The organism is Streptomyces sp. NPDC050610 (genome assembly GCF_040654875.1).
GTDB lineage: Bacteria > Actinomycetota > Actinomycetes > Streptomycetales > Streptomycetaceae > Streptomyces.
Map to the genome: position 1 here is coordinate 1 of NZ_JBFAIV010000045.1, position 55,580 is coordinate 55,580.

General features: G+C 70.8%; 55 protein-coding genes. 30 read left to right on the top strand and 25 right to left on the bottom strand.

What is annotated here, in order from left to right:
• The first annotated feature begins 179 nt into the window (after window positions 1–179).
• Together AB0I22_RS35220 and AB0I22_RS35225 are read left to right on the top strand one after the other, a co-directional pair.
• A complete protein-coding gene (locus AB0I22_RS35220; RefSeq protein WP_363135081.1) occupies window positions 180–1,838 on the top strand; it encodes a phospho-sugar mutase in 1,659 nt (552 codons plus the stop codon).
• 230 nt (window positions 1,839–2,068) lie between these two features.
• Complete coding sequence (locus AB0I22_RS35225; protein WP_363135133.1) at window positions 2,069–3,241, top strand: mannosyltransferase family protein; 1,173 nt, start codon at window positions 2,069–2,071, stop codon at window positions 3,239–3,241.
• Between the two features lie 9 nt (window positions 3,242–3,250).
• Here the strand turns inward: AB0I22_RS35225 and AB0I22_RS35230 are convergent, their stop codons facing one another.
• Window positions 3,251–3,901 carry a PH domain-containing protein gene (locus tag AB0I22_RS35230; protein ID WP_363135082.1) on the bottom strand — a complete coding sequence of 217 codons (651 nt, stop codon included), beginning with the start codon at window positions 3,899–3,901 and terminating at the stop codon, window positions 3,251–3,253.
• Window positions 3,902–4,152: 251 nt separating this feature from the next.
• Here AB0I22_RS35230 and AB0I22_RS35235 point away from each other — a divergent pair, with 251 nt between their 5' ends.
• From AB0I22_RS35235 to AB0I22_RS35260, 6 genes are all read left to right on the top strand, one after another.
• Window positions 4,153–4,596: a hypothetical protein gene (locus AB0I22_RS35235; RefSeq protein WP_363135083.1), complete on the top strand. Its 444-nt coding sequence runs from the start codon at window positions 4,153–4,155 to the stop codon at window positions 4,594–4,596.
• Window positions 4,597–4,605: 9 nt separating this feature from the next.
• On the top strand, window positions 4,606–6,432 hold the full coding sequence (locus tag AB0I22_RS35240) for an alpha/beta hydrolase (protein ID WP_363135084.1): 1,827 nt from the start codon (window positions 4,606–4,608) through the stop codon (window positions 6,430–6,432).
• On the top strand, window positions 6,425–6,985 hold the full coding sequence (locus AB0I22_RS35245) for a hypothetical protein (protein ID WP_363135085.1): 561 nt from the start codon (window positions 6,425–6,427) through the stop codon (window positions 6,983–6,985). The genes AB0I22_RS35240 and AB0I22_RS35245 overlap by 8 nt, the downstream gene beginning before the upstream one ends.
• 95 nt (window positions 6,986–7,080) lie before the next feature.
• Window positions 7,081–8,082 (top strand): deoxyribose-phosphate aldolase, encoded by a 1,002-nt coding sequence (deoC, locus tag AB0I22_RS35250; RefSeq protein WP_363135134.1) that lies wholly within the window; start codon window positions 7,081–7,083, stop codon window positions 8,080–8,082.
• A 7-nt stretch (window positions 8,083–8,089) separates the two neighbouring features.
• Window positions 8,090–9,523: an aldehyde dehydrogenase family protein gene (locus AB0I22_RS35255; protein WP_363135086.1), complete on the top strand. Its 1,434-nt coding sequence runs from the start codon at window positions 8,090–8,092 to the stop codon at window positions 9,521–9,523.
• Window positions 9,513–10,376, top strand: a complete 864-nt coding sequence (locus tag AB0I22_RS35260) for an aldehyde dehydrogenase family protein (protein WP_363135087.1) — start codon at window positions 9,513–9,515, stop codon at window positions 10,374–10,376. Before AB0I22_RS35255 ends, AB0I22_RS35260 begins: the two co-directional genes overlap by 11 nt.
• A 79-nt stretch (window positions 10,377–10,455) precedes the next feature.
• On the opposite strand, the gene AB0I22_RS35265 is transcribed toward AB0I22_RS35260, so the two are convergent.
• Together AB0I22_RS35265 and AB0I22_RS35270 are read right to left on the bottom strand one after the other, a co-directional pair.
• Entirely contained in the window at window positions 10,456–10,662 is a 207-nt protein-coding gene (locus tag AB0I22_RS35265; protein ID WP_363135088.1) for a DUF397 domain-containing protein, read from the bottom strand.
• Window positions 10,659–11,540 carry a helix-turn-helix transcriptional regulator gene (locus tag AB0I22_RS35270; protein ID WP_363135089.1) on the bottom strand — a complete coding sequence of 294 codons (882 nt, stop codon included), beginning with the start codon at window positions 11,538–11,540 and terminating at the stop codon, window positions 10,659–10,661. The genes AB0I22_RS35265 and AB0I22_RS35270 overlap by 4 nt, the downstream gene beginning before the upstream one ends.
• Before the next feature lie 251 nt (window positions 11,541–11,791).
• Between AB0I22_RS35270 and AB0I22_RS35275 the strand changes: the two genes are divergently transcribed.
• The 7 genes from AB0I22_RS35275 to AB0I22_RS35305 all read left to right on the top strand — a co-directional run bounded on the left by AB0I22_RS35275 (window position 11,792) and on the right by AB0I22_RS35305 (window position 17,097).
• Window positions 11,792–12,148 carry an ATP-binding protein gene (locus AB0I22_RS35275; protein WP_363135090.1) on the top strand — a complete coding sequence of 119 codons (357 nt, stop codon included), beginning with the start codon at window positions 11,792–11,794 and terminating at the stop codon, window positions 12,146–12,148.
• Window positions 12,145–12,504, top strand: coding sequence for a hypothetical protein (locus AB0I22_RS35280; RefSeq protein WP_363135091.1), 360 nt, complete (start codon window positions 12,145–12,147; stop codon window positions 12,502–12,504). Before AB0I22_RS35275 ends, AB0I22_RS35280 begins: the two co-directional genes overlap by 4 nt.
• A 376-nt stretch (window positions 12,505–12,880) precedes the next feature.
• Entirely contained in the window at window positions 12,881–13,405 is a 525-nt protein-coding gene (locus AB0I22_RS35285) for a DUF6879 family protein (RefSeq protein ID WP_363135092.1), read from the top strand.
• Window positions 13,406–13,423: 18 nt separating this feature from the next.
• Window positions 13,424–14,272 carry a helix-turn-helix transcriptional regulator gene (locus AB0I22_RS35290; RefSeq protein WP_363135093.1) on the top strand — a complete coding sequence of 283 codons (849 nt, stop codon included), beginning with the start codon at window positions 13,424–13,426 and terminating at the stop codon, window positions 14,270–14,272.
• 334 nt (window positions 14,273–14,606) lie between these two features.
• On the top strand, window positions 14,607–14,951 hold the full coding sequence (locus tag AB0I22_RS35295; protein ID WP_363135094.1) for a hypothetical protein: 345 nt from the start codon (window positions 14,607–14,609) through the stop codon (window positions 14,949–14,951).
• Window positions 14,951–15,919 carry an ATP-grasp ribosomal peptide maturase gene (gene tgmB, locus AB0I22_RS35300; protein WP_363135095.1) on the top strand — a complete coding sequence of 323 codons (969 nt, stop codon included), beginning with the start codon at window positions 14,951–14,953 and terminating at the stop codon, window positions 15,917–15,919. The genes AB0I22_RS35295 and tgmB overlap by 1 nt, the downstream gene beginning before the upstream one ends.
• Complete coding sequence (locus AB0I22_RS35305; RefSeq protein WP_363135096.1) at window positions 15,916–17,097, top strand: protein-L-isoaspartate(D-aspartate) O-methyltransferase; 1,182 nt, start codon at window positions 15,916–15,918, stop codon at window positions 17,095–17,097. The genes tgmB and AB0I22_RS35305 overlap by 4 nt, the downstream gene beginning before the upstream one ends.
• A 19-nt stretch (window positions 17,098–17,116) precedes the next feature.
• On the opposite strand, the gene AB0I22_RS35310 is transcribed toward AB0I22_RS35305, so the two are convergent.
• Window positions 17,117–17,572 (bottom strand): hypothetical protein, encoded by a 456-nt coding sequence (locus AB0I22_RS35310; RefSeq protein WP_363135097.1) that lies wholly within the window; start codon window positions 17,570–17,572, stop codon window positions 17,117–17,119.
• 127 nt (window positions 17,573–17,699) lie between these two features.
• Between AB0I22_RS35310 and AB0I22_RS35315 the strand changes: the two genes are divergently transcribed.
• On the top strand, window positions 17,700–18,338 hold the full coding sequence (locus AB0I22_RS35315) for an ATP-binding protein (protein ID WP_363135098.1): 639 nt from the start codon (window positions 17,700–17,702) through the stop codon (window positions 18,336–18,338).
• A 414-nt stretch (window positions 18,339–18,752) separates the two neighbouring features.
• Here the strand turns inward: AB0I22_RS35315 and AB0I22_RS35320 are convergent, their stop codons facing one another.
• The gene (locus AB0I22_RS35320; protein WP_363135099.1) at window positions 18,753–19,496 is read right to left on the bottom strand and encodes a SigE family RNA polymerase sigma factor; all 744 of its coding nucleotides are present in this window, start codon (window positions 19,494–19,496) and stop codon (window positions 18,753–18,755) included.
• A gap of 299 nt (window positions 19,497–19,795) precedes the next feature.
• On the opposite strand from AB0I22_RS35320, the gene afsQ1 reads away from it, so the two are divergent.
• The 5 genes from afsQ1 (at window position 19,796) to AB0I22_RS35345 (ending at window position 23,766) form a co-directional block, all read left to right on the top strand.
• A complete protein-coding gene (gene afsQ1 / locus AB0I22_RS35325) occupies window positions 19,796–20,473 on the top strand; it encodes a two-component system response regulator AfsQ1 (protein WP_363135135.1) in 678 nt (225 codons plus the stop codon).
• Window positions 20,474–20,615: 142 nt separating this feature from the next.
• Entirely contained in the window at window positions 20,616–22,193 is a 1,578-nt protein-coding gene (locus AB0I22_RS35330; protein ID WP_363135100.1) for a HAMP domain-containing sensor histidine kinase, read from the top strand.
• A gap of 80 nt (window positions 22,194–22,273) precedes the next feature.
• Window positions 22,274–22,837, top strand: a complete 564-nt coding sequence (locus AB0I22_RS35335) for a hypothetical protein (protein ID WP_363135101.1) — start codon at window positions 22,274–22,276, stop codon at window positions 22,835–22,837.
• Window positions 22,838–22,891: 54 nt separating this feature from the next.
• Window positions 22,892–23,446: a VanZ family protein gene (locus AB0I22_RS35340; RefSeq protein WP_363135102.1), complete on the top strand. Its 555-nt coding sequence runs from the start codon at window positions 22,892–22,894 to the stop codon at window positions 23,444–23,446.
• 113 nt (window positions 23,447–23,559) lie between these two features.
• Window positions 23,560–23,766, top strand: a complete 207-nt coding sequence (locus AB0I22_RS35345; RefSeq protein WP_363135103.1) for a PspC domain-containing protein — start codon at window positions 23,560–23,562, stop codon at window positions 23,764–23,766.
• 95 nt (window positions 23,767–23,861) lie between these two features.
• On the opposite strand, the gene AB0I22_RS35350 is transcribed toward AB0I22_RS35345, so the two are convergent.
• Window positions 23,862–24,260: a VOC family protein gene (locus AB0I22_RS35350; RefSeq protein WP_363135104.1), complete on the bottom strand. Its 399-nt coding sequence runs from the start codon at window positions 24,258–24,260 to the stop codon at window positions 23,862–23,864.
• Between the two features lie 104 nt (window positions 24,261–24,364).
• Between AB0I22_RS35350 and AB0I22_RS35355 the strand changes: the two genes are divergently transcribed.
• On the top strand, window positions 24,365–25,402 hold the full coding sequence (locus AB0I22_RS35355; RefSeq protein WP_363135105.1) for a transcriptional regulator: 1,038 nt from the start codon (window positions 24,365–24,367) through the stop codon (window positions 25,400–25,402).
• 269 nt (window positions 25,403–25,671) lie between these two features.
• Here the strand turns inward: AB0I22_RS35355 and AB0I22_RS35360 are convergent, their stop codons facing one another.
• Window positions 25,672–26,097, bottom strand: coding sequence for an ATP-binding protein (locus AB0I22_RS35360; RefSeq protein WP_363135106.1), 426 nt, complete (start codon window positions 26,095–26,097; stop codon window positions 25,672–25,674).
• Window positions 26,098–26,230: 133 nt separating this feature from the next.
• On the bottom strand, window positions 26,231–27,385 hold the full coding sequence (locus AB0I22_RS35365; protein ID WP_363135107.1) for an adenosine deaminase: 1,155 nt from the start codon (window positions 27,383–27,385) through the stop codon (window positions 26,231–26,233).
• 102 nt (window positions 27,386–27,487) lie between these two features.
• Between AB0I22_RS35365 and AB0I22_RS35370 the strand changes: the two genes are divergently transcribed.
• Both AB0I22_RS35370 and AB0I22_RS35375 read left to right on the top strand, forming a co-directional pair.
• Window positions 27,488–28,246 carry an alpha/beta hydrolase gene (locus AB0I22_RS35370; RefSeq protein WP_363135108.1) on the top strand — a complete coding sequence of 253 codons (759 nt, stop codon included), beginning with the start codon at window positions 27,488–27,490 and terminating at the stop codon, window positions 28,244–28,246.
• A 297-nt stretch (window positions 28,247–28,543) separates the two neighbouring features.
• Window positions 28,544–29,623 carry a YncE family protein gene (locus AB0I22_RS35375; RefSeq protein WP_363135109.1) on the top strand — a complete coding sequence of 360 codons (1,080 nt, stop codon included), beginning with the start codon at window positions 28,544–28,546 and terminating at the stop codon, window positions 29,621–29,623.
• 101 nt (window positions 29,624–29,724) lie between these two features.
• On the opposite strand, the gene AB0I22_RS35380 is transcribed toward AB0I22_RS35375, so the two are convergent.
• Window positions 29,725–30,666 carry a LysR substrate-binding domain-containing protein gene (locus tag AB0I22_RS35380; protein ID WP_363135110.1) on the bottom strand — a complete coding sequence of 314 codons (942 nt, stop codon included), beginning with the start codon at window positions 30,664–30,666 and terminating at the stop codon, window positions 29,725–29,727.
• A gap of 119 nt (window positions 30,667–30,785) precedes the next feature.
• Between AB0I22_RS35380 and AB0I22_RS35385 the strand changes: the two genes are divergently transcribed.
• Entirely contained in the window at window positions 30,786–32,105 is a 1,320-nt protein-coding gene (locus AB0I22_RS35385; RefSeq protein WP_363135111.1) for an MFS transporter, read from the top strand.
• 80 nt (window positions 32,106–32,185) lie between these two features.
• Here the strand turns inward: AB0I22_RS35385 and AB0I22_RS35390 are convergent, their stop codons facing one another.
• The 12 genes from AB0I22_RS35390 to AB0I22_RS35445 form a co-directional block, all read right to left on the bottom strand.
• On the bottom strand, window positions 32,186–32,779 hold the full coding sequence (locus AB0I22_RS35390) for a Uma2 family endonuclease (protein WP_363135112.1): 594 nt from the start codon (window positions 32,777–32,779) through the stop codon (window positions 32,186–32,188).
• Between the two features lie 97 nt (window positions 32,780–32,876).
• Entirely contained in the window at window positions 32,877–34,154 is a 1,278-nt protein-coding gene (locus tag AB0I22_RS35395; protein WP_363135113.1) for a thymidine phosphorylase, read from the bottom strand.
• A gap of 133 nt (window positions 34,155–34,287) precedes the next feature.
• On the bottom strand, window positions 34,288–34,713 hold the full coding sequence (locus AB0I22_RS35400) for a cytidine deaminase (protein ID WP_363135114.1): 426 nt from the start codon (window positions 34,711–34,713) through the stop codon (window positions 34,288–34,290).
• A complete protein-coding gene (locus tag AB0I22_RS35405; protein WP_363135115.1) occupies window positions 34,713–35,999 on the bottom strand; it encodes an ABC transporter permease in 1,287 nt (428 codons plus the stop codon). The genes AB0I22_RS35400 and AB0I22_RS35405 overlap by 1 nt, the downstream gene beginning before the upstream one ends.
• Window positions 35,996–37,102 carry an ABC transporter permease gene (locus AB0I22_RS35410; protein WP_363135116.1) on the bottom strand — a complete coding sequence of 369 codons (1,107 nt, stop codon included), beginning with the start codon at window positions 37,100–37,102 and terminating at the stop codon, window positions 35,996–35,998. The genes AB0I22_RS35405 and AB0I22_RS35410 overlap by 4 nt, the downstream gene beginning before the upstream one ends.
• Window positions 37,099–38,709 (bottom strand): ABC transporter ATP-binding protein, encoded by a 1,611-nt coding sequence (locus AB0I22_RS35415; protein ID WP_363135136.1) that lies wholly within the window; start codon window positions 38,707–38,709, stop codon window positions 37,099–37,101. The genes AB0I22_RS35410 and AB0I22_RS35415 overlap by 4 nt, the downstream gene beginning before the upstream one ends.
• Before the next feature lie 297 nt (window positions 38,710–39,006).
• Complete coding sequence (locus tag AB0I22_RS35420; RefSeq protein ID WP_363135117.1) at window positions 39,007–40,035, bottom strand: BMP family ABC transporter substrate-binding protein; 1,029 nt, start codon at window positions 40,033–40,035, stop codon at window positions 39,007–39,009.
• A 130-nt stretch (window positions 40,036–40,165) separates the two neighbouring features.
• A complete protein-coding gene (locus AB0I22_RS35425) occupies window positions 40,166–41,407 on the bottom strand; it encodes an amidohydrolase (protein ID WP_363135137.1) in 1,242 nt (413 codons plus the stop codon).
• Window positions 41,408–41,641: 234 nt separating this feature from the next.
• Entirely contained in the window at window positions 41,642–42,925 is a 1,284-nt protein-coding gene (locus AB0I22_RS35430) for a hypothetical protein (RefSeq protein WP_363135118.1), read from the bottom strand.
• A gap of 119 nt (window positions 42,926–43,044) precedes the next feature.
• Window positions 43,045–43,971, bottom strand: coding sequence for an N-acetylneuraminate synthase family protein (locus AB0I22_RS35435; RefSeq protein ID WP_363135119.1), 927 nt, complete (start codon window positions 43,969–43,971; stop codon window positions 43,045–43,047).
• A 63-nt stretch (window positions 43,972–44,034) separates the two neighbouring features.
• Window positions 44,035–45,294 (bottom strand): acylneuraminate cytidylyltransferase, encoded by a 1,260-nt coding sequence (locus AB0I22_RS35440; RefSeq protein WP_363135120.1) that lies wholly within the window; start codon window positions 45,292–45,294, stop codon window positions 44,035–44,037.
• A gap of 23 nt (window positions 45,295–45,317) precedes the next feature.
• Window positions 45,318–46,652, bottom strand: a complete 1,335-nt coding sequence (locus AB0I22_RS35445; RefSeq protein WP_363135121.1) for a DUF6716 putative glycosyltransferase — start codon at window positions 46,650–46,652, stop codon at window positions 45,318–45,320.
• Window positions 46,653–46,839: 187 nt separating this feature from the next.
• Between AB0I22_RS35445 and AB0I22_RS35450 the strand changes: the two genes are divergently transcribed.
• From AB0I22_RS35450 to AB0I22_RS35460, 3 genes are all read left to right on the top strand, one after another.
• Window positions 46,840–47,817, top strand: a complete 978-nt coding sequence (locus AB0I22_RS35450; protein ID WP_363135122.1) for a glycosyltransferase family 2 protein — start codon at window positions 46,840–46,842, stop codon at window positions 47,815–47,817.
• The gene (locus AB0I22_RS35455; protein ID WP_363135123.1) at window positions 47,817–49,463 is read left to right on the top strand and encodes a polysialyltransferase family glycosyltransferase; all 1,647 of its coding nucleotides are present in this window, start codon (window positions 47,817–47,819) and stop codon (window positions 49,461–49,463) included. Before AB0I22_RS35450 ends, AB0I22_RS35455 begins: the two co-directional genes overlap by 1 nt.
• A 109-nt stretch (window positions 49,464–49,572) precedes the next feature.
• Window positions 49,573–50,751 (top strand): acyltransferase, encoded by a 1,179-nt coding sequence (locus AB0I22_RS35460; RefSeq protein ID WP_363135138.1) that lies wholly within the window; start codon window positions 49,573–49,575, stop codon window positions 50,749–50,751.
• Between the two features lie 233 nt (window positions 50,752–50,984).
• Here AB0I22_RS35460 and AB0I22_RS35465 read toward each other — a convergent pair whose 3' ends face one another.
• Window positions 50,985–51,530: a nitroreductase family deazaflavin-dependent oxidoreductase gene (locus AB0I22_RS35465; protein ID WP_363135124.1), complete on the bottom strand. Its 546-nt coding sequence runs from the start codon at window positions 51,528–51,530 to the stop codon at window positions 50,985–50,987.
• A gap of 88 nt (window positions 51,531–51,618) precedes the next feature.
• On the opposite strand from AB0I22_RS35465, the gene AB0I22_RS35470 reads away from it, so the two are divergent.
• Window positions 51,619–52,212 carry a helix-turn-helix domain-containing protein gene (locus AB0I22_RS35470; protein ID WP_363135125.1) on the top strand — a complete coding sequence of 198 codons (594 nt, stop codon included), beginning with the start codon at window positions 51,619–51,621 and terminating at the stop codon, window positions 52,210–52,212.
• Window positions 52,213–52,287: 75 nt separating this feature from the next.
• On the opposite strand, the gene AB0I22_RS35475 is transcribed toward AB0I22_RS35470, so the two are convergent.
• Window positions 52,288–52,935 (bottom strand): helix-turn-helix domain-containing protein, encoded by a 648-nt coding sequence (locus tag AB0I22_RS35475; RefSeq protein WP_363135126.1) that lies wholly within the window; start codon window positions 52,933–52,935, stop codon window positions 52,288–52,290.
• 95 nt (window positions 52,936–53,030) lie between these two features.
• On the opposite strand from AB0I22_RS35475, the gene AB0I22_RS35480 reads away from it, so the two are divergent.
• Window positions 53,031–54,056: a hypothetical protein gene (locus AB0I22_RS35480; protein ID WP_363135127.1), complete on the top strand. Its 1,026-nt coding sequence runs from the start codon at window positions 53,031–53,033 to the stop codon at window positions 54,054–54,056.
• Between the two features lie 365 nt (window positions 54,057–54,421).
• On the opposite strand, the gene AB0I22_RS35485 is transcribed toward AB0I22_RS35480, so the two are convergent.
• Both AB0I22_RS35485 and AB0I22_RS35490 read right to left on the bottom strand, forming a co-directional pair.
• On the bottom strand, window positions 54,422–54,772 hold the full coding sequence (locus tag AB0I22_RS35485; protein ID WP_363135128.1) for a hypothetical protein: 351 nt from the start codon (window positions 54,770–54,772) through the stop codon (window positions 54,422–54,424).
• A 285-nt stretch (window positions 54,773–55,057) separates the two neighbouring features.
• Window positions 55,058–55,360, bottom strand: a complete 303-nt coding sequence (locus AB0I22_RS35490) for a hypothetical protein (RefSeq protein WP_363135139.1) — start codon at window positions 55,358–55,360, stop codon at window positions 55,058–55,060.
• Between the last annotated feature and the right edge of the window lie 220 nt (window positions 55,361–55,580).

The following is a 55,580-nucleotide window of genomic DNA, read 5'->3' on the forward strand; positions in this document are numbered from 1 at the left end:
CACGGGCCCGTAAATCATGCAGCCCCGTAGGGACCCCACCGCCCCGTACCCGACCCGGCACCGCACCCGGCGCGCAGCACCCACACCCCGCACCCACCCCGCACACCCGCCCGGCACCGCAATTTCCGTACCGAGCGACGCCGACACCACACCATCCACCCCAACCCCGGAGGAGCCCCGTGGAGACAGACCTCATCGCGCGAGCCAAGGCGTGGCTCGCCGAAGATCCCGACAGTGACACCCGCGACGAGCTCGCCAAGCTCGTCGAGGCCGAGGACCTCACCGAACTCGCCGCCCGGTTCAGCGGCACCCTCCAGTTCGGCACTGCGGGTCTCCGCGGCGAGCTGGGCGCGGGCCCCATGCGCATGAACCGCTCGGTCGTCATCCGCGCCGCGGCCGGGCTCGCCGCGTACCTGAAGGACCAGGGCCAGGGCGACGGAACCGTCGTCATCGGCTACGACGCCCGCTACAAGAGCGCCGACTTCGCCCGCGACACGGCGGCCGTGATGGTCGGGGCGGGGCTCAAGGCGGCGCTGCTGCCGCACCCGCTGCCCACGCCGGTGCTGGCCTTCGCCATACGCCACCTGGGGGCGGTCGCGGGCGTCGAGGTGACCGCGAGTCACAATCCGCCCCGCGACAACGGCTACAAGGTCTACCTGGGCGACGGTTCGCAGATCGTGCCGCCCGCCGACGCGGAGATCGCGGAGCGGATCGCGGCCGTCGGCGGCCTGTCCGGGGTGGCCCGCCCGGAGTCCGGCTGGGAGGTGCTCGGCGACGATGTCGTGGACGCCTATCTGCGGCGTACGGACGCGGTCCTGACCCCGGACTCCCCCAGGGGCGCGAACGTCGTCTACACGCCCATGCACGGCGTCGGACGCACCACGCTGACGGCGGCCTTCGCCCGCGCCGGGTTCCCGGCCCCCACGGTCGTGCCCGAGCAGGCGGACCCGGACCCGGACTTCCCGACCGTGGCGTTCCCCAATCCGGAGGAGCCCGGCGCCATGGACCTGGCGTTCGCGACGGCCCGCCGCGCCGGCCCGGACCTGGTCATCGCCAATGACCCGGACGCGGACCGCTGCGCCGTGGCCGTGCCGGCGCCCTCCGCGGAGGCGGGCTGGCGCATGCTGCGCGGCGACGAGGTCGGCGCGCTGCTGGCGGAGCACCTGGTGCGCAAGGGGGCCCGCGGCACGTTCGCGACGACGATCGTCTCGTCCTCTCTGCTGTCGCGGATCGCCGCCGCCGCGGACGCCCCGTACGAGGAGACGCTCACGGGCTTCAAGTGGCTGGCCCGCACCCCGGGGCTGCGCTACGCCTACGAGGAGGCGCTGGGCTACTGCGTGGACCCGGAGGGCGTGCGCGACAAGGACGGCATCACGGCCGCCCTGCTGATCGCCGAGCTGGCGTCGGAGCTGAAGGAGAGCGGCCGTACGCTCACGGATCTGCTCGACGAGATCGCCGTACGGTACGGCCTGCACGCCACGGACCAGCTCTCCGTGCGGGTGGAGGACCTGTCGGTGATCTCGGCGGCGATGCGGCGGCTGCGGGAGCAGCCGCCGGCCGCTCTGGCGGGGCTGCCGGTGGCGTCGGCGGAGGACCTGGCCGAGGGCACGGCGTTGCTGCCGCCGACCGACGGGTTGCGTTACCACCTGGCCGGTGACGCGGGGGTGGAGGCGGCGCGCGTGGTCGTCCGGCCGAGCGGTACGGAGCCCAAGCTGAAGTGCTATCTGGAGGTCGTCGTGCCGGTGGACTCCGCGGCGGCGCTGAACCAGGCGCGTACGACGGCCGAGACGACGCTCGCGGCCATCAAGGCGGACCTCTCCGGGGCGGCCGGTATCTGAGATTCCGTTACGTCGGCTATTAGGAGACCCCTGGTTCTCAAACCAGGGGCCTTCCGCCCGTACGGGTGACATCCGTACTGCACCTGTCGCACCCGGCGCGGCGTGGCACGAGGGGCGGGCGAAAGTCTGGACTGGTGTCCCCCAGCCCACCGCCAGGCGCCGCCGAAGTGCCTCCGCCGGCCTGCGCGCCGCCCGCGGCATCGGCGACGCCGGCGCTCGACGCCGTCGCGCTGCGGCCCGTACGGGACGGCACGGGGCACCGGCTGCGCCGGGCGCTGCGGAGGGCGGCCCCTGCGCTGCTCGGCTATGTGGCCGTACGGCTCCTCGGCGTGGTCGTGCTCGCCAAATGGGCGCATCTCAAGGGGCACGGGTTCTGGCCGCAGCTGGCCAACCAGTGGGACTCGCGCTGGTATCTGGGGATCGCCAACCGGGGCTACGACGATGTCCTGACCGGCGTCCGCAACACCTGCAACCTGGCGTTCTTCCCGCTGTATCCGTTCCTGGTCAAGGCGTTCTCGCATCCCTTGCCGCCGGGGCACCGGGCGAGCACCGGCCTGGTGCTGTCGGTGACGGCCTCGCTGCTGGCGGCCTGGGGCGTGTTCGCGGTCGGCGACCGGCTGTACGGGCACCGGGTGGGGGCGGTCCTGGCGGTGCTGTGGGGCGTGACGCCGGTCGCGCTGGTCCAGTGGATGGGCTACACGGAGTCGCTGTTCACGGCACTGGCCGCGTGGTCGCTGTACGCGGTGCTGACCGGCCGCTGGGTGTGGGCCGGGACCCTGTCGGCCTTCGCGGGGCTCACCCGCCCCACGGGCGTGGCGCTGGCGGCGGCGGTGTCCGTGAGCGCCCTGATGGCGCTGCGCGGAGCACGCCGCGAGGGCGCCGGGGTAACCGGGAGCCCCCCGGTGGCCCGTATGGTCACGGGCTGCGTGCTGGCCCCGCTCGGCTGGCTCGGCTATCTCGTCTGGGTCGCGGTGCGGCTCGGCCGCTGGGACGGCTACTTCGCGGTCCAGCGGACGTGGACGAACCAGCTCGACGGCGGCGTGGAGACGCTGCGCTCGCTGCGCGAGACACTCACCTACCAGGCCCGCCCGGAACTGTTCCTGGTCGTCGTCTCGATCGTCATCATGCTGTCGGCGGCGCTGTACGCGGTGTGCGTGGCGCAGCGCCAGCCGCCGCCGTTGCTGATCTTCACGGGTGCGCTGCTGGTGATCGTGTTGTGCAGCGGCGGCGTGTACTTCCCGCGCGCCCGGTTCCTGCTGCCGGGCTTCCCGCTGCTGCTGCCGTTCGCCTTGGCCATCGCGCGCGCGAGACGCCGGACGGCGCTGCTGGTGCTGGGCGGGGCGGCGCTGTTCTCGGCGTACTTCGGGGCGTACATGGCCCTGGTCTGGCCGAGCGCGCCGTGAGGGCCGGTCTCAGCCGACCAGGTAGACGATCACCAGGGCTACGAACCCGACGGCGGCCGGGGCGATGATCTCGTACGCCCAGGTCACCTGCGGCGCGCCCTGCGCGCCCTCGCGCGAGGCGTTGCGCTCGGAGAGGTCGCGGATCTCGTCGATGGCCTGATCGGCGACGGCCCGTAGCGGCTTGCCGCCGATCGGGGCGTGCGGGGAGGTCTGCTGCGAGGAGTCGGCGAGGGAGGCCCGTACTTGCCGCCTGGACGCCTGCTTGCGCGCGCGCAGGGACACGGGGATGGACCACATCTGGTACTTCGTGCCGCCCGCGAAGATCTCGCTGGAGTACCCGGCGCGGACGCCCTCGACGGAGGCCCACGGCAGCGTGATCGTACGGAAGGGGTTCCGCACCCGGATGCGGTCGGCGCCGGCCCACACCGCGGGCCGCACCGTGAAGGCGACGACCAGCGGCACCAGGAACACCAGCCCGGCGACGGCCATCCAGGGGGTGCGCCCCGAACCCCGCACCGCCGCGTCGATCCCCAGCCACGCCCCGAGCGCGAGCAGCAGCACCCCGGCGCCGATCGCGGCCGGTGAGCGGTAGCAGCGCTCGGCGTACGCGGGTTCCCGCTGGTCGTCCGAGGATTTGGGGGCGTCGTCCGGGCTCGTCATGGGCCCGATTCTGCCTGACGGTCCGGAAACCGGACGTTGCGGTACGGCATCGATCGGGTGGCGCGATACGGCGTTCCGATGTGCGTCCGCTCTCCCGCGTCCAAGATCCTCACACGCCGCGGAGCGGGTTCCGCTTGAGCAGGACCGCCCATGTCAGGGGCGGCCTCGGCACGTAGGATGCGCAATCGCCCTTATCGCCTCTGGCGGGTAAGAGGCATGAAAGATGCAAGAGAAATCGGGGGTACGAGCGCATGGCCGCCTTCACGGAGGAATGGGCGCAGCTCAAGCAGGAGTCGTCGAAAGCCGCCGGAATGACGCTCGCGAGCGCCGGAGACGGGGGCGGCGCGGACGGGCTGAAGTCCGACCGGGCCGCTTGGAGCGCGGCGGCGCAAGGCGTCGGCGACATCGCCAGGAAAGTCAGCAAGGCACTGGGGGAACTGGAGAAGGGGCAGAAGGGCCTGGGCGCGGGTACCGGAGCCGGAGTGCTCAGCACGGTGGCGCAGCGGGATCTGTACGCGTCCTGGAAGCGCTACCTGGAGGATGTATTCGGCCGGTGCGACGCGCTTGAGGAACCGCTGCGGAAGGCGGGCGACGCGCATTTCAAGAACGACGAGGACACGAAGAGCGCGTTCACAGCCGTAGGCGAGAAGTACAAAGAGACGCCTGCAGTCGGCGGCGCTAAGAAGGGCCGGTGACTTCGGGCCATGGATTACGCGGCGCTCAAGGCGCTCAAGCCGGAGGACTTCGAGGACGCGGCGCGCGGATACCGCGCGGCCAGTGATATGGCCGGCCACGCCAAGGATGGCATTCAGGACCGTATCCGGGCCAAGATGCGCGAATCCCTCAGCGGGGAGGCCGCGGACGCGGCCCACGGCCAGTTGCACGAGCTGGCCGAGGATTTCCACTACATGCAGGTGGAGTGCGGGCTGGTCAGCACGGCCCTTAACGCCTTCGCGGCGGACGTGCGGCCGGCGAAGAAAAAGCTGGACGCGGCCGTCGCGGACGCGGAGGCAAAGAACTTCTCGATCGGCGCGGACGGCTCGGTCAGCTATCCGGCTGCGGGCGACAAAGTGGACGGCGAGACGCCCAAGGGCGGTTCGGCGCACGGCCTCATCGACGAAACCGCCCGCGCCGTCAGCCGGCAGGCTGCCAACTTCGCCCCGAACCCGAACTTCGCCCACGCCCAGCAGTGCGCCGACCGTATAGCCGAGGCGCTCAAGGAGGCCACGGAGGCCGACGACAAGTGGGCGCCGGCCCTGCGCAAACTACAGGCCGACGACGACCTGGCTGTGACCGATAAGGACTGGGCCGATGTCCTTCAGGACACTCGCAGCGTCCGCGAGGGCGCGAAAGACTATCTGAGCCATATCAAGAGTCCGCCGAAGAACGGATCCCCGAAGGACAACGCCTCCTGGTGGAACGGCCTGTCCCAGCAGGAGCGGGACGACTACCTCGCCGTGTACCCCAAAGCCGTGGGCGCGCTGGACGGCATTCCCTCCACCGCCCGCGACGAGGCGAACCGGACCGTACTGGCCGAGGCCCACGCCGACGCGGCGAAAAAGCTGCACGACATCGACGCGCGCGAGCCGAAGAAATACGAGCAGCGGATCAACAACATCACCGGGCTGCCTATCCAGGGTTCTCAGGTGGAGACCTTCGCCTGGAAGAAGTGGAAGGAAGAACGGGACAAGGCGAACGGCCTGCTGGGCAGCATGGACGCGATCCAGTCGCGCCTCGAAGCCACCGGCGAGGACAAGCTGCCCAGAGCCTATCTGCTGGGCTTCGAGGACAAGGGCCTGGGCCGGTCCATCGTGGCCAACGGAAATCCAGACACGGCCGATCACACCGCGGTCTTCGTGCCCGGCACAACGTCCAATCTCGGGAAATCCAAGAGTTATATCCAGCACATGACGGATCTGTGGCAGGCAAGCAACTCCGTGGCCCAGGGGCAGCAGGTGTCGACGATTTCCTGGATTGGTTACGACGCACCGCAGAGCATCGTCCCCGAGGCCATGTCGCGCTCCTACGCCGAGAAGGCCGCCCCGACGCTGAACAAGTTCCTCGAAGGCGTGGAGACCGCGCAGGGCGGCGCGGACAAGAGCCACACGACGGTCATCGGCCATAGCTACGGGTCCACGCTCGTCGGCGCGTCTTCCATCCAGGGGCGGCTGCCCGCTGATGACATCGTCGTCGCCGGCAGCCCCGGCATGCTGGTCGGGCACGCCGAGGACCTCGACGTGGGCAAGGACCACGTGTGGTCGGAGGCCGCCTCGCTGACCAAGGACCAGGTGCCCGCCGGAGGGAAACTCGCGGGGCTGGGCGGTCCCGCGAACGGCCCCGAGTGGCTCTACGATCTCCTCCCGTTCGGCTCGGTCGCCAACCAGAACGTCCCATCCGACGAGGATTTCGGAGCTCATATCATGGAAACCGATGCCGAGAAACATGGGGATTACTGGCGAAATGGCTCCGTCAGTCTGGAAAACCAGGCGAATGTCGTAACCGGCCGCTACGGGAAGGTCACGCATGGCTAATGGAAACCGTGGTTTCAGCGGCCGGCGCTGGCTCGCCACGCTGGCCTTCGTCACCGCCTTCGGGTCGATTTCAACGGGGTGTTCTCAAGTGCAGGAAGAAAAGCTCAACTACAAGCCAGTCGAGCGGGACGTCGACACCGCCAAGAAGGAGACGAAGGCGGTGTCGAGCCAACTGCTGGACATGATGGGCATCAAGGGGAAGGTCACCCAGGGCGGCCCCGGAGTCTCCAGTTGCGAGGACGACGATGCGCAGGACCTGTATCTCCTGCGCCATCCGTGGTCGCTATATGAGGTCCCGGACGAGACCCTGGAGAAGGGGATGGCGAATCTGCGGAAGCAGCTTCCCGAGCACGGCTGGAAGATCCTCAAGGACGGCAAGGCCAACAGCAAGGACCAGGATCCGGAGATCCTCGCCGAGAACAAGAAACTGCAGCACGCCGCGCACATCACATGGAACAGGCAGACCACCACCGAGAAGCCGATGATTCATATCAGCGTGGTCTCCGCGTGCTTCCGCGCTCCCGAAGGAACCGACCTGAACACGACCTGGTGAACTGCCCGGGGCCGCTCGCGGCAGGGGTACGGCCACTGCGGGCGCCGCAGGGGGTGACAGGTCGCTACGCGCGTAGATATGCTCAGCTGGTGACCATGGCACCCCCTGCGGTAGTACCCGCACACGGCAACGACGCCGCGGAGCGACTCGCCTCGATGGCGGATGTGACCGCCAGCGACGGCGCGCTGCGCCGCTTCCTGCACGGACTGCCGGGCGTTGATGCGGTCGGGCTGGAGGCCCGCGCCGCCGCCCTCGGCACCCGCTCGATCAAGACCACGGCGAAGGCGTACGCCATCGACCTGGCGATCTCGATGATCGACCTGACCACCCTGGAGGGCGCGGACACTCCCGGCAAGGTCCGGGCGCTGTGCGCCAAGGGCGTCAACCCCGATCCCACCGACCGCGGCACCCCCAAGGTCGCCGCGATCTGCGTCTATCCCGACATGGTCGGCACGGCCAAGGCCGCGCTCGGCGATTCGGGCATCCACGTCGCCTCGGTGGCGACGGCGTTCCCCTCCGGGCGCGCCGGGATGCCGGTGAAGCTCGCCGACACCGCCGAGGCGGTGGCCGCCGGGGCCGACGAGATCGACATGGTGATCGACCGGGGAGCCTTCCTCAGCGGCCGCTATCTGTCGGTCTTCGAGGAGATCCAGCAGGTCAAGGCCGCCTGCCGGCGCGCGGACGGCACCGCCGCGCACCTCAAGGTGATCTTCGAGACGGGCGAGCTGTCGACGTACGACAATGTGCGCCGCGCCTCGTGGCTCGCGATGCTCGCGGGCGCCGACTTCATCAAGACCTCCACCGGCAAGGTGGCCGTCAACGCCACCCCGCCCGTCACCCTGCTGATGCTGGAGGCCGTCCGCGACTTCCGCGACGCGGTCGGCGTGCAGGTCGGCGTGAAGCCCGCCGGCGGCATCCGCACCACCAAGGACGCGATCAAGTACCTGGTGATGGTGAACGAGACCCTGGGCGAGGAGTGGCTGACCGGCGAGTGGTTCCGCTTCGGCGCGTCCAGCCTGCTCAACGATCTGCTGATGCAGCGTCAGAAGCTCAGCACCGGCCGCTACTCCGGCCCCGATTACGTGACGGTGGACTGAGGCACCCATGACCTTCGCATACGCACCCGCCCCCGAGTCCCGCGCCGTCGTCGACATCGCGCCCTCCTACGGGCTGTTCATCGACGGCGAGTTCACCGAGGCCGCCGGGGGCAAGGTCTTCAAGACCGTCTCCCCCGCCTCCGAAGAGGTCCTCTCCGAGGTCGCGCAGGCCGCCGCCGAGGACGTGGACCGGGCCGTACGGGCCGCCCGCAAGGCGTTCGAGAAGTGGTCGGCGCTGCCGGGCGCCGAGCGCGCCAAGTACCTCTTCCGCATCGCGCGCATCATCCAGGAGCGCTCGCGCGAACTGGCCGTCCTCGAAACGCTCGACAACGGCAAGCCGATCCGCGAGTCCCGCGACTCCGACCTGCCGCTGGTCGCCGCGCACTTCTTCTACTACGCGGGCTGGGCCGACAAGCTCCCCTACGCGGGCTTCGGCGCGGACCCCCGCCCGCTGGGCGTCGCCGGCCAGGTCATCCCCTGGAACTTCCCGCTGCTCATGCTCGCGTGGAAGATCGCCCCGGCGCTCGCCGCGGGCAATACGGTGGTCCTCAAGCCCGCCGAGACCACCCCGCTCTCCGCGCTCTTCTTCGCGGACATCTGCCGCCAGGCCGGGCTCCCCAAGGGCGTCGTCAACATCATCACGGGCGACGGCTCCACCGGCGCCGAGCTCGTCGCGCACCCCGGCATCGACAAGGTCGCCTTCACCGGCTCCACCGAGGTCGGCAAGGCCATCGCCCGTACGGTCGCGGGCACCGACAAGAAGCTCACCCTCGAACTCGGCGGCAAGGCCGCCAACATCGTCTTCGACGACGCACCCATCGACCAGGCCGTCGAGGGCATCGTCAACGGGATCTTCTTCAACCAGGGCCACGTGTGCTGCGCGGGCTCCCGCCTGCTCGTCCAGGAGTCCGTCGCCGACGAGATCCTGGACGCCCTCAAGCGCCGGATGAGCACCCTGCGCGTCGGCGACCCGCTCGACAAGAACACCGACATCGGCGCCATCAACTCCCCCGAGCAGCTGGCCCGTATCCGCAGCCTCGCCGACGCGGGCGAGGCGGAGGGCGCCGAGCGCTGGGCCCCGGCCTGCGAACTGCCCTCCACCGGCTACTGGTTCGCCCCGACGCTCTTCACCAACGTGACGCAGGCCCACCGCATCGCGCGCGAGGAGATCTTCGGCCCGGTGCTGTCCGTCCTGACCTTCCGCACGCCCGCCGAGGCCGTGGAGAAGGCCAACAACACGCCGTACGGGCTCTCGGCCGGCGTCTGGACGGAAAAGGGCAGCCGAATCCTGTGGATGGCCGACCGGCTGCGGGCGGGCATCGTGTGGGCCAATACGTTCAACAAGTTCGACCCTGCCTCGCCCTTCGGCGGCTACAAGGAGTCGGGCTTCGGCCGCGAGGGCGGCCGTCACGGTCTGGAGGCGTACCTCAATGTCGGCTGATCGCTTGAGTGTGCTCAAGACCTACAAGCTGTACGTGGGGGGCAAGTTCCCCCGGTCCGAGAGCGGACGGGTGTACGAGGTGACCGACTCCAAGGGCAACTGGCTCGCCAACGCCCCCCTCTCCTCCCGCAAGGACGCGCGGGACGCCGTCGTCGCGGCCCGCAAGGCGTTCGGCGGCTGGTCGGGCGCCACGGCCTACAACCGCGGCCAGGTCCTCTACCGCGTCGCCGAAATGCTGGAAGGCCGCCGCGAACAGTTCGCCTCCGAGGTCGCCGAGGCCGAGGGCATGTCCAAGGCCAAGGCCGCCGCCCAGGTGGACGCGGCCGTCGACCGCTGGGTCTGGTACGCGGGCTGGTCCGACAAGGTCGCCCAGATCGCCGGCTCCGCCAACCCTGTCGCGGGCCCCTTCTTCAACCTCTCCACCCCCGAGCCGACAGGCGTCGTCGCCGTCCTGGCCCCCCAGGACTCCTCCTTCCTCGGCCTGGTCTCCGTCCTCGCCCCGGCGATCGTCACCGGCAACACGGCGATCGTGGTGGCGAGCGAGAAGTCCCCGCTTCCCGCACTGTCGCTGGCCGAGGCCCTGGCCACGTCCGACGTACCGGGCGGCGTCGTGAACGTCCTCTCGGGCCGTACGAGCGAAATCGCCCCCTCACTGGCCGCCCACCAGGACGTCAACGCCATCGATTTGGCAGGGGCCGGTGCGGATCTGGCGAAGGAACTGGAAGTGTCCGCCGCGGACAACCTCAAGCGCGTCCTGCGCCCGCGCCCGGCCGACTGGTCGGCGGACCCTGGCACGGAGCGCCTGCTGGCTTTCCTGGAAACGAAGACGGTCTGGCACCCGATGGGCGCCTGATCCTTCTCGGTCGAAACACCTGTGCCCCGCTCACGGCTCGTCGCCGTGAGCGGGGCACAGTGCTGTACGCGCGTCCAAGTCAGTCGTCGAACTCCCCAGCTTTTACGCCGTCCAGGAAGGCGGCCCATTCGGTGGGCGTATAGAACTGGGTACCGCCGTCAGGGTCCTTGCTGTCCCGGACCGCACGACCACCGTCGGCAGTACGGGCCACCTCAACGCAGTCCTGCGTTCCGCTCTGGGAGGCGCTTGCCTTCTTGAACGCGGTCACTATTTCCTGGTTCTTCATTCCGGTCCCTTCTCGCTCTCCGAGATGCCCTGTATTGCCTTCCGGATAAAGACCAGGCTCTGCTCCGGGGTCAGCGCGGCGGATCTCAGCGCCTCAAAGATCCGCGCGTGCTTCGCCATGTCCTCAAGGTCTTCGAGGATGACCGTGCTCGTGGTGGTGTCATACGCAACAGCCTCGGGCGCGGGCTCCGGCCCGAGGCTGAACATCACGAAATGCGATGTCAGGTGGGCTGCTTGCCACTCAGAGAACGGCAACACCTGAACGCTCACATTCTGCCGCTGCGCCACGTTGTCGATGTGGAGCAACTGTTCAAGGTGAACCTTGCGCGATGGCATGGGTGCTGTGAGCGCAGGCTCCCAAATGACCGCCGCGTACTGCGCCCCGCCCTCTTCGATCGTCTGCCGACGCGCCTGCCGAATCGCCACCATTTCGTCAACGTCTTCGGGGCTGTGCCTCATCAAGCTCAGGTCCATCAGAGCCTTCACGTAGCCGTCGGTCTGGAGCAAACCAGGAATGAACAGCGGTTGCCACGTGCGAATGTAGGTTGCGTCCGCCTCCAGAGTGATGAAGTCGGCGTATCCCTCTTCCTTTGTGGCCCACGGATAGTTGAGCCACCAGCCGCGCTTGTTGGAATCCCGCGCGAGCTGCTCAAGCCTGCGGCAGACGTTACGGTCTTCGACCCCGTACAACTCCAGCAGCAGCCGAACATCGCCAGGGCGGGCAGAGACCTGTCCGGCTTCGATTCTGCTGATCTTGGTCTTCGACCCGACAATATGCTCAGCGGCATGCTGTTGGTCGAGCTTCGCGGCCTCGCGGTATCGCCTCAGCGCCGTACCAAGTCGCCTACTACGCACGGTAGGACGTCCACCTGCGGGCATGGCCCCCTCCTCCACTGCGTGTCACCAAGTCTGCACGTGACCGGACGCTACACGCTACGACTCAGCCACACACAGCTATTCGCAACTTCGCGCGCTCGATCCAGTTGCGCACCACGATAGTTGCGCTCTAGCGTGAGGGTGGTCACACACCGTCGCCTTTGATCGACGGTAGGTGATCGCTGTTCCGCCTGCCCATCCACCTTGGGGGACCCATGTCCGGGCGCACGAACGTGAAGAGATTCCGAGTCCGCATGGACTCGGTACCCGATGCCCGCCACCACGTCGAAGCCCTCTTGACCGAGTGGAAACTCGGCGGCCTCATCGACGACGCGTCGCTCATCGTCAGCGAGTTGACGTCCAACGTCATCAAGCACGCCAGGGGAATCGGCGATTTTTTCGAAGTGGAGCTGAGACGCCGAAGCGGCGTACTGATCCTCGAAGTGTCCGACTCGTTCCAATGGCGAATGCCGGAGCTCAAGGAGCCCTGCGAGGAAGACACCGACGGGCGTGGGTTGTTGATCGTGGACGCCTTGTCGGAGAAGTGGGGCGTACGCCCACGCCAGACCGGCAAGACGGTCTGGGCTCAACTGCCCCTCCACCACGAGTGACCGCCACGCCAGACGTGCACGCCGACCCCAAAGTGCCCACCCGGCAAGGGTATTGGTGCGAATGCGTCGCCTACTTCCTCGAAGCGGGCAATCCCTACGTCGCCCATCTCGGCGGCCACGCGACCCCGTCCCCCTGGACAGCCGTCATGTGGCTGGCGCAGCGCGCCGGCCACATCGCCGACCAGCTCGACCACCCGTCGGCTCGCCCGGTGCGGGCGTGGCTGGAGGACGGCCGCGAGCACGCCCACGCCGTGGCCCGACTCGGGCGACGGGAGCCCTACGCGTTCGTGATCTGCACCGGCCAGCTCCGCTTCACCTTGTCCGCGTCTCCGACCGCCATCGACCGATACGCGTAAAGGGAAGCAATGCCCACCAGACAGAGGGAAGAACGCCGCCGTTCGCGTTCCGTGCCGCTTCGGACGGCGGCCGCATCGACTGGCGCAGCGGCTTGACCCCGGCTGCTCCGGAGAGTGAGATTCGTGCAACCAGGCGTAACGCGCCCGACAGCGGAGGTTGTCATGGCACTACGGTTCGTCGGTAAAGATCCAGAGTCCGGGGATCACGGATCACCGGCCGTGTGGGTCGATGAGAACACGAGGGATCTCGTCTTCCAGGGGTGGCGGGCGGACGGGCAGACCACGAGCGAAAGCTCGATGGATGTTCCGATCCCCGACCACGAAGCAGTGATCCGGGTACCGAAGCGAATGATCCCGCTTCTCAGGGAGGCACTTGATGTCGCAGAGCTTGACCAGCTTCGCTGACCTGCTCCGGGCGGCTGAGAGGTCGGCCGTGCATCTGGAGATGCGGGACGCCTACGGCGTGGAGAGCGAGATCGAGGGGTTCGCTGCGTGGCGGGAGGGGCACCGCCTCAGCCCCGACGACCGCGCGTCGTGGTGGCGGCCGTGGCTCGACCTCGTACAGGAGGTCACGAGCAAGGGCGTGGTGATGCGCCGCGCCCGGATCGTCTCGGAGCCGGTGAGCGACTACATCCGCTTCGAGCACTCGGGAACGTTCACGAACGTTGCCGCGGGTGAGCAGATCCGTTGGCTTCCTCGGCGTCACGCGTCGGACCTGGCCCTGCCCGGTAATGACTTCTGGCTGTTCGACGGCCGGTTGGTCCAGTTCAATATCTTCGACGGGGCCGGGCGGTGGGTCCACACCGACCAGATCGAAGAACGTGCCGTTGCCCAGCTCTGTGCCTCGGCATTCGAGGCGGTGTGGGAGCGCGCTGTCCCGCACGAGAAGTACAGCGTCTGACGCGAGGCCGGCCTGTTCATGTCCTCGTCCCCGCTCTCCAGTGCCCAGGCGGCGCGCGACAGGGTAGCGACACGGTTGCAAGGCATCATGAAGGACGCCGGGCTTACGGGGCATGAACTGGCCGCCCGGTGCGGCTGGCACAAGTCCAAGTCCTCTCGGCTCGCCCGTGGGAAGACGCCCCCCTCTGACTCCGATATCCGGGCGTGGTGCACGGCCTGTGGCGCTGAGGATCAGATCGCCGACCTGATCGCGGCCTCGCGCAACGCTGAGTCCATGTACGTGGAGTGGCGGCAGATCCATCGCGACGGGATACGCCGTGTCCACGAGCAGACGGTGCCCCTCTACCAACGGACCCGGCACTTCCGCGTCTACGCCTCGAACCTCGTTCCTGGCATGCTCCAGACGGCCGAATACGCGACGGGCCTCCTGCGCTCCATCACCGACTTCCAGGGCACGCCAGATGACGTGTCGGAGGCCGTACAGGCCCGGTTGGATCGTTCTCGCGTCGTGCGGGAGGGCGACCACCGCTTCGCTTTGCTGCTCGAAGAGGCGGTTCTCTACTACCGCGTCAGTGATGACGCGGCGATGGCGGGCCAGCTCGGCTATCTGCTGTCGGTGATGGCACAGCCGAACGTGTCACTCGGAGTGATCCCGTTCGGCGCCCGCCGCACAGTCTGGCCGCTGGAAGCGTTCTACGCCTTCGATGACGCCCAAGTCGCGGTGGAGACGCTGACGGCAGAGATCAACGTGAGAGCCCCCGGCGAGATCCGGACGTACCTCAAAGCCTTCGGCGAGCTGTCGAAGATCGCTGTACGGGGCCCGGAAGCGCGTGCCCGCATCACGAGGGCTATCGACTCGCTCGGGTGAATCCGTGCAACCGCATGCAACTTCGTGGACCGGCGACTTCCCGTCTCCGTAGCGTCGTTGACACAGCCGGTTCCTCCATTGCCGAACCGCTTCCCGCACTGTCGTTGCCCCGTCCATGCGGACAACCGATGCGCCCCTGAGAACGAGCGCATCTCTCCCAACCGGCCGCCATCAACCGATACGTGTAGGGAATCGCGGAGCTCCGGAAATCCCCGGTGAACCCACACCACCGCGAATGGCGACCGAACCCCGCGGATTCCCCGCTCCGCGCGGGCGGGGAAGCACGAGCTCTGCCCATTTCCCACCCGTCGAGAAGACGAGAAAAGAGGAAGCAATGCCCATCACGCAACTGGAAGAGCGCCGTCCCACGGGCATGGCGCTCGACGTTCCTGAGCTGCGGTTTCCGCTGAGCACCGGCGGTGCCGCGGTGTTGCCAGAACTATCGGGGGACGGGAGCGGCGGAGCGGCGCCGTTCGCGTTCCGTTTCCTCGTGCCGACCCCGGCTACGGGCGGCATCCTGCCCGCCGATGTCGCGTACGACGAGGAAACGCAGACGGGCACGTACGAAGGTCTGCCGCCTGGCGTCTACATGACCAAGAATCCGCCGAAGACCTACGGTCCCACGCAGCCTTCGGGCGAGATGGACGCCCCGGACGACCCCGGACCGAGCGACGACTGATGACAGACGCCGGACATGTCCTCGTCCTCGCAGGCCGCTTCGACCCGACCTGTGACCTGGTGGTCGAGGAGCTGAACCGGCGTGCCGTGCCCGTCTTCCGGGCGGATCTGGCCGAGTTCCCGCTGAGGCTCACGCTCGCCGCGAGCCTCAGCAAAGGCCGCTGGAACGGCACGCTGGCCAACGGCCGCCGCACACTCGACCTCGCGTCGGTCCGCTCCGTCTACTACCGCCGCCCCACCCGACCGAAATTTCCCGAGGGCATGTCCCCCGAGGCGTGCAAGACCGCCGAGACCGAAGCCCGCTGGGGCTTCGGCGGGCTGCTGTCCGCCCTTCCGTGCCGCTGGCTTCCCCCGCCGGGAAAAGCGGCCGATGCCGAGTACAAGCCGCTGCAACTCCGCGTCGCGGCCGAGGCTGGACTGAGCGTTCCCCGAACACTGATCACGAACGACCCTGAAGCGGCACGCGAATTCGCCGACCTGATCGGCGGCCCCCTCGTGTACAAGCCGTTCTTTCACGTGCGCGGCACAGTGGGCGGTCAGGCCGTCGCGGTGTACGCGAACGTCGTCGAACCCGACGACCTGCCGCACCCGGACATCGCGACCACCGCCCACCTCTTCCAGGAGTGGGTGCCCAAAGCGCACGAGGTGCGGCTGACGGTCGTAGGCCGCAGGATCTTCGCGGCCGAGATCCATACGGATTCGGACGCCGGCCGCATCGACTGGCGCAGCGACTACGACAGCCACACGTACAGGATCTGTGAGCCTCCGCCGGACGTGGAGGCCGGGGCCCTGCGGATACTCGACAGCCTCGGACTGCCCTACGGCGCCTTCGACTTCGTCGTAACCCCGGAAGGGGAATGGCGATTCCTGGAAGTGAATCCGAGCGGCCAGTACGGGTTCGTCCAGCAGGCGACCGGGCTGCCGATCACGGCCGCGATCTGTGACTACCTGGAAGGAACCGGCCAGTGACGCACATCCTCGACGACGAACGGCGCGCCCTCGCCGCCCGCGTCGCTCTGACGCGGCAGATCGACCGTGGAAGCGTGGTGCTGTCCTCGCGCCTGGCGGGGGCGTTCCTCAATGTCCCCCGCCATCCCTTCGTGCCCGCCTTCTACCGCCGCGACGGCGAGCGGTTCACCCCGTGGCGCGCCACGGACGCCGACGCGGACGCGTGGCTGGACGCGGTCTACGCGGACGACTCCCTGATCACCGAAGTGGACGGCATCCACGCCGAGGACGCGGGCCCCGACGGGCCGCCGGGAGCAGGGGCCCCCACCTCCTCCTCCACGGCGCCGAGCCTGATGGCGGACATGCTCGACGCCCTCGACGTGGACGAGGGACACGAGGTCTACGAAGCCGGGACCGGCACCGGTTACAACGCCGGCCTGCTGTGCTTCCTCACCGGGGACCAGCACATCACCAGCGTCGACCGCACCGAATCGCTCACGGACAAGGCGCGCCCCCGCCTCAACTCCGTCGGCTTCGATCCGCTCGTCCTCCACGGCGACGGCACGCGGGACTTCCCCGCCGACGCCTCGTACGACCGGATCATCGCCACGGCGTCCGTACGGCGCGTCCCGCCCACGTGGACGGCGCGGCTGCGCCCCGGCGGCGTCATGGTCGTCCCTATGAAAGGCGCGCTGGCAGGCGGCATGGTCGCTCGCCTCACGAAACTCGCCGACGGCGCCGCCGTCGGGCACATCCTGCACACGCCCGCCGCGTTCATGCCGCTCCGGAGCGACGCGGGCCCACCCGCGCAAATGCCGACCGACCCGCACGGCCCCCGCCGGGACACCGGCCTCTCGGCCCGCGTTCTCGACGACTGGACGTTCTCGTTCTTCGCCCAGCTCCACATGGGGCCCGGCGTCGTTCGCACGTACGGGAAGAACGGCGACGGCCTCCACGTCACCACCCTCTACGACCCCGCCGACGACTCGACAGCCCGCGTCGCCGACACACCCCAGGGGGTGTCGACGGTCATCGCCAGTGGGCCGCGCGACCTTTGGGAGCCGATCGAGAGCGCCCACCGGCTGTGGCAGGAGCTCAACCGGCCCCGGCGCGAGTGGTTCACCATCGAGGTCACCGCGAGCGAGCAGCTCATCAGTTACACCGCCCCGGCCGGCCACATCCAGCGCTGGAGCCTGTAGCCGCCGGTCCGTTCAGTGCTCAGCCCGGCAGCAAGTCCACCACCGGCCCCGCCACCGGCAGGTCCTTCAGGCCGCCGCCGTCCGTGACCGGGCCGGTCACGAGGTCCGTGCCGACCGGCTTGAAGTCGGCGATCTGGGTGCCGACGCCGTTGTCGAGCGGGTCCGATCCGGTACGCGCCAACGGGTCCAGGCGCAGGTTCTTCACGGGGCCGATGCCGCCGTCCAGCGAGCTGCCCAGCGCCTGGGCGACCGGCCCGGTCGGTACTGCCGCCGCCAGCGCCGAACTCGCCTCCCCGGCGGGCGCGCCCCGCAGCTCGGGCGGGGCGGCCGGGGCGGCGGCGCTCGCGGCTGTCGCGCCGCCCGCGACGCACGCCGCGCCCGCCGTCAGGCTCAGCCCCGCACGCAGCAGCACACGTGGCAGTCGGGATGGCGAGGAAGGTGCGGGACGGGCGCGGTGGCGTGCGTACGAGGCCATGAGTACCTGCCGAAAAGTAGGAGCTTGTAATCAATCGCGCACCCAACGTAGTTGAGGCACGCCGACGCACGCACTTACCCGCCCCTCGGGGTCCCCCGACCGGCCCAATGGCGCACACTGGTGACCCGTGACCCCCCACCTGCCGCGCACCCGCGTCATCCTGCTGACCGGCCCCTCGGGCTCCGGCAAGTCGTCCCTCGCCGCCCGGACCGGGCTGCCGGTGCTCAACCTCGACGACTTCTACAAGGAGGCCGGCGACCCCACGCTGCCCCAACTGGCGGGCGGCGCCGGGGCGGACTGGGACTCTCCGCTGTCGTGGGACTCCGCCGCGGCCGTCGCGGCCATCGCCGAGCTGTGCGGCACCTCCCGTACGTCCGTACCGCTGTACGACATCGCCACCAGCTCGCGGTACGGCGCGGAGCAGCTCGACATAGGCCGTACCCCGCTGTTCATAGCCGAGGGCATCTTCGCCGCCGACATCATCGAAGCCTGCCGCGAACTGGGCCTGCTCGCCGATGCCATCTGTCTGCGCGGCCGCCCCTCGATCACGTTCCGGCGGCGGCTGCTGCGCGATCTGCGCGAGGGCCGCAAGCCCGTCCCCTATCTGATCCGGCGCGGCCTGCGGCTGCTGCGCGCCGAGCGGTCGATCGTCGCCCGGCACACGGCGCTCGGCGCGTACGCCTGCGGGAAGGACACCGCCATGGGCCGCATCGCCTCCGCCGCGGCCGGCCGGCGCGAGAAGGCGTGCATGAAGGAAACGGCCTGAGGTCTGAGGGCTGAAATCTGAGGGCTGAGCGTGGAGGGGTGGCCTGACGGCCTGTGGCGGCGCTAGCCCGCCCCGGCCCGCGCAAGCCCCGGCGCGAAATCGCCCCCTCCCGGACATCGGCCGGGCCGCAGCGGCTTGAAGCGCGCCGGACGAGGAAGACACGAAAAGAGCGAAGACACGAAGAGAGCGGGGCCGGACAGACCCCCCGGCTGTCCGGCCCCGCTCCCGCTTCCCCCGTCGGTCCTGCGTCGGTCCCGCTTCACAGGCGTCCCCGACTTCCCCCGTCGGTCAGGGCGGCTTTACGGGCGTCCCCCGACACCCGTACCGCCCGCCTGCTCTCCCCCGATGAGCAGACCCCCCGTAACCGCGTGTCCCGGAGCCCCCGTCCCCCCTCCGGTCCCCGCTTTTCTCTCCTCAGGCCACCAGCTCGCCGAAGGCTTCTTCCTCGTCACGGCCGAGGCTCAGCGCCTCGTCGTCGCGCATCCGGCGCAGCGAGCGCCAGATGCTGCTCTTGACCGTGCCGACGCTGATGCCGAGTATCTCCGCGATCTCCGGGTCCGTACGGCCCTCGTAGTAGCGGAGCACGAGCATCGTGCGCTGGAGTTCGGGCAGCCGGGCCAGTGCCTGCCACAGCACGGCGCGCAGCTCGGTGCCGCGCATCGCGTCGTGGTCGCCCGGCGTCTCCGGCAGTTCCTCGGTCGGGTACTCGTTGAGCTTGCGCCGCCGCCAGGCGCTGATGTGCAGATTGGTCATCGTGCGGCGCAGGTAGCCGCCGACCGCGGCCTTGTCGGTGATCCGGTCCCAGGCACGGTACGTGGAGAACAGCGCGCTCTGGAGCAGGTCCTCCGCCTCGAAGCGGTCGCCGGTCAGGTGGTAGGCGGTCGCGTACAGGGAGGCTCGGCGCTCCTGGACGTAGGCGGTGAACGCCGCTTCGGCGTCCGAGGTCTCCGCCTGCCGGTCCTCGGTGTTCCGCGGTTCCCCCGCGGCCTCCCCGTACACGGTCGCGTCGATGGCCACCATGTACGGCGGCCGTCCGCGTCCGGTGCCGCGAGCGCACCCCCGTCCGCTCACGGCACCGGACTTCTCCGGGCTCCGTACGGCGTCGTGAAGGCGCGTGCGAATGACTGCGCTGGTCGTGGTGCTGTGCAGTGTGTTCATGTCGCGCCCCCCGTCGTTGGAGCCAGCTCGGTCAGTCGGTGTTTCGGACTGTCGTTCTGTCCGATGGCCAAAACAATGCCGGGCCAGTTTCATCGCGCTGTCCGGCGTCTGTCACAGGCGCGTCACAAGGCCGCCCGGTAGTGGCACACGGGGGCCGCGGCACCGGGAATTCACCCGCCGCGGGGGCGCACGGAACCGGACCGTCCGCCGTCCGTCACCCGCGCACCACAAGGGGAGGTGCTGTGTGGGAGCGCTTCTACGGTCGAACTACCGGCCACTCTTAGGCCAGAATGACCAACGTGCCCTACCTGCTGCTGATCGAGGACGACGACGCCATCCGCACGGCCCTCGAACTCTCCCTGTCACGCCAGGGTCACCGTGTGGTGACCGCGGCGACGGGCGAGGACGGTCTGAAACTGCTGCGCGAGCAGCGCCCGGACCTGATCGTGCTGGATGTGATGCTGCCCGGCATCGACGGCTTTGAGGTGTGCCGCCGCATCCGGCGCACCGATCAGCTGCCGATCATCCTGCTCACCGCGCGCAACGACGACATCGACGTCGTGGTGGGCCTGGAGTCGGGCGCGGACGACTATGTGGTGAAGCCGGTGCAGGGTCGGGTGCTCGACGCCCGTATCCGCGCGGTGCTGCGCCGCGGGGAGCGGGAGTCGAGCGACTCCGCGTCGTTCGGCACGCTGGTCATCGACCGGTCCGCCATGACCGTCACCAAGAACGGCGAGGATCTCCAGCTCACCCCGACCGAGCTGCGGCTGCTGCTGGAGCTGAGCCGCCGGCCGGGCCAGGCGCTCTCCCGCCAGCAGCTGCTGCGGCTGGTGTGGGAGCACGACTACCTGGGCGACTCGCGGCTCGTCGACGCCTGTGTGCAGCGGCTGCGCGCCAAGGTCGAGGACGTGCCGTCGTCGCCGACGCTGATCCGTACGGTCCGGGGGGTCGGTTACCGGTTGGACACACCTTCGTGAGGTTCGTGAGGCGTACGGCGCCCGCGGCCGACGGCGCCGGCCGCCGGTGTCACGGCGGGGCGGACAGTTGAGCACAGCGGCGGAGGAGCCCGGCCGGACAGAGGGCCGAGGGGCCGCCGCCCGTAGATTCGTGCGGCGCGCCATGCGCCGGCTCAGCCTGCGGCTGCGGCTGATGCTGGTCTTCGCGCTCGTCGCGCTGGCCGCCGCGGTCTCCGCGTCCGGCATCGCGTACTGGCTCAACCGCGACGCGGTCCTCACCCGTACCCAGGACGCCGCGCTCGACGACTTCCGCAAGTCCCTCCAGGACAACACGGCCGCCCTGCCGCCGACGCCGACCTGCGCGGAGCTCCAGCAGGCCGCGGACCGGATGGCGGACACCACCCAGAAGTACGAGGTGCTGCTGATCGGCTCCGCGCGGGGCGGCAAAGACTGCGCCGCGCCCTCGAACCGCGACCTGTTCACGCTGAAGGTGGTGCCGAAGTCGCTGCGCGCGGCGGTCGTACGGGAGCGGCCGGTGGACGAGTCCAACCGGTACCCGTACCACCTGTACTGGCAGCGGATCACGCTCGACGGCACGCCGTACCTGGTGGGCGGCGCGAAGGTGATCGGCGGCGGCCCGACCGGCTATCTGCTCAAATCCCTGGACAACGAGCGGCAGGACCTCAACTCGCTGGCCTGGTCGCTGGGGATCGCGACGGGCCTGGCGCTGGTCGGCTCCGCGCTGCTCGCGCAGGCCGCCGCCTCCACGGTGCTGCGGCCCGTACAGCGGCTCGGCGACGCGGCGCGGCGGCTCGGCGAGGGGAAGCTCGACACCCGGCTGCGGGTGTCGGGCACCGATGAACTGGCCGACCTGTCGCGGACCTTCAACAAGACCGCGGAGTCGCTGGAGAACCGGGTCGAGGAGCTGAGCGCCCGGGAGGCGTCCAGCCGGCGGTTCGTCGCGGACATGTCGCACGAGCTGCGGACCCCGCTGACCGCGATCACCGCCGTGACCGAGGTGCTGGAGGAGGAGGCGGACTCCCTCGACCCGATGATCCGGCCCGCCGTACAGCTGGTGGTGAGCGAGACCCGGCGGCTCGGGGATCTGGTGGAGAACCTGATGGAGGTCACCCGCTTCGACGCGGGCACCGCCCGCCTGGTCCTGGACTCCGTCGACGTCGCGGACCAGGTCACGGCCTGCGTGGACGCGCGGGCCTGGCTGGACGCGGTGGAGCTGGACGCGGAGCGCGGCAACATCGTGCGGCTCGACCCGCGCCGCCTGGACGTGATCCTCGCCAACCTGATCGGCAACGCCCTCAAGCACGGCGGCTCCCCGGTGCGGGTCGCCGTACGGACGGTCGGCGACGACCTGGTCATCGAGGTGCGCGACCACGGGCCGGGCATCCCCGAAGAGGTGCTGCCGCACGTCTTCGACCGCTTCTACAAGGCGAGCGCGTCCCGGCCGCGGTCCGAGGGCAGCGGCCTGGGCCTGTCGATCGCGCTGGAGAACGCCCATATCCACGGCGGCGAGATCTCCGCCGCCAATTCGCCGCTGGGCGGCGCGGTCTTCACCCTGACGCTGCCGCGTGACGCTTCGCGGCTCTCGCCGGACGATGACGAGGAGAGCGCCGCCGATGACGGGGGCGGCGCGGCGGCTCCGGACCCGGCCGCCGGCAGCGGAGGCAGTGGCAAGGACGACGAGGGGCCGGGCGAGGGCTCGGGGAAGGGCGGCGGCCGATGAGGCTGAGCACGGCTCGTAGCGCGTCTAGTGCTCGTACGTACGCTACGGGCCCCCGCTGGGCGAAAGGCCCGGCCGTCGCCGTGGCCGCCCTGCTGCTCGCCGGATGCGGCATCCGCGGCACGTCGGTGCCCGTGGACGCGGGGAGCGCCCCGTCGCGGGCGACGTGCGTCGTCGGGCCGGGCGGCGGCGAGAGCGCGCCGGCCGACGGCGAGGCGGTCTCGGTCTATCTGGTGTGCGCCTCGCAGCTGCTGCCGGTGACCCGCACGGTGCGGCTTCCTGAGGGCGACGCCGCCGAGGACCCGGTGCGGGTGGCCGGTGTGCTGCTGGAGCAGTTGCGGCAGCCGGCGCTGGCGGCGGAGGAGGAGGCGGGGTTCTCCACGGACGTGCCCGCCGGGCTGTCGGTCTCGGGACCGCGCGGGCACGACCCGTCGGCGGCGCTGCGGCTGAGCCGGGCGCCGGACGAGCTGCCGCCGTCCGCCCTGGCGCAGCTCGTGTGCACCTTCGCGGGGACCGCGGCGGCCGACGGCGGGCGCGGCGTGGTGCTGGGCGGGCCGGACGACGGCCGGCCGCGGCGCTACGAGTGCACCGAGGAGATGCGCGCCCGTCCGCAGTCCGCGCCGACGGGTTCGCCGGTCACGTCCTGACTCTCTGTTGCCGTGGACGGAACCGCGGCCACCGCACCACGCGTCATGTGAGGCGTGCAGGGTCATGGTTACGGCGGTTCAGCCGCCCTCCGATACCGCTACCGCGCCGTGGGGTTCGTCCTCGTGGCCGCCCATCTCCTCGTCGTCGGCTGGCTGACCCTGCGCCCGCTGACCGCGCCATGGGTGGCCGCCACGAGCCCTGAGCCGCTGGCCACCATCCGGGCCGACCTGGCGCTCGGCGCGTGGGAGGCGACGTGCGCGATCGGCGGATCGATGCTGCTGCTCGCACCGCTGGGCGTGCTGCTGCCGCTGGCCGGCGGGCGGCTGGCGGTGGCCCCGCTGATGTCGCTGTCCCGGACGGTGTTCGCCGGGGTGATGATCTCGTTGACGCTGCAACTGGTGCAGAGCGGCGTCGCGGGCCAGGTCCTGCACGTGGACGAGCTGCTGCTGAACTCGGCGGGCGTGGCCGTCGCCCATCTGGCCGTGGTGCCCGTGGTACGAGCCCGGCTCCGCCGCCGGTATGACGGCCCCCGGCCGCGCCCCCTCCGCCGGGAGGAGGGGCACCAGAGCGCTGCCCCCACGATCCCCAGGGTCAAGACGGCCCCATAGAGGGACGGCTCCGCGCAGGTCACGGCCATACCGTGGAGACACGGGAAAACGCTTCCGCGGCCGGCGGCCCCGCACGAGGGGCGCCGCCCCACTGACGACAAGGAGTCGCCATCATGTCCGCTCCGCTGGTCCGTCCCCGCAACAACAAGGTCATCGCCGGCGTCTGCGCGGGCCTGGCCCGGCGCTTCGGCACCACGCCCACGACGATGCGGGTGATCTTCCTGCTCTCGTGTCTGCTGCCCGGCCCGCAGTTCCTGCTCTACCTCGCGCTCTGGGTCCTGCTGCCCTCCGAGGACGAGCACCGCAAGACGGCGTGGTGAATGACCACGGTCACTCTCCGTAGCCGACTGCGGGCCGCATCCCCTGTGGGGTGCGGCCCGTGGTCGTACGCGCCCGCCCTCGGGGAACCCGGTCCTCAGCGCCCGAACTTCTCGATGGCGGCCGGCGTGACCGGGGTGAAGAAGTTGACGAGGTTGCCGTCGGGGTCGTGGAACAGGAGCGCGCGGTTCCCCCACGGCATGGTGGTGGGCTCGTTCACGAAGTCCGCCACGAACTCCTTCAGGTTCTCGTACACGCCGTCCACGTCGTCGACGAGGAATTCGAGGATGGCGCTGCGGTTGGCGGCGGGTTCGGCGGAGCCGGGCGCGAACAGCGGGACCGTGCGGGTGCTGCCGATCGCGAGGGTGCCCGAGCCCGTCCTGATCTCGGCGAAGTCCTCGTTGCCCCAGGTGGCGGAGGCCTTGGTGGCGCGCTCGTAGAAGTCGACGAGGCGGGCGACGTCGCCCGTGATGATGCGGACGGAGACGAAGTCCATGGTTTTCTCCTGTGCCGTGCAGTGCTGTCGTTCGGTGGGTACAACCGCACGCTACGACTGATACCGGGCAGAACCCGCCCGGTATATGCGGAAGACTTTCCGGCATGCCCCGACCCATCGCCCGCGTCCTCACCCTGCTGGAGCTTCTGCAGTCGGGCGGCGTCCGGACCGTGTCCGAACTCGCCGACCGGCTGAGCGTCGACGAGCGCACCGTACGGCGCTACGCCGAGCACCTCATCGACCTCGACGTGCCCGTCGAGTCGGTGCGCGGCCGCTACGGCGGCTACCGGCTCGCCCCCGGCTACCGCCTCCCGCCGCTCATGCTGACCGACGACGAGGCGCTCGCCGTACTGCTGGGTCTGGTCGCGGGCCGGCGGTCGGGGCTCACAGCGGCCGCGGCCACGGCGAGCGAGACGGCGACGGCCAAGATCCGGCGTGTGCTGCCCGCGCGGCTGAGCCGCAGGCTCGACGCCGTGCTCGGCTCCCTCGCCTTCACGGAACCGCCCGGCGGGGCGGTCGCCCCGGAGCCCGCGGTCCTCCTCCCGATCGCCGACGCGGTCCACCACCACCGGCCGGTCTCCATCCGGTACACCGCGGGCGACGGCCGGCGCAGCGAGCGCACCCTGCGTCCGTACGGGGTCGTCGCCCACTCGGGCAAGTGGTACGTGACGGCCGCGGATCGCTCGACCGACGAGGACCGGACCTTCCGGCTGGACCGCATCACCGATGTGCGCGTCCTGCCCGGCTCGTTCGAACCGCCCGCCGACGCCGATCCGGCGCAGCGCCTCCTGACGAGCCTCGCCACGGCTCCGTACCGGCATGAGGTGACCTTGCGCATCCAGGGGACGGCCGAGCAGATCCACGCCCGGCTGCCCGCGAGCGTGGCGATCGTGGAGGAGTTGCCGCCCTCGGAGGCCGAGGCTGTGATGGAACTCCCGCCCTCGGAAGCCGCGCCCCCGGAAGCCGCGCCTCCGGGGGACGGGCCCTGGTGCCGTGCCGAACTGCGGGTGGAACGGCTCGACTGGCTCCCCGCCGTACTCGCCTCGCTGGACCGGCCGTTCGTCATCGAGCGGCCGGACGAACTCCGCGGTCTCGTCGGAGCCTTCGCCGAACGGCTCGCGGCCTCCGCCCGGCTGTCATGACAAGCGGCCCGGTCGCGGTGGCAAGCAGCCTGCCTGGGGGCGCAAGCGACCCGCCTGGGAGGCATCAACCCACCAGGGGGTGCAAACGACCCGCCTCGGGGGCAATCAGCCCGCCTTGGGGCGCATCCAGCCCGCCTTGCGCGGCAATCAGCCCGGCCCGCACGACGAGCGGCCCGGCCCGCACGACGAACGGCCCGGCTTCGTCGGCACTCAGCGGTGCGCGGCGAAGGTCCGGGCCGTACGCAGCGATACGGGCGGAGGTGCGGGGGTCAGACCGGCAGGCCGCCGAGCAGTCCGGCGGCGGGGACCGCGCCCATGGCGGCGCTGCCGACCGTGCCGGGGACGGTCTTCGCGATGGCGCCGGCCGGCACGCTGCCCAGCGTCTGGCGCGTGGCGGGGAGGCCGCCGGCCAGCTCGGCCGCGCCGCGGTCGGCCGTCGTCTCCAGCGCCTGGTCGGCGACCGGGGGGACGGTGGTGGAGATCGTGCCGACCGCGCCCTGCGCGGCGGGCAGGGCCTGGGCGCCGCCCGGTACGAACTGGCCGAGCGTCTCGGCGGGGAGGGCCTGCACGGCGCCCGCGACGGTGGGGGCGACCGTCTCGACGGGCCCGGCCGCGGCGGCGGTGCCGGCTGCGGTGGCGGCGAACGCGGCGCCGAGAGCGGCGACGCCGAGAGTCTTGATGGTTCCCTGCTTCATCAGAATTCTGTCCTCGTGACGGGGTTTGGAGCGGCACTGCAACGTAGCCACGAGGGAAGGGGGGTAGCAAGCACCGAAGAAGGGCCGGGACTTGAATTCCCGGCCCTTCTTCGGCTATTTGGACGCGCGTGCCCTAGGCGGTGAAACCGCTGCTCACCACGGGTTCCGCGGTCGTCTGACGGAACAGCCACTCGGACTTCAACTCGGCGTATCCGGGCTTGACGACGTCGTTGATCATCGCCAGGCGTTCACCGAAAGGAATGAAAGCCGACTTCATCGCATTGACGGTGAACCATTCCATGTCGTCGAGCGTGTACGAGAAGGCCTCGACGAGCTTCTCGAATTCACGGCTCATGCTCGTGCCGCTCATAAGTCGGTTATCGGTATTTACGGTCGCGCGGAACCGCAGCCGCCGCAGCAGCCCGATGGGGTGCTCGGCGTAGGAAGCCGCCGCGCCCGTCTGGAGGTTCGAGGACGGGCACAGTTCCAGCGGGATGCGCTTGTCCCGTACGTACGAGGCGAGCCGGCCGAGCTTCACCGTGCCGTCCTCGGCGACCTCGATGTCGTCGATGATCCGCACGCCGTGGCCGAGCCGGTCGGCGCCGCACCACTGGAGCGCCTGCCAGATGGACGGCAGGCCGAACGCCTCGCCCGCGTGGATGGTGAAGTGGTTGTTCTCCCGCTTGAGGTATTCGAAGGCGTCGAGGTGGCGGGTGGGCGGGAAGCCGGCCTCCGCGCCCGCGATGTCGAAGCCGGCGACGCCCAGATCGCGGTAGCGGTTGGCGAGTTCGGCGATCTCCAGGGCGCGGGCGGCGTGCCGCATGGCGGTGAGGAGCGCGCCGACGCGGATGCGGTGGCCGTTCGCCTTGGCCCGCCGTTCGCCTTCGCGGAAGCCCTCGTTGACCGCCTTGACGACCTCGTCGAGGGTCAGCCCGCGCTCCAGGTGCTGCTCGGGCGCGTACCGGACCTCGGCGTAGACGACGCCGTCCGCGGCGAGGTCCTCGGCGCACTCGGCGGCGACGCGGACCAGCGCGTCGCGCGTCTGCATGACGGCGCAGGTGTGCGCGAAGTTCTCCAGATAGCGCTCCAGGGAACCGGAGTCGGCGGCCTGGCGGATCAGAGTGCCGAGCTTGTCGGCGTCGCCGTCGGGGAGGCCGTCGTAGCCGGCCTCGCGGGCGAGGTCGATGAGGGTTCCGGGGCGCAGGCCGCCGTCGAGGTGGTCGTGCAGCAGCACCTTGGGCGCGCGGCGGATCTGCTCGGGGCTGGGAAGTGCGGGCTGGCTCGTCATCCGGGCACTCTAGCGCCTACGCGCGTAGACCACGGCGAACGATACGTAACGGTGACCCGTCACCGGGGTGGACTCCCGCGCTCCTTCTGCCATCGTTTCTGCATGGTTCAGGAAGCTCTGCCGGAGCGCGGAACAGCTCGGCTCGGTAAGCCCGTCGGAACCGCCGGCACCGTGCACGGCGTCGCCCTGTTACTGCCGTCGGGCGAGGCATCCGGCACCCGGCGCCCCTCCCCGCTGCCGTTCGCCGCCATGCGCCCGCTCGCGAAGCGGCTCGCGCGCGCGGGCCGGGCGGAGGGGCTCGTCACCCACGTCGTCCACTACCGCTTCCGGGGCTGGAACGGCGCCTCCGCCCACCCGGCGCGCGACGCCGAGTGGGCCGCCGACGAGGTGGTGCGCCGCTACGGCGATGTGCCGGTCTGCCTGATCGGTACGGGCATGGGCGCGCGTGCCGCGCTGCGCGCCGCCGGCCATCCGGCCGTCAACTCCGTTCTGGCGCTGGCCCCTTGGCTCCCCGAGCCCGAGGCCGTACTCGACCCCGACCCGGTCAAGCAGCTGGCCGGCCGCCAGGTGCTGATCGCGCACGGCACCAATGACGCGCGCACCGACCCGGATCTCTCCTACCGGCTCGCCGAGCGCGCCAAGAAGGTCAACCGGGACATCTGCCGCTTCGAGGTCCACTCCGACGGGCACGGGCTGCATCAGCACCGCTCCGAAGTCACGGCGCTGGCCGTGGACTTCATGCTGGGTTCGCTGTTCGCGCGCGGATATTCGCGGCCGGTGGCCGACGCGCTGGCGGCGCCGCCGCCACTGGGGCTGCGGATGCCGCTGGCGGCCGGATTCGGGTCGTCGCTGCGGCAGTGAGGGGCTGCGGGGCGGAGCTGGCGGGGAGGCCGGGCGCGGCGGGCGCCCGGCGGCTGGAGCGGGCGCGGCGGGCGGCCGGTGGCGGGGGCACGAAGCCATCGCCGCCATGGGGCCGCCCCCACGCAAAGGCCGCCTTCGCCCCGGCCGCGTGACCTCGTCACTTTCGCCCCACCCACCCCCCTGACTACTTAGGTAACCCTAAGCTAAGCTGACGATCGTCCGGGGCCGACACCGCCCGGAAGCCGTCCACGCCTGCCTTCTTGGCGTCCATGCCTGTCCTCTTGGGGAGTAGTGACGATGACCGTCAGACACCAGAACGCCGACCGCAAGCTCGTCCGCCGGTCCGCCGCCCTCGTCCTCGCCGCGGGCACCGTCCTCGGCGCCGCCGGCACCGCCACCGCCGCCCCGGCGCACCACCACCCCCGCCACCACGCCTCGTACAAGGTCGACTCCGCCCAGCTGGCCCGCGGCCTCTACCAGTCCTCGTACTCCGAGCGGAACCACGTGCTGTGGGCGACCACGGCCGTCGGCCGCCCGCCGGTCACCCAGTCCCAGCTGCTCAAGGTCGACCCCAAGTCGCTGAAGACCAAGGCCGCCTACACCCCGCCCGTCACGGACGCCAACACCAAGGCCGTCGAGGCGGTGTACGGCGTGGCGGTGGACGACGAGCACAACACGGTGTGGACCACCAACACCCGCAACGACTCGGTGGCCGTCTACAGCCAGCGCACCGGCAAGCACCTCGCCACCGTGCCCGGCGTGAAGCACGCCCGCGAGATCGTCGTGGACGAGCGCCACAACACGGCCTGGGCCAGCGGCTTCGGCGACGGCAGCATCGTCGGCTTCGACACCCGCACCTTCAAGGAGAAGAAGCGGGTGACGGTCAAGGGCGCCGGCACCACCGGCCTCACGGTCAACAAGCGCACCGGCACGGTCTACGCCGCCGACCTGACCAACAGCAACATCATCGCCGTCTCCCGGTACTCCGACGAGCCCAAGCTGATCCCCACCGGCCAGGGCCCCATCTCCATCGCGCTCTCCCGCGACGGCCGCACCGCCTACACCGCCGACAACAAGGGCGGCACCCTCTCCGTCGTCGACCTGCGCAAGGGCAAGGTGACGCGGACCGTCAAGACCGGTGAGGGCGCGCTGTCCGTCGCCGCCGACCCGCGCTCCGGCAACGTCTTCGTCGCCAACCGCGGCCCCGGCAACACCACCGTCGTGGACCCGAACAAGGGCGCCGTCGTCGCCACCCTGGCCACCGGCCCCAACCCGAACCACGTGACCGTGGCGCGCGGCACCGCCTTCGTGGTCGACAAGGCCGCGGCGGGCGAGCAGCTCCTCGACTCCGTGCACCGCATCAGCGCCCAGCGCTGATCTCCCCGGCGGGCGGCCCCTGACCCGAGCCACGCCCCCATCCTGATCGCCCCCACGGCCGGCACCGTGGGGGCGATCGGGTTTTCCTCTCCTTACACCGCTCAGCGCGGCAGCAACTGCCCCCTGCGCGACAGCAGGAACCGCTTGAACGCCGCCACCGGCGGGGTGTCCGGATGCCCGTCGAGCCAGGCCACGCCGATCTCGCGGACGGCGCGCGGCGCTGTGACGGTCAGTTCCACGACGCCCGGCCGGGGCACCGCCGGGGGCGGCAGCAGCGCGACGCCCAGCCCGGCGGCGACCAGTCCGCGCAGCGTCTCGGCCTCCTCGCCCTCGAAGGCGACCTTCGGGGTGAACCCGGCCTCCGCGCAGAGCGTGTCCGTGATGCGGCGCAGCCCGTAGCCGGGTTCGAGGGTGACGAAGAGTTCGGCCGCGGCCTCCGCCAGCCGCACCCGCTTCCGCTCCGCGAGGGGGTGGTCGTCGGGGACGACCAGGCGCAGTCTCTGCTCGTCGAGGCGGCGGGCGACGAGGTCCGGGGCGTCCGGGATCGGCGCGGTCAGGCACAGGTCGAGCTCGCCGGCGCGCAGTCCGGCGATCATCGCCTCGCCGTAGTTCTGCACGAGCTGGAAGCGGACCCGCGGGTGGTCGGCGCGGAAGGCGCGCAGCAGGCCGGGCACCGTCTCGGGGCCGAGGGTGTGCAGAAAGCCGAAGGCGACCTTGCCGGCCGTCGGGTCGGCGTCGGAGCGTACGGACTCGGCGGCGCGGTCCACCTCGGCCAGCGCCCGTTCGACGGAGCCGAGGAACGTACGGCCGGCGCGGGTGAGCGAGACCGTACGGCCGTGCCGGGCGAACAGCGCCACGCCCAGGTCGCGTTCGAGCCGGACCATGGCGCGGCTGAGCGTCGACTGCGGGACGTCGAGCTGGTGCGCGGCGCGCGTGACGTGCTCCTGGCGGGCGACGGCGGCGAACTGGGCGAGCCGCGGGGTGAGGGCCGCCGCCCATGAACCGGCGTCGAGTTCCGCGGTCGCCGCCGCTGTCGCCGACATGTCGATTTCGCTACGCGGAGGTGACAGGGACGGCGCTGGCCTGTGCTCATGCTCCATGGGATCGATTATGACCGTTTCATGCATTGGACGCATGAAAGGTACGTGCATACGGTCGGTACATGCCTCCTGCCGATACGGGGGCGTCCGCCGCGGTCCAGCGCGCGGACGCCGACCAGCAGCCGTCCACCGCCCCAGAAGCAGCCGAAGCCGCTGAGGCCGCTGAGGCCGACGCCGACAAGCTGACGCCGGGCGGCCCCGGCTACCGGAAGATGAGCTTCGCGCTCTTCTCCGCCGGAATCTCCACCTTCGCGCTCCTCTACTCCACCCAGGCGCTGCTCCCCGCCATCTCCGACGACCTCCACGTCAGCCCGGACCAGGCCAGTTGGACCGTGTCCGCGGCCACCGGGGCGCTGGCCGTGGCCGTCGTGCCGCTGAGCGCGCTCTCCGAGCGGTACGGGCGGCGGGCGATGATGACCGGCTCGCTGGTCGTCGCGGCGCTGGTGGCGCTGGCCGCGCCGTTCGCGCCGAACCTCGCCACCCTGATCGCGCTGCGCGCCGTGCAGGGCGCCGCGCTGGCCGGGCTGCCGGCCTCGGCGATGGCGTACCTGGCGGAGGAGGTACGGCCCAAGGCGCTGGTCGCCGCGATCGGGCTGTTCGTGGCGGGCAACAGCATCGGCGGCATGTCCGGCCGGATCGTGACGGGCTGGGTGGCCCAGGCCTCGAACTGGCGGGTCGCGCTGGGCGTGGTCGGCCTCATGGCGGTCGTCTGCGCGGCGGTCTTCCGGGCGACGGTCCCGCCGGCCCGGCACTTCACGCCCCGCCCCGTCTCGCCGCGCTCCCTGGCCCGTACGGTCCGCGGCCACCTCTGCGACCCGCTGCTGTGCCGCCTGTACGCGCTCGGGGCGCTCTTCATGACCGTCTTCGGCGCGGTCTACACGGTGATCGGCTACCGCCTGACCGCCGAACCCTTCGGACTCCCGCAGGGCATCGTGGGCTCCATCTTCCTCGTCTACCTCGTCGGCACCGTCACCTCGGCCGCGGCCGGCAAACTGGTGGAACGCGTCGGCCGGCGCGGCGCGCTGTACCTCGCGGTCGGCACGGCGGCGCTCGGCCTGCTGCTCAGCGTCTTCGACTCGCTGGTCGCGGTGCTGCTGGGCCTGGTCCTGATAACAGCGGGCTTCTTCGTGGGCCACTCAGTGGCCTCGTCCTCGGTCAGCCGCGCCGCGACGACGGGCCGCGCCCAGGCATCGGCCCTCTACCAGACCACGTACTACCTGGGCAGCTCCCTCGGCGCCCTCCTCGGCGCCCTCGCCTTCCACGCGGCGGGCTGGAACGGCACGGTGGCCCTGGGCCTGCTGGCGATGGTCGCGGCGGCTGCCGTGACGCTCTACGCGACGCGCAAGGCGGTGGCCGAGCGGCGGCTCGCGACGAGCGGGTAGCCCGGATCACCGATCGCCGGCCACGGCGAAGGGGCCGCCTCACCACTTGCCGTGGCGGGGCGGCCCCTTCATTCGTGTCGTCACCCGACGACGAATGCCTCCGTGCCGAGTTCGAGGCCGAACGGCTCGGGAAGATGGATCGGCTCCCCCAGCTTCACCGCGCTCAGCGTGCGGTAGACAGCGTCTTTCGGCTCTCCGTAGAGCGTGACGGTCGGTCCGCCGGGGGCCCAGCAGTCGATCAGCAGATAGAACGGGACCCCGGCCTGGGCGTAGCCCTCGGCCTTCTTGATCCGGTCGTAGCTCGCAGTGGACTTCGAAGTGATCTCGACGACCAGTTCGGCGGCTGCGGCCGGAATGAAATTGCTCTCCTCGCCGCACACCACACTGTCTGCCACCACGGCGAGATCCGGGATGTAGAGACTGTTCCGTGAGGGAACAGCGGCCCCGAGTGTCTGGTAGACCCCCCAGTCCTCGGGGAGTGCGGCGAGCAACCGGCGGTGCACCCTGTGAGCGATGAAGTTGTGCCTGTTGTTAGGCGGCGGTGACACGGTGACGATCCCCTCGATGATCTCCACCGTGCAGCCCTCGGGAGCGTCCGTCTCCTCCCACATCCGGACGATGTCGTCCCACTCCTGGCCAAAGGCAGGTGGAGGGTCGACGGCGAGTGCGCTCATGGCGGTCTCCTCTATCGGTACGTCACCGATCCCAGCATGCCGAACGGGACCGGCACTGGTCCACCGGTCCCGTTCACCCAAATGGGGAAACCGCAGGTCAGGCAATGCGGTCCAAGATGATCGGGTTCGGTTCGTACTCCGTGTGCTCGGGGGCGACGAGGACGCCGCCGTCCAGTGCCTCCAGGGCGTACGCGAACTTCTCCGGGGTGTCCGTGTGGAGGGTCAGCAGGGGCTGGCCCGCCGTGACCGTGTCGCCCGGCTTGGCGTGGAGTTCGACGCCCGCGCCTGCCTGGACCGGGTCCTCCTTGCGGGCGCGGCCCGCGCCGAGCCGCCAGGCGGCGACGCCGACGGCGTAGGCGTCGAGGGTGGTCAGGACGCCGGTGGCGGCGGCGTGCACGACGTGCTGTTCGCGGGCGACGGGCAGGGCTGCGTCCGGGTCGCCGCCCTGGGCGAGGATCATGCGCCGCCAGTGGTCCATGGCGGAGCCGTCGGCCAGCGCCTTGGCCGGGTCGACGTCGCCGAGCCCGGCCGCCGTCAGCATCTCCCGGGCCAGGGCGAGGGTCAGCTCCACGACGTCGGCGGGGCCGCCGCCCGCGAGCACCTCGACGGACTCGCGGACTTCGAGGGCGTTGCCCGCGGTCAGCCCGAGCGGGGTGGACATGTCGGTGAGCAGGGCGGTGGTCCGTACGCCGTGGTCGGTGCCGAGTTCGACCATGGTGGAGGCGAGTTCGCGGGCGTCCTCGATGTTCTTCATGAACGCGCCGGAGCCGACCTTCACGTCCAGGACCAGCGAGCCGGTGCCCTCGGCGATCTTCTTGGACATGATCGAGGAGGCGATCAGCGGTATGGCCTCGACGGTGCCGGTGACGTCCCGGAGCGCGTACAGCTTCTTGTCGGCGGGGGCCAGCCCGTCGCCCGCCGCGCAGATGACGGAGCCGACGTCGCGCAGGACGTCCATCATCTCGGCGTTGCTCAGCAGCGCCCGCCAGCCGGGGATGGCCTCCAGCTTGTCGAGGGTGCCGCCGGTGTGGCCGAGGCCGCGGCCCGAGAGCTGCGGCACGGCCGCGCCGCACGCGGCGACCAGCGGCGCGAGCGGCAGCGTGATCTTGTCGCCGACGCCGCCGGTGGAGTGCTTGTCGGCCGTGGGGCGGGGCAGGGAGGAGAAGTCCATCCGCTCCCCCGAGTTGATCATCGCGGCGGTCCAGCGGGCGATCTCCGTGCGGTCCATGCCGTTGAGGAGGATCGCCATCGCGAGCGCCGACATCTGCTCGTGGGCGATCTCGCCGCGCGTATAGGCGTCGATGACCCAGTCGATCTGCTCGGGGCTCAGCTTTTCCCGGTCGCGCTTGGCGCGGATGACGGAGATGACGTCCATGGGCTCGCTTTCCTCGTTTCGTTCTTCGTGTTGGCCAGGGTGCCCCCGGACCGAGCCCGGGGGCGCGGGGAACCGCGCGGCCGGCCACCGTCGACCCGCGGCCGACCGGCCGCCCGTGCCGCCCCCAGAGCACTCAGCGCCCCAGGTCCTCCGGACCAAAAGCGTCCGGCAGCAGCTCCGACAGCGGCCGGACCCCCGACGCCGTGTCCATCCGCAGCTCCGGCCCCCCGTGTTCCCACAGAAGCTGGCGGCACCGCCCACATGGCATCAGCACCCCACCGTCCCGCCCGCAGCAGGTGAACGCGGTCAGCCGGCCGCCGCCCGTGGCGAACAGTTCGGAGATCAGCCCGCATTCGGCGCACAGCGCCACGCCGTAGGCGGCGTTCTCCACGTTGCAGCCGGCCACGGTGCGGCCGTCGTCGACGAGGGCCGCCGCGCCGACCGGGAACCGGGAGTACGGGGCGTACGCGCGGGACATCGCTTCCCGGGCCCGCGCCCGCAGCGCCTCCCAGGCGATGGCCTGCCGTTCGACGGACTGCCCGTCGTTGGACTCGCTCACTACTTCCCCTGGCCCTTCCGGTATGGCTTGCCGTTCGCCTTGGGCATCCGCAGGCGCTGCGCGGAGACGGAGAGCACCAGCAGCGTCACCACGTACGGCGTGGCGTCCACGAACTCCAGCGGCACCTTCGCCGTCAACGCGTACCAGAGGACCAGCAGCAGCGCGAACACTCCGCTGATCAGCGCCACCCGGCGCTGCTGGGCCCGCAGCTTCCACAGGGCGAGTCCGGCCAGCAGGACCGCGAGGAGCAGCAGCAGCGCGTGCACGGTCTCGCCACCGCCGCGCAGCTGGAGGCTGTCCATGAAGCCGAAGAGGCCGGCGCCCATGGCCACGCCGCCCGGCCGCCAGTTGCCGAAGATCATGGTGGCGAGGCCGATGTAGCCGCGGCCGCCGGTCTGGCCGTCGGAGTACATGTGCGTGCCGATGGCCAGGAACGCGCCGCCGAGGCCGGCCAGCCCGCCCGAGACGATCACCGCCGCGTACTTGTACCTGTAGACGTTGACGCCCAGCGACTCGGCGGCGACGGGGCTCTCGCCGCAGGACCGCAGCCGCAGTCCGAAGGAGGACCGCCACAGCACGAAGAACGTGCCGGCGAACAGCACCGCGGCCGCGATCGTCAGCCAGGACACGTCCGTGACGAGCCCGTCCAGGATGCCCGCGAGGTCCGAGACGAGGAACCAGTGGTGCTTCTCGACGGACGCCAGCCAGTCGGAGAGGCCCGGGATCGAGAAGTTCGGCATGTCGCTCATCGGCGGCGACTGCTTGTCGTTGCCGCCCGCGCGCTGCGCGGCGCTGCCGTCCGCGCCGAACCACAGCTTGGCGAGGTACTGGGTGACGCCGAGGGCCAGGATGTTCATCGCCACGCCGGAGATGATGTGGTCGACGCCGAAGGTGACGGTGGCCAGCGCGTGGATGAGGCCGCCGACGGCGCCGCCGGCGATGCCCGCGAGCGCCGCGATCCACGGCCCGTGCTGCCAGCCCATCCAGCCGGCGCAGAACGTGCCGAGCATCATCATGCCTTCGAGGCCGATGTTGACGACGCCGGCCCGCTCCGCCCACAGCCCGCCGAGGCCCGCGAGCCCGATCGGCACGGCGGCGCCGAGCGCGCCGCTGAACTGCCCGGAGGAGGTGAGGTCCTCGGCGCCGGTGATCACTCGCAGTACGGCGAGCAGCAGCAGCGCGCCCGCGAGGAGCAGCAGCACCACCGGGTAGGTGAGCTTGCGCCGCTCGGGTTTGTTCCTGCCGCTGAGCCCCTTCGAGAGCACAGCAGTGAGGTTGCTGCTCACGCGGACACCTCCGCCTTGTCGCTCTTGCGGGCCTGGGCGGCGAGCTCTTCGCCGACCTTGCGCTGCTGGGTCCGGAGCCCGTACCGGCGCACGATCTCGTACGCGATGACGACGCACAGCACGATGACGCCCTGGATGACGCCGACGATCTCCTGCGCGTAGCCCTCGAATTCGAGCTGGGTGCCGGTGCGCTCCAGGAAGCCCCAGAGGAGCGCGCCGAGCGCCATGCCGACGGGGTGGTTGCGGCCGAGCAGTGCGATGGCGATGCCGGTGAAGCCGATGCCGGCGGGGAAGTCGGTGCCGTAGTTGTACGAGACGCCGAGCAGCGTCGGCATTCCGACGAGCCCCGCGACGGCGCCGGAGAGCACCATGGAGGTGATGACCATGCGCTTGACGCTGACGCCGCTGGCCTGGGCGGCGGATTCGGACCGCCCGACGGTGCGCAGGTCGAAGCCGAAGCGGGTGCGACTGAGGACGAACCAGTAGACGAGCCCCGCCAGCGCCGCGATGATCACGAAGCCGTAGACCGGCTTGGGCGTGGTGGGGAGCTCGAAGAAGTGCGAGGAATCGGGCAGGTAGGGCGTGTGGATCAGGTTGCCCTCCTTGATGGCGAGCCGCCCGTCCTGGAGGAAGTAGCCGATGACCGAGGCGCCGATGGAGTTCAGCATGATCGTGCTGATCACCTCGCTGACGCCGCGGGTGGTCTTCAGCAGCCCCGCGATGCCCGCCCAGATCGCGCCGACGGCCATCGCCACCAGGATGACCAGCGGGATCTGTACGAAGCCGGGGAGGGTGAGCGAGCCGCCGACGACGGCGGCGAAGAAGGCCGCGATGCGGTACTGGCCGTCGACGCCGATGTTGAAGAGGTTCATCCGGAAGCCGATGGCGACGGCCAGCGCGGACAGGTAGTACGGGGTCGCCTTGTTGATGATCCAGACCTGGCTGTCGCTCTTCGAGCCGAAGTCGACCATGACCTGGTAGGCGTGGAAGGGGTCCTTGCCGGTGGCCGCGATGATCACCGAGGTGATGACCAGGGCCGCGACGATGGCGAGGAGCGGCGCGGCGACCGCGAGGATCAGCTTGTTCTTGTCGAGCTTCTTCACTCTCCCTCGCCCCCCTCCGCGCCGTGAGCACTCTCGTCGACGTGCTCCAGGTGGCCGGTAGCGGCGCCGGTCATGGCCGAGCCCAACTCCTCCGGGGTGATGGTGGCGGGGTCCGCGTCCGCGACCAGCCGGCCGCGGTACATCACCCGCAGGGTGTCGGAGAGCCCGATCAGCTCGTCCAGGTCGGCGGAGATCAGCAGTACGGCCAGCCCCTCGCGGCGCGCCTCGCGGATCTGGTCCCAGATCTGCGCCTGCGCGCCGACGTCCACGCCGCGCGTGGGGTGGGCGGCGATCAGCAGCTTGGGGCGGTGGCTCATCTCGCGGCCGACGATCAGCTTCTGCTGGTTGCCGCCGGACAGCGAGGCCGCGGTGACCTCGATGCCGGGGGTGCGCACGTCGTAGTCGGCGACGATCCGCTCGGTGTCGGCGCGGGCCGCCTTGAGGTCGAGCAGCGCGCCCTTGCTGTTGGGCTCCTCGGTGACGTGGCCGAGTATGCGGTTCTCCCAGAGGGGGGCCTCCAGCAGCAGTCCGTGCCGGTGCCGGTCCTCGGGGATGTAGCCGACGCCGGCCTCGCGGCGGGCGCGGGTCGGCGCGTGGGTGACGTCGGCGCCGTCGAGGGTGACGGTGCCGCTGTCGGGGTCGCGCATGCCCATGACGGCCTCGACGAGTTCGGCCTGGCCGTTGCCCTCCACCCCGGCGAGGCCGAGGACTTCGCCCTTGTGGATGGTGAGGGCGATGTCGTCGAGCACGGCCCGTACGGCGCCGTCGGAGTCGACGGCGGAGAGCCGCAGCCCGTCCACGGTCAGCATCGGGGTGGTGGTGACGGTCGACTCGCGGGTCTCGGGCGAGGGCAGTTCGCTGCCGACCATCAGCTCGGCGAGCTGCTTGGGGCTCGTCTCGCTCGGCACCACCGAGGCGACGGTCGTGCCGCGCCGGATGACGGTGATGTCGTCGGCGACGGAGAGGACCTCTCCCAGCTTGTGCGAGATGAAGATGACGGTGAGGCCCTCCGCCTTGAGCTCGCGGAGGTTGTCGAAGAGCGCGTCGACCTCCTGCGGGACGAGGACGGCGGTCGGCTCGTCGAGGATGAGCGTACGGGCGCCGCGGTAGAGGACCTTGAGGATCTCCACGCGCTGCCGGTCGGCGACGCCGAGGTCCTCGACGAGGACGTCGGGGCGGACGCCGAGCCCGTACGCGTCGGAGATCTCCTTGATACGGGCGCGGGCCCGGTTGCCGATGCCGTGCGGCTTCTCGCCGCCGAGCACGACGTTCTCCAGCACGGTGAGGTTGTCGGCCAGCATGAAGTGCTGGTGCACCATGCCGATGCCGCGGGCGATGGCGTCGGCGGGGCCGGCGAAGCTGACCTGTTCGCCGTCGGACTCGATGGTGCCCTCGTCCGGCTTCTGCATGCCGTAGAGGATCTTCATCAGGGTCGACTTGCCGGCGCCGTTCTCGCCGACGAGGGCGTGCACGGTGCCGCGGCGGACGGTGATGTCGATGTCGTGGTTGGCCACGACTCCCGGGAACCGCTTGGTGATGCCGCGGAGTTGGACGGCGGGGGCGCTGGGCGCGCCCGCGGTCGGGGGGCTGCTGGTGGACGCTTTGATGGCGCACTCTCCTCGGGGAAGGGAGCGGTTGGGGAGACGGGCTGGGCTGGGGTCGAGGAGCGTACGGCGAGCGGCCGGTGGGCTGCCCGCGGGCGGTCCACGCGCCTCGTAGGCGAACGTACCGCGCCAACTCGCCGCTACGCGCGTAGCGTTGGCTCATTCGTACGGGCCCGACGCGGCGGCCGCACACCGTCGCGCCGAGCCCGTGTCCGCAGGTGGCCGGGGAGCCGTCCCGGCCGCGGAACCCGCGCCGCGCCCCTGGCCGCGACGGACCGGGACGGGGCGCGGGCTCTCAGCTCACGGGTTTTCCTTGACCTTGACCTTGCCGTCGACGATCTTCTGCTTCGCCGCCGCGATCTTGTCCTTGAGGTCGTCGATGTTGCCGCCCGAGGTGGACAGCGAGACGCCGCCGTCCTTGAGCAGGTAGCGGTGCGTGCCGGTCAGCGGCTTGCCGTCCTTGACGGACTTGACCAGGTCGAAGACGGCGACGTCCACGTTCTTGACGACCGAGGTCAGGATCGAGGACTTGTACTTCTCCAGACCGGACTGCTGGTACTGGTCGGAGTCGACGCCGATCGCCCAGGCGCCCTTCTGCGCCGCGATGGCCTCGATCGAGCCGCTGCCGGAGAGGCCGGCGGCGGTGTAGATGACGTCGTTGCCGGCGTCGAGCATGCCCTTCGCCTTGTCCTTGGCGGCGGCGGGGTCGTTGAAGCCCTTGTCGTTGTTCGGGTACAGGTACTGCGAGGTGATCTTGATCTTGGGGTCGGTCTCCCGCACGCCCTGCTCGAAGCCCGCCTGGAACTTCTGGATCAGCGCGTTGTTCACGCCGCCGATGAAGGAGACCTTCTTGGTCTTGGTCTTGAGCGCCGCGGCGACGCCCGCGAGGTACGAGCCCTCGTGCTCGCCGAAGACGATGCTGTCGACGTTCTTGCCCGGCACGACCGAGTCGACGATCGCGAAGGTGGTCTTCGGGTTGTCCGCCGCCACCTTCTGGATCGACTTGGCGTAGTTGAAGCCGACGCCGATGACCGGGTTGTACCCCGCCTCGGCCAGCGAGGAGAGCCGCTGCTCGCGGTCCGCCTCGGTCTCGTTGTTCTTGGCGGTCATCGCCTTGCCGCCGACCTTCAGCTCCTTCATGGCCTTGTCCATGCCGCGGGCGGCGGACTCGTTGAAGGAGTGGTCGTCACGGCCGCCGACGTCGAAGGCCAGGCCGATGCCCTTGTCCTTGCCGCCGGACTCGGTCGAGGACTCACCGCACGCGGTGAGCGAGAAAGCGAGGGCCGCGGAACAGATGCCCGCGACAGCGATTGTGGATACCCGGCGCACGAGGGCCCCTTCACTCGAAGCGCCACGGTCGGCGCTGGTTTCGCGGGCATCGTAACGCGCGTAGATGGGGGATAAAGGGGTCGCAGAAAGCCGTTATCGGATCGTCGCGAACCCCATCCCACCTCGCCGCCTACGGACGGTTGACATCGAGCAAAGCCGCGGCGGTGAACAACTCCACGCCCACCGCGATCGCCGACTCGTCCACGTCGAAATCACCGCAATGCAGGTCACGTCGGACAGTGTCGCCGACCCGCCGCACCCCCAGCCGGGCCATCGCGCCGGGCACCTGCTCCAGGTACCAGGAGAAGTCCTCGCCGCCCAGGGACTGCTCGGTGTCCTCGATCGAGGACGGCCCGCGCCGCGCGGTCATCGCGCGGCGCAGCAGGTCGGTGACGTCCGGTTCATTGACGACGGGCGGCACCCCCCGGATGTAGTCGATCTCCGACTTGGCCCGGTGCAGGGTGGCCACCTCATCGATCGCGGCGTGCACCAGGTCGGGGGCCTCGCGCCACGCCTGGAGGTCCAGGCAGCGGACCGTACCGGACAATTCGGCGTGCTGCGGGATCACATTGCAGGCGTGCCCGGTCTCCAGCCGCCCCCAGGTCACCGCCATGCCGGAGCGCGCGTCGACCCGGCGGGCCAGCAGCGCCGGCACGTCCGTGGCGACCTTCGCGGCGGCCGTCACCAGGTCGGTGGTCAGATGCGGGCGCGCGGTGTGCCCGCCCGCGCCGTTCAGCGACACCTCCAGCCGGTCGCAGGCCGAGGTGATGGCCCCGGGCCGCAGCCCGATCCGCCCCGCGTCGACCTTCGGGTCGCAGTGCACGCCGATGATCCGGCCGACGCCGTCCAGCACCCCGCAGTCGATGACGTCGGGCGCGCCGCCCGGCAGCACCTCCTCGGCGGGCTGGAAGATCAGCCGGACCGGGTGCGGCAGCAGCCCCCGCTGGGCCAGCTCGGCGAGTACGAGCCCGGCGCCCAGCACGACGGCGGTGTGCACGTCGTGGCCGCAGGCGTGCGCCATGTCCTTGACGGTCGAGCGGTACGGCACCGTCTTGGTGTCCGGGATCGGCAGCGCGTCGATGTCCGCGCGCAGCGCCAGCATGGGCCGCGCCTCGGTGCCGCTGTCGGTGCCGCTGCCCAGGGGGCCGATGTCGCAGACGAGTCCGGTGCCGAGAGCGAGGATCCGGGGCGAGAGCCCGGCCCGCTCCAGTCTCGCCTTGATGGCTCCGGTGGTACGGAACTCGCACTTGCCCAACTCCGGGTGCATGTGCAAGTCCCGCCGGAAGGCGATGAGTTCGGCGCGCAGCCCGGCGGACAGCACGCCGGACAGCTCGGGATCGGTACCTGCCTCGGGCTCGGATTCGCGGGACATCAGTTGGTTCACCCTGTGAAGGTTAGGGCCACAGGTGGGGCAACTGCCTGGCGATCAACAAAAGTTCAGCCCGATAGGGGAAGGGAAACTAGGCCGTGGGTCGCATGACCGCAAGAGATACGGGGTAGAAGACTCCGCTACGCGCCGTGCCCCGCCCCTTCCGCACCACTGGCCGAACCGGCCCCTCGCGCCCCGCTCTCCGCGCCTCTCCCCCGCCGCCGCCGGCCTCCGATCTCAGAGCGTCGAGGCCGGAACATACGGAACCCGGCGGATACCGCGCGCGGTGCCCGTGACGCCGGAGAGGAAGTCCTCCGCGCGGGGCGAGGCGGTCTCCGTCAGCCAGGCGGGATCCACATCGCAGACCGCCACCGTGATGCCGGTGCCGGCGAGGGCCAGCGGCAGGGTGTGCACCACGGTCGAGGGGAAGCTCAGGATCATCCGCCCTATGGGGCCGCGGCGGGCGATCAGTTCGAGCGGCAGATCGGGCCGCACGATCTCCAGCCCCAGCTCGGCGCCGATCCGGTGGAGCTTGTCGGTGGACTCCCGGCGGTGCGCGAAGTACCGGGTCGCGCCGTGCGTACGGGCCAGCGAGGCGACGGCGGTCAGATAGTGGTCGAGGTCCACGACGCCGGTCTCGACCAGGGACGTGCCGACCAGGTCCGTACCACGGGTCAGCCGGGGCGGGCCGAAGGCCGAGCGGGTCCACGCGAAGTCGTTGGCGGTGACGGTGACGCCGGGCGGCGCCTGTACGGGCATCGAGGTGAACACCTCGACGCGGCGGCCCTCGCCGGGCGTGAGCCTGCGGCGCGCGGAGGCCGCGAACGGCGCGAAGACCAAGTCGCGCGCTCCGCGCCCGCCGCGCCGGTGCCAGCGCACCAGACGGGTGCCGAGAGCCAGTTGCGAGACGAACTCCATGGTGGCCGTGCCGTCGTCGACGACCACGACATCGCGGGCGCGCGCGATGGTGAGCAGCAGCTGCACGTAGCGCGAGAACGGATCCCCGATCACGATCCGGCTCGCGCGCCGCAGCAGGGGCGCCAGCCCCGCGATCGTCTGCGCCGGCGCTCCGGCCCCGCCGCGCGCCTCCTCCCACCGCACGGTGTGCCCCTCGCCCCGCGCCAGCTCCGCCATCCGCCGCAGCTGCCCCCGCGTCATGGGGTCGTGCGGCGCGAGCACGACGACGGTGAGGCCGGTGGGCGCGCACCGGGGCGCCGGCCCCGGCTCGTCATCGTCGCCCACGGTCTCGTACGGCTGCCGCGGCACCCCGTCGTAGAGGGCGGGCACGGGCGGGGGCGCGGCGTCCGGGGCGCCGGGTCCCGGCGCCCGTACGGCGTGCGGGACGTCGGGTTCGGGCAGCCGTACGGCATCCGGCACGCCCGACTCCGGCGCACCGCCGTCCAGCGCGGAAGCCGGGCCGGCGCGCAGCGCACCGGCGTCCGGTGCGGGGGCCGGGCCGGCGCGCAGCGCGTCGCCGTACGACCACTCCAGTACGTTCAGGAGCTGGACCGGGCTCTCCACGAAAGCCAGGGTTCCGCTCGGGTCGGCCCGAGGCCCCCGGAAGCGTGCGGCGGGAGCGGCCGTCGCTTCCGGGGGCGGGCCGGCCGGCCCCGCTGTCGGTGTCACCGGGCCCGGCCGCCTCAGACCGCGACCGGCTCGCGGTCGCCGGCCTCGGCGACGACGCCCGCGACGCGGCGCAGCTTCTTCATCGGGCCCAGCTCGCTCTCGTACACCTTCTTGACGCCGTCGCCGAGCGACTCCTCCACCACGCGGATGTCGCGGACCAGCCGCTGGAGGCCCTGCGGCTCGACGGAGGCGGCCTGGTCGGAGCCCCACATGGCGCGGTCGAGGGTGATGTGGCGCTCGATGAACGTGGCGCCGAGGGCGACGGCGGCGAGCGTGGTCTGGAGCCCGGTCTCGTGGCCGGAGTAGCCGATCGGCACGTTCGGGTACTCGGCCTGGAGCGTGTTGATCACGCGCAGGTTGAGCTCCTCGGCCTTGGCGGGGTACGTGGAGGTGGCGTGGCAGAGGAGGATGTTGTCGCTGCCGAGCACCTCGACCGCGTGCCGGATCTGCTTCGGTGTGGACATCCCGGTGGAGAGGATGATCGTTTTACCGGTCGCGCGCAGGGCGCGCAGCAGCTCGTCGTCGGTGAGCGAGGCGGAGGCCACCTTGTGCGCGGGCACGTCGAACTTCTCCAGGAAGGCGACGGCCTCGGTGTCCCACGGGGAGGCGAACCAGGAGATGGAGCGCTTGGCGCAGTGCTCGGCGATCCTGCGGTACTCGGTCTCGCCGAACTCGACGCGGTGCCGGTAGTCGATGTACGTCATCCGGCCCCAGGGAGTGTCGCGTTCGATGTCCCACTGGTCGCGCGGGGTGCAGATCTCCGGCGTGCGCTTCTGGAACTTGACCGCGTCGCAGCCGGCGTCGGCGGCCGCGTCGATGAGCGCGAAGGCGTTCTCCAGATCACCGTTGTGGTTGATGCCGATCTCGCCCGTGACGTAGACCGGGTGGCCGGGGCCCGCGGTCTTGGCGCCGAGGGTCCGGGTGCGGAGAGTGGAGCTCATGGAAGGCAGGTTCCTTGCTGTTGGGGGGAGTTCGGTGAGTTGTGCCGTGCGGTCTTCGTGCGGCTAGACGGGCTGTAGGGACGGGCCGAGAATCCAGGCGGCGATCTCCCGGATGGCCCCGCCGCCCCCTGGTGCGGAGGTCACGGCGCGCGCGGCGCCGCGTACGACGTCGTGTGCTCCGGCGACCGCCACGGGCCAGCCGACGAGGTCGAAGCACGGCAGGTCGTTGACGTCATTGCCGACGTACAGCACGCGCTCGGGTGCGATGCCCTGCTCTTCGCACCACTGCTTCAGCGCCAGGTCTTTACGGTCGATGCCGTGGAGGACGGGAAGTTGGAGCTTCTTGGCCCGTGCGGCGACGACCGGGTTAACTTCCGTGGACAGGATCAGCATCGGCAGCTCGGCCCGGCGCAGCGCGGCGATGCCGAGCCCGTCGCCCCGGTGCACGGCGACGATCTCGCGGCCGTCTGCGTCGATCAGGACCCGGTCGTCGGTCTGGGTGCCGTCGAAGTCGAGCACGATGGCGTCGATGTCCCCGCGGCCGGGCAGCGCCCCGGGCCGGTCCGCGTCGAGCAGCGGGGCGAGGACGCGGGCCCGCGCCAGGTCGTGCGGGTCGTCGATCTCCAGGACGCGGGCGGCGTCGGTCCGTACGAGCTCGGTGCGGCCGAAGAACCGGTGCTTCTCGGTGCGGAAGCGGTCGGCGCGCATGCCGTAGGCCGCGCCGGTCTCCAGGTAGTCCTGGGGGCGGTCCTGGCGGCGGGGCCGGTAGGACTTGTCGTGGTTGACGCCGACGCCGCCGGTGGCGGTTTCCGCGATCCCCGCGGTCTCCACGGCCTCCGCGGTCTCCGCGGTCTCCGCCGGCAGGTCGTCCGCCGCGTCGGGCGCGCGCCAGACGAAGCCGTGGAACGGGGCGACGGTCAGCGCGGTGTCCGCGCCGCCCGCGAGGATGGCCTCCGTGACGCCGTCGATGTCCTCGCGGGCGATGAACGGGCTGGTGCACTGGACGAGGAGGACCACGTCGACGGCGGTGCCGTGCGCCGCCTCGTACGCGTCCATGGCGTGCAGCACCGCCGCCTCGCTGGTGGCGGTGTCGCCCGCGATGTCGCCGGGGCGCTGTACGACGACGGCGCCCGCGCCGCGCGCGGCGGCGGCGATGCCCGGGTCGTCGGTGGAGACGGCGACGTCGGTGATGTGCCGGGCGGCGCGGCACTCGTGCACGGCGCGGGCGACCAGCGGCACGCCGCCGACGGCGGCGAGGTTCTTGGCGGGCACGCCCTTCGACCCGCCGCGGGCGGGGATGACGGCCAGGACGGTCGGGGGCATGGCGGCTCCTTGGGGTGTGGTCGTCACAGCTGGCCCATGCGGCGGATGACGGGGGCGACGCGCTGCACGCCGTGCCGGTAGGCGCCGCGGGCGGCGTCGCGCATGGCGTTGCGGGTGGCCCGGCGCAGCGCGCTGGCCTCGCGCGGTTCGGCGGCGTGCGGCAGGGGGTGGCCGGTGGGGTCGAGGCCGTGCCGGGCGAGGATGCCGGGCAGGTAGCCGGGCGCGGTGACGGGGGTGTAGTAGGGGGCGAGCGGCGGGAGTTCGGGGGCGGCGACGAGGTCGGCGACGCGCTCGCGGGCGGCGTCGAAGGCCCGCTCGTACGGGCCGTCGGCGGCGACGCCCTGGCGCGCGGTCCAGGTCGGGTCCGGCTCGGGGAGGTGGCCGGCGTCGAGCTGGTCCCAGGAGGCGAGGCAGCCGGAGCCGAGGAAGTGGTGGTTGCCGAGGGCCTCGCGGATGCCGAGGTCGGTGAGGACGGCGGTGGGGATGGCGCGGTGCAGGGATTCGAGGGCGGCGGTGGAGCTGACCGTCACCAGCAGGTCGGTGTGGTCCAGGACCTCGCCCATGTGCCCGTAGACGAGGCGGCAGTTGTCGGGCAGCCCGTCCGGGAGCCTGGCGGCGAGCTTCTGGTAGGGCAGCTCCTCGATGTGCGTGGTGTGTTCGCCGGGCTTGCTGCGGAGCTTGATCAGCACTTCGCGCTCGGGGTGCAGGCGCGCGTGCTGCGCGGCCCTCTTCAGCAGGTGCGTGCGGGCGGCGCGGCTGTCGGGCACGGAGGGCTGGGCGGCGAAGACGACGGTGTACGGGCGGTCCTGGACCTCGCCGGGCACGGCGGGCGCGTAGCGGGCGCCGTCGAGGAAGGGCAGGGCGCATTCGACGACGCTGCCGGCGCTCGCGCCGACGCCGCGGTAGACGTCGCGGAACCGTTCGGCGTCGTGGCGGGAGTTGGCGAGGACGACGTCCGCGCCGTGCCGCAGCAGGAGACCGTCCGCGAGCTTCTCGTAGACGACGCCGACGTAGCCGGTGACGACGGCGGGGCGGTGGCGCTGTCCGGCCCAGGAGCGGGCGAGCCCGTGCACCATGGCCTGGACGGCGCCGCCGACGCAGGACAGCACGATCACGTCGTAGCGGGTACGGTCGGCCGTACGTACGAACTCGGCGCCGGTGACCTCGGTGAGCGCGTCGGCGCGCACGCCGACCTCCGCGAGCTGGCGCACCGTCGGGGTGGCGCGGCCGCGCAGCAGGAATCCGTCGAGCCGGCCGCCGGGGGCGATGCGGTGCGCGGTGAGCGCACCCCATTTCCACCGGGTGTCGGAATCGGCGAGGACGGCTACTCGCGGCGGGGAATGCGTACGTGATGGCACGTCGCCGACGATAGGAATTCATTCCGTTTCGTTGCCCAACGCGAGTTCAACACTCGGTAAACAACAGGATGACGGAAAGAGAACCGATCTCCCGGCGTGGCCGGTTCACCAATTGGACGTGCTTCGTTCACCTTCACGCCCGCCGCGCGTCAAGACGAATGCCGGGCGGCCCCCTACCGTCACCCAAGTGGTTAAGCTCTCCGTCATCGTGCCGTTCTTCAACGTGCAGACCTACGCCCCCGACACCCTGCGGAGTCTGCGCGCCAATGCGCGTGCGGACTTCGAATTCATTCTCGTCGACGACTGTTCGAGCGACGGGACGCCGGAGCTCCTGCGGCAGGCCGAACGTGAGCTGCCGGGGGCGGTGCTGGTGCGGCACGAGAAGAACGGCGGCCTCGCCACCGCCCGCAACACCGGCCTGGACGCGGCGAGCGGCGAATACCTGACCTTCCTCGACGGCGACGACTGGCTCGCGCCCGGATACTTCGGCGAACTCCTCTCCTTCATAGAGGAGTTGGGCGTGGACTTCGTCCGCGCCGACCACGTCCAGTGCTCCGGCCGGGCCCGCTCGGTGCACCGCGTGCCGCAGGGCCGGCGCGGCGTGGTGCTCGACCCGCGGGACGCGATCCTGCCCGCCGACCGCTCCACGTCCGTCGACTACGCCTACGCGTGGGCGGGCATGTACCACCGCCGCCTCCTGGACGACGGGCTGCTGCATTTCAAGCACGGGCTGCGCACCGCCGAGGACCGGCCGTGGATCTGGCGGCTGCACCGCGAGGCGCGGACTTTCGCGGTGGCCGGCCTGCTCGGCGTCTTCTACCGGCGCGGCGTCGCGTCCTCGCTCACGCAGATCGGCGATGTGCGGCAACTCGATTTCATCCACGCATTTGATCAGGTCATCGAGGAAACGGCGCGGGACGCGGACGCCGACCAATTGCTGCCGAAGGCCGTGCGCACGTATTGCGCGATTATCTCCCATCAGCTCGGCACCATCGAACGGTTCGAACCGGCCGTGGCCAAGACATTGCGCTCGATGAGCGCGGCCGCGATGAAACGGATGCCGCAGGACATTCTGAAGGATGCGCTGAATTCCATGGATTACGAGCGCGCGGCACGGCTGCGCAGGGTCCGGCGCCGTACGGCCGCGGCGGAGGTGTCGGCCTGATGACCGCCCAGCCCGACGACCACGCCCGGCCCGACAGCCCGCAGACGAACGGCCGCCCCAGGACCGGTCCGGCGAGCCGACCGCAGAGCGATGGCCGCCCACAGACCGACGGCCATGCCCAGGCCAACCGCCCGCAGAGCGACGGCCGCACCCAGGCCGACGGCCGTGCCCAGGCCGACCGCCACGACCGGCCCGACAGCCCGCGGACCGATCGCCGCACCCGGACCGGACCGGCCGAGGCCGACCGCCCCGGCGGCCCCGGCCGCGGCCCCCGCCCCGGCCGGCCGCGCACCCAGATCTTCCTGGCCTCGACGCTCTACGGGGCCGCCACGCTCGCCGCCGCCCTCGACGCCGACCGCTTCCCCCCCGCCGGCCGCCGGCTGCTGCTCGTCTCCAACAACGCGGCCATCCCCGAGACCACCCCGTCGTTCCAGGAGGCCCCCGGCTTCGAGCTGCTGCGCGACCGCTTCGACGGGCTGCTCTCCTGGAACGAGACGATCCGCCCCTTCCACCCCGGCGGCTGGTCCCCCCGGCCGGACGACGCCCCCCTGTGGGAGCGGCACCTGCGGATGCTCTGGGACCTCGGCGACGACGAGATCGAACTCGTCGTCGAGTCCATCCAGGTCAACCCGGCGCTGGCGCTCACCCAGCTCTTCCCCGACGCGCCCGTCGAGGTCTACGCCGACGGTCTGATGAGCTACGGCCCCACCCGCAACAAGCTCGACCCGCTCATCGGCACCCGCATCCGCCGCCTCCTCCACCTCGACCTCGTACCGGGGCTGCGCCCGCTGCTGCTCACCGAGTTCGGGGTACCCGCCGAGATCGTCCCCACCGACGCGTTCACCGAGGTCCTGGCCCGTCTGGAGACCGCCGCGCCGGAAATTACCGCACCGAAAGGCTCCGCGCTCCTTCTGGGCCAGTACCTTTCGGCACTGGACATCCTCACCCCGGTGGAAGAGGAGGAGCTGCATGTGCGAATGCTGCGCGGCGCGGTCGAACTCGGTCATCGAGCGGTGGTGTTCAAGCCCCACCCCACCGCGCCCGCCCGCTGGTCGCGGATGCTGGAGGAGGAGGCCGGACGGCTCGGCGTCGAGCTGGTGGTCCTGGACACTCCCGTTCTGGCAGAAGTCCTCTACCAGCGCCTGCGGCCCGCACTCGTCGTCGGCTGCTTCTCCACGGCACTGCTGACCGCGACCGCCCTGTACGGCCTGCCGGTCGCCCGCATCGGCACGGAACTGCTCCTGGAGCGGCTCACCCCGTACCAGAACAGCAACCGGGTCCCGGTGACGATCGCGGACGCCCTGCTCCCCGACCTGGGCCGCCCCGAGACCGTCGCCGGCTGGACCCCGCCGGCCGGCGAGACGGCGGGCAAGCAGCTGACCGGCCTGCTCTCGGCGGTCGGCTTCGCCATGCAGTCCCAGATCTACCCGGAGCTGCGCCCGGCCGCCGAACGCTACCTCGCCGCCAACCTCAACACCCACACCTGGCGCTACTTCAAGCGCCGCCGCCTCACCTCGCTGGCGCTGCCCGGCGCGCTCCCCTCCCAGCTCGCCTTCCTGCCGCGCAACCCGACGGTCCGCAAGGTCGCACGGCGCGCCCGCGCGATGCAGCGACGGCTGGTCAAGCGGACGGCGGCGCTGGGGTGAGCGTGGCGCACATGGCGGAGACATGCCGCGCGGCGGGGGCGGCCCGATGAGCGCCGCCTCCGGCACGGCTTCCCTGGAGCCCCCGGCCCCCACGGGTACGGGCCTGCGCATGCCCGACCCGATACCGACGCCGCCGCCCGCCGACCCAGCCCGTAACGGGACCGCGCCCGCGCGCAAGGGGGCGCACGGCCGGCTGCGCGCCCTCGACGGGCTGCGGCTGATCGCCGCGCTGATGGTCGCCCTGTACCACTACGGCGGCCGGACCGGCGAGGTCGGGCAGGCGTGGGGCGGTTCGCCGCGCGCCCAGTTCCCGTCGCTGTCCACGGCCTTCTCGTACGGCTGCCTGGGCGTGCAGATCTTCTTCGTCATCAGCGGCTTCGTGATCTGCATGAGCGGCTGGGGCCGCCCGCTGCGCTCGTTCTTCGCCTCCCGCGTCGCGCGCCTGTACCCCGCCTACTGGGCGGCGATCCTCATCGTCACCGTCGTCTTCGCGCTGCCCTGGGTCGCGTACAAGACCGTGTCGCCCAGCGACACCCTGATGAACCTGACGATGCTGCAAATGCCCGTCGGCGCGCACCGGGTGCTCGGCGTGTGCTGGACGCTCTGGGCCGAACTGCGCTTCTACGCCCTCTTCGCGCTCTTCGTCGTGCTGCCCGGCGCGACCCGCCACCGGGTGGTGCTGTTCTGCGCGGTGTGGACGCTGGGCGCGGTGCTCGCGGACGCCTCGCACCAGGAGTTCCTCAAGACCGTGCTGATGCCGGAGTACGCCCCGTACTTCATCGGCGGCGTCGGCCTCTATCTGATCCACCGCTTCGGCCACTCCGCCCTGGCCTGGGGGATCGTCGGCGTCAGCTTCCTGATCGGCCAGCACTACGCGGTCGCCGCCCTGTGGCACACCCCGAACCCGCACTTCTTCTCGTACCGATCGCCGTACGTCATCATCGCGATCGTCGCCGCCGGGTACGCGGCCGTGGCCGCCATAGCGCTCGGCAAGTTCCACTGGGCGAACTGGCGCTGGCTGACCGTCGCGGGCGCGCTCACGTACCCCTTCTACCTGGTGCACGAGCACCTGGGGTGGGTGGTGATCGCGGTCCTGCACCGGAAGCTGGGCATCCCCTCGTACGCGACGTTCGCGCTGACGATCGCGCTGATGCTCGTACTGGCGTGGCTGCTGAACCGGCTGGTGGAACAGCGCCTGACGCCCGTACTCCGCAAGACCCTGTCGGGCCCCCCGCGCCCGGCCCCCTCCCCTTCGGACGCGGTCACCGGAGCCCCTCGGACCATGTAAGATCATCTACGTAACTCCGGCGCACGACGCGGGAGTCACGCGTCTGTGGTCCAAGGAAAGACGCCCGCCATCCAGCGGGAAATGCAGGTGCAAGGCCTGCCGGGCGCTCCACACGAGGGCCCCGTACTCGATGAGTACGGGGCCTTCGCCTTTCCTCCGCGAGCCGGGGCCGGTCGGGCTCCGAACTGAACCGCGCCGCCGACCGGCAACGCGCCTGGCGTGATCGGAATGGTTCAGTGATGAGGGAGCGGCGGGGTCGCGGCTCGTCCGTCGGCGCGGTCCAGTACGACGACGGGGATCTGCCTGCCGGCGGCCGCTTCGAACTCGGCGAACTTCGGAACGAGGGCTACCTCTTTCGCCCAGAGCCGCTCGCGCTCCGCACCCTCCGCGAGCCGGGCGACGACCGGCACGATCTCCGTGCCCACCTCGACCGCGGCCCGCGGGTTGGCCATGAGGTTGTGGTACCAGACGGGGTGGCGCGGGCTGCCGCCGTGGGTTCCGAAGACGGCCCAACTGTCGCCGACCGGCTGGTAGAACAGCGGGCTGATCCGCTCGCGGCCGGTCCTGGCCCCGGTGTGGTGCACCAGGATGAGCGGCATGCCCTGCTCGCCGAACCCGGGAAACCGGGGCGGAACGGGGCGGCCCGCGGCGAATTCCTCCTCGCTGCTCCAGGGCACGTACCCGGCGTTGGCTCGGAATTCGGCGATGATCTGCTCGTTCCAGCCGCCGGCGGCAGGGGTCTTGGCCTCGTGGGCGGTGGTGGTCGACGGGTCGGGCACGGCATCCCCTTTACTATCCGGAGCACTTGCTCCACAAAGTAGCACGATGCGGAGCGCACGCTCCGCATAAGGGGATATGCTCGATCCCATGGCAGGGGACGAAACAGAAGGAACTACCCGGCGCCGCGCGCCGCGCGTGGACGCGATCCGCAACCGGGAAGCGATCATCGAGGCCGCCGCCGACGTACTCGCCGAGCAGGGCACCGCGGTGGACGTCCGCGAGATCGCCCGCCGCAGCGACGTGGGCATGGGCACCCTCTACCGGCACTTCCCGAAAAAGGAAGACCTCGTCCGTACCGTCCTGTACCGGGACTTCTCGAAGTGGGCGGACTCCGCGCGCCGGGCGGCGATCGACGCCGAGGACCCCTGGGCGGCATTGACCGACTTCTACCAGCAGGCGCTGACCGGCTACGCGCACCACCGCGCGACCATGGAGAACTTCGCACTGACCTGGTCGGAACCCGACCTGGAAGGAATCCAGCAACTCCGCCTCGTCATCGAGGAACTGTGCGCCCGCGCCCACGCCGCGAACCTGCTGCGGCCCGGCGTGACCACCGACGACCTGCTGCTCCTGCTGGTCTCACTGGGCCACGCCGTCCAGCTCACCGACCAGTGCCGCCCGCACATGTGGCACAGACTGCTGCACCTCTCCCTCGACGGCCTGCGCGCCGACCGCCTGTGAAAAACGCCGGTCACTGACGGCACTGCGGTTCACGCCGGCCCCACTGGCGACGTCGACGCCACCAGTGGAACGGATTCACTGGCGCAAGCGCTGTCGTGCCTGTTCTTCGGCGGCGTCGAGTGCGGGTTCGAGGGTGGCGAGCGCGGAGCGGAGCAGGTCCGGCAGCGAGCCGGACGGCACGACGAGCCCACCGCTCGCGAGGGGTGCGGCCGGAGGCTGTAGCCACTGCTGGAGTGCGATCCGAACGGCAGCGGCCACGCTCGCCGCGAGCACGCGGGAGGCAGACGTGCCGGTGCGGCCGAGGCGCTGGTCGATCGCGGCGGCGAGGGGGGGTTCGATCGCCTCGGCGGTGTCGAGGAACGTGTCACGCAGCGCGGGACTGGCGGTGATCAGCAGCAGCTCGTCGCGGTCGTGCTGTTCGGTGTACTGCTCCACGATCGCTTCGGCCAAGGCGTCGGCGAGGCGGACGTGGGCGGGCCCGGCCGCCACCGCTGCGACGACCCGGGATTCCCGTTCGGCGGTGACGGCGGCGACGATCGCCTGTTCGCGGCTGGAGAAGTAGTTGTTGTAGGTCCTCGGCGAGACCCCTGCCGCCTCGGCGATGTCGTCGACGCGGACGTTGTCGGGCCCGTGCTTGAGTGCCAGCCGGAGTGCCGCCTCACGCAATGCCACTCGGGTGGCCTGCTTCTTCTCCTCGCGCAGCCCGGTCCGCTTTGTCGTCACCCTCGAAGCATCCCAGCTTGAGTGCGCGCACGCAAACTTGCGTGCACGCAATATTTGCTTCTACTCTCTGCCCCTCCCGCAGAAAGGTCAGACGCATGCGAGCCAAGGGCATCTGCTACGACACCGGCTTCCTCCGCAATGGCAGCAGTTCCCGGGAGCACTTCGACCCCGGCCTGGTCAAGAAGGAGCTGACCATCATCCGCGACGATCTCCACTGCACCGCCGTCCACATCACCGGCGGCGACCCGGGCCGCCTGGAGCTCGCCGCCCGTCACGCCGCCGAGCTCGGACTGGAGATCTGGTTCTCGCCCTACCCGCTGGAGCTGACGACCGACGAAATCCTCACCCTGATCGCTGACTGCGCGGAGCGGGCCGAGCGACTCCGGACGCAAGGAGCCGAGGTCGTGTTCGTCACCGGCGCCGAGCTGAGCGTCATGAACCATGGGTTCCTCGAAGGCGACAGCACCGAAGAGCGAATCGGCTGGCTACTGAGCGACCCGGCCCGTCGGCCCGAGCGATTCGCCGCAGTCGGCACCCGTCTCAACGCCTTCCTCCGCGAAGCCGTGGCGGTGGTCCGCGAGCGCTTCCACGGCAAGGTCACCTACGCCGCCATCCAGTTCGAAGCCGTCGACTGGGACTTGTTCGACTTCACGACCTTCGAACTCATCCGGTCCGCGGAGGTGGCCGACCGATTCCGGGACGCTGTGCGCGGTCTCGTCGCACAGCCCAAACCGGTCGCCATCACCGGCTTCGGCACCGCCACCTGGCGCGGCGCGGGTGACGTCGCACCCCGCAGCATGGAAATCCTCGAAACCGACGAAGCCACCGGCGCTCCGCTCCGGCTGACCGGAGAATACGAGCGCGACGAGGCCGGCCAAGCGGCGTACCTGAGCGAACTGCTGGAGATCTTCGACAGCGAGGGCGTCGACAGCGCCTTCGTCTTCCTCTTCGCGCTGTACAACCTGCCCCACCGCCCCGACGGCGATCCCCGCGACGACCTCGACCTCGCCAGCCTCGGCATCGTCAGGATCCTCGAAGACCGCCACGGCGACACTTACCCCGACCTGCCCTGGGAGCCCAAGGCCGCCTTCGCCGCGATCGCCGACCACTACCGCGACTGAGTCCGCTCGGGATCGAGACGTGAGGGACGGATGAGGCCCTGGAAGTCCTTCGTCGTCTCTCCGCGCTCCCCGGACGGGCGGCGCGGGAGGACGAAGGCCCCCGAACCAGCCTGTACAGAAAGGGGTTGTTCTACGATCCCGCGCTCGTGACGCGGGCTGGTCCCTCATCCCACAGGTTCACCATGGCCGGGTCGGCCTTGATTCGCTTCGCACGCCGCCCGCACCGCACCGAGCACCGCGGTCGGCAACCTGTCCGGCCACTCCTCGGACTCGTGCTTTGTCGCCTGTGAACGTCCCTTGGCACTGATACTGGGGCTGTTCTCGGGACGGGGATGAAGCGCGAGCCCAGGTGGAGCGGGCGTCTGTCACTTGTCGCTGCACCGCTTCGCCTTGACGCGGTAGGCAGTCGCCTTCTTGTCGTAGGCCCGCGCCTTCTTCTTGTAGGCGACGGCCTTCTTCTTGTGTCCCACCAGCATCTCGTGCCGCGCCTTGGCCGTGTAGGTGTCGGACTTCTGCGCGTACACGTTCGCCTGGTGTATGAGCTTGGCCGGGTTGCAGCGGACCTTGCCGGCGGCCGTCGCCGAGGTCGCCGGTGCGGTCGCCGTGACGGCGGTGCGCGGCGCGGCGCTCGCCGAGGACGCGCCGAGGGCGACCGGCCCTGTCACGGCCACCATCCCGATGGCTACGGACGCGATGACGCGGCTGAAGCTACGCATATGGTCGAGATCCTCCATCCGATGTGCGTTCAGGGCCGGGAGCCCTGCCGCTGTTTTCGCCTGTTTTCGCCGGTGACGTGTTCGATGCCGGCGGCTGCCTCGGATGGTAGGTTCCGTCGCTTCACGCGCGATGCGCGCAATGGCCCAAGTCGTATGAGTTTCCGGGCTCTTGACGGCCGGTCCGGACCTGTGCGGTCTGGATCTCCACGGTCCTGCTTCATACGGTCCTGGTGCATACGGTCCGGGGCCCGGACCGGTGGGCCCCGGGACGGTTCCGGCCGGCAGTCAGGGCTGCACGCTGATCTCGCCGATGCCGGTGCCGATGGTGCCGCAGTGCGCGGTGGACTGGCTGGACTGCCCGGGCTGGAGTGTGACGCGCTCACCGTCCACGTCCGGCGCCCAGCCGCACACGAGATGCACCCAGAAGGTCTGCGGCGCGGCGCCGTTGTTCTGGCACAGCGCGTACCCCGTGTACTCGTCATTGGCGTGCTTGCCGGTCTGGCAGGAAAGGCCGGGCGGGGTGGCCGCCGCGGGCGTGGCCGGGGCGACGAGCGCGGTCAGTCCGGCGAGCGCGGCCCCGGCCAGCATGGTCCTGGAAGCGCGGGTGACGTACTTGTTCACGGTGTTCTCCTCTTGAGGTTGGAAGGCGTTCGTTCGCATGGGGGCATCCGGACGCGGATGCGTGCGGATGCGGACGGACGTGTGCGGACGTGTGCGGACGGATGTGGACGTGTGCGGACGGATGTGGTCAGGGGTGGCCGGGCGGGTGAGCGCGGCCCGGTCGGCGTCGAGGCCCGGTCGGTGTCGG

What these genes read in the sequence shown, in the direction of transcription:
- AB0I22_RS35375 (WP_363135109.1), top strand. Translation starts at nt 28,544, where the DNA reads ATGACCGTCAGACACCAGAACGCCGACCGCAAGCTCGTCCGCCGGTCC.
- AB0I22_RS35435 (WP_363135119.1), bottom strand. Translation starts at nt 43,971, where the DNA reads ATGAGCTCCACTCTCCGCACCCGGACCCTCGGCGCCAAGACCGCGGGC.
- AB0I22_RS35380 (WP_363135110.1), bottom strand. Translation starts at nt 30,666, where the DNA reads ATGTCGGCGACAGCGGCGGCGACCGCGGAACTCGACGCCGGTTCATGG.
- deoC (WP_363135134.1), top strand. Translation starts at nt 7,081, where the DNA reads ATGGCACCCCCTGCGGTAGTACCCGCACACGGCAACGACGCCGCGGAG.
- AB0I22_RS35285 (WP_363135092.1), top strand. Translation starts at nt 12,881, where the DNA reads ATGTCGCAGAGCTTGACCAGCTTCGCTGACCTGCTCCGGGCGGCTGAG.
- AB0I22_RS35345 (WP_363135103.1), top strand. Translation starts at nt 23,560, where the DNA reads ATGTCCGCTCCGCTGGTCCGTCCCCGCAACAACAAGGTCATCGCCGGC.
- AB0I22_RS35385 (WP_363135111.1), top strand. Translation starts at nt 30,786, where the DNA reads ATGCCTCCTGCCGATACGGGGGCGTCCGCCGCGGTCCAGCGCGCGGAC.
- AB0I22_RS35480 (WP_363135127.1), top strand. Translation starts at nt 53,031, where the DNA reads ATGCGAGCCAAGGGCATCTGCTACGACACCGGCTTCCTCCGCAATGGC.
- AB0I22_RS35330 (WP_363135100.1), top strand. Translation starts at nt 20,616, where the DNA reads ATGCGCCGGCTCAGCCTGCGGCTGCGGCTGATGCTGGTCTTCGCGCTC.
- AB0I22_RS35275 (WP_363135090.1), top strand. Translation starts at nt 11,792, where the DNA reads ATGGACTCGGTACCCGATGCCCGCCACCACGTCGAAGCCCTCTTGACC.
- AB0I22_RS35245 (WP_363135085.1), top strand. Translation starts at nt 6,425, where the DNA reads ATGGCTAATGGAAACCGTGGTTTCAGCGGCCGGCGCTGGCTCGCCACG.
- tgmB (WP_363135095.1), top strand. Translation starts at nt 14,951, where the DNA reads ATGACAGACGCCGGACATGTCCTCGTCCTCGCAGGCCGCTTCGACCCG.
- AB0I22_RS35240 (WP_363135084.1), top strand. Translation starts at nt 4,606, where the DNA reads ATGGATTACGCGGCGCTCAAGGCGCTCAAGCCGGAGGACTTCGAGGAC.
- AB0I22_RS35455 (WP_363135123.1), top strand. Translation starts at nt 47,817, where the DNA reads ATGACCGCCCAGCCCGACGACCACGCCCGGCCCGACAGCCCGCAGACG.
- AB0I22_RS35270 (WP_363135089.1), bottom strand. Translation starts at nt 11,540, where the DNA reads ATGCCCGCAGGTGGACGTCCTACCGTGCGTAGTAGGCGACTTGGTACG.
- AB0I22_RS35425 (WP_363135137.1), bottom strand. Translation starts at nt 41,407, where the DNA reads ATGTCCCGCGAATCCGAGCCCGAGGCAGGTACCGATCCCGAGCTGTCC.
- AB0I22_RS35295 (WP_363135094.1), top strand. Translation starts at nt 14,607, where the DNA reads ATGCCCATCACGCAACTGGAAGAGCGCCGTCCCACGGGCATGGCGCTC.
- AB0I22_RS35395 (WP_363135113.1), bottom strand. Translation starts at nt 34,154, where the DNA reads ATGGACGTCATCTCCGTCATCCGCGCCAAGCGCGACCGGGAAAAGCTG.
- AB0I22_RS35320 (WP_363135099.1), bottom strand. Translation starts at nt 19,496, where the DNA reads ATGAACACACTGCACAGCACCACGACCAGCGCAGTCATTCGCACGCGC.
- AB0I22_RS35265 (WP_363135088.1), bottom strand. Translation starts at nt 10,662, where the DNA reads ATGAAGAACCAGGAAATAGTGACCGCGTTCAAGAAGGCAAGCGCCTCC.
- AB0I22_RS35235 (WP_363135083.1), top strand. Translation starts at nt 4,153, where the DNA reads ATGGCCGCCTTCACGGAGGAATGGGCGCAGCTCAAGCAGGAGTCGTCG.
- AB0I22_RS35470 (WP_363135125.1), top strand. Translation starts at nt 51,619, where the DNA reads ATGGCAGGGGACGAAACAGAAGGAACTACCCGGCGCCGCGCGCCGCGC.
- AB0I22_RS35260 (WP_363135087.1), top strand. Translation starts at nt 9,513, where the DNA reads ATGTCGGCTGATCGCTTGAGTGTGCTCAAGACCTACAAGCTGTACGTG.
- AB0I22_RS35440 (WP_363135120.1), bottom strand. Translation starts at nt 45,294, where the DNA reads ATGCCCCCGACCGTCCTGGCCGTCATCCCCGCCCGCGGCGGGTCGAAG.
- AB0I22_RS35365 (WP_363135107.1), bottom strand. Translation starts at nt 27,385, where the DNA reads ATGACGAGCCAGCCCGCACTTCCCAGCCCCGAGCAGATCCGCCGCGCG.
- AB0I22_RS35255 (WP_363135086.1), top strand. Translation starts at nt 8,090, where the DNA reads ATGACCTTCGCATACGCACCCGCCCCCGAGTCCCGCGCCGTCGTCGAC.
- AB0I22_RS35485 (WP_363135128.1), bottom strand. Translation starts at nt 54,772, where the DNA reads ATGCGTAGCTTCAGCCGCGTCATCGCGTCCGTAGCCATCGGGATGGTG.
- AB0I22_RS35390 (WP_363135112.1), bottom strand. Translation starts at nt 32,779, where the DNA reads ATGAGCGCACTCGCCGTCGACCCTCCACCTGCCTTTGGCCAGGAGTGG.
- AB0I22_RS35355 (WP_363135105.1), top strand. Translation starts at nt 24,365, where the DNA reads ATGCCCCGACCCATCGCCCGCGTCCTCACCCTGCTGGAGCTTCTGCAG.
- AB0I22_RS35290 (WP_363135093.1), top strand. Translation starts at nt 13,424, where the DNA reads ATGTCCTCGTCCCCGCTCTCCAGTGCCCAGGCGGCGCGCGACAGGGTA.
- AB0I22_RS35490 (WP_363135139.1), bottom strand. Translation starts at nt 55,360, where the DNA reads ATGCTGGCCGGGGCCGCGCTCGCCGGACTGACCGCGCTCGTCGCCCCG.
- AB0I22_RS35230 (WP_363135082.1), bottom strand. Translation starts at nt 3,901, where the DNA reads ATGACGAGCCCGGACGACGCCCCCAAATCCTCGGACGACCAGCGGGAA.
- AB0I22_RS35460 (WP_363135138.1), top strand. Translation starts at nt 49,573, where the DNA reads ATGCCCGACCCGATACCGACGCCGCCGCCCGCCGACCCAGCCCGTAAC.
- AB0I22_RS35360 (WP_363135106.1), bottom strand. Translation starts at nt 26,097, where the DNA reads ATGAAGCAGGGAACCATCAAGACTCTCGGCGTCGCCGCTCTCGGCGCC.
- AB0I22_RS35370 (WP_363135108.1), top strand. Translation starts at nt 27,488, where the DNA reads ATGGTTCAGGAAGCTCTGCCGGAGCGCGGAACAGCTCGGCTCGGTAAG.
- AB0I22_RS35350 (WP_363135104.1), bottom strand. Translation starts at nt 24,260, where the DNA reads ATGGACTTCGTCTCCGTCCGCATCATCACGGGCGACGTCGCCCGCCTC.
- AB0I22_RS35310 (WP_363135097.1), bottom strand. Translation starts at nt 17,572, where the DNA reads ATGGCCTCGTACGCACGCCACCGCGCCCGTCCCGCACCTTCCTCGCCA.